The organism is Streptomyces sp. NPDC044571 (assembly GCF_040647115.1).
Lineage (GTDB): Bacteria > Actinomycetota > Actinomycetes > Streptomycetales > Streptomycetaceae > Streptomyces.
Genome location: NZ_JBEZBN010000005.1, coordinates 115,344 through 173,014, shown reverse-complemented (window position 1 = coordinate 173,014; position 57,671 = coordinate 115,344). Strand labels below are relative to the sequence as shown.

The 57,671-nt window shown below is 73.9% G+C and carries 42 protein-coding genes (2 of these 42 cut by a window edge); 26 read left to right on the top strand and 16 right to left on the bottom strand.

Translation table 11 applies throughout. From position 1 onward, the window contains the following. The 4 genes in view from AB0B01_RS04600 to AB0B01_RS04585 are tightly spaced (at most 39 nt apart) and all read left to right on the top strand, a layout consistent with a single transcriptional unit that may run on beyond the window. Positions 1–3,484, top strand: partial view of an amino acid adenylation domain-containing protein gene (locus AB0B01_RS04600; RefSeq protein ID WP_361712824.1) — the 3' portion only. The gene continues 2,903 nt to the left of window position 1, outside the view; only the last 3,484 of its 6,387 coding nucleotides appear in the window; its start codon lies off the left edge, out of view; its stop codon occupies positions 3,482–3,484. Between the two features lie 39 nt (positions 3,485–3,523). After that, positions 3,524–10,828 (top strand): amino acid adenylation domain-containing protein, encoded by a 7,305-nt coding sequence (locus AB0B01_RS04595; RefSeq protein ID WP_361712822.1) that lies wholly within the window; start codon positions 3,524–3,526, stop codon positions 10,826–10,828. A 14-nt stretch (positions 10,829–10,842) separates the two neighbouring features. Further along, on the top strand, positions 10,843–12,102 hold the full coding sequence (locus AB0B01_RS04590; protein WP_361712820.1) for a cytochrome P450: 1,260 nt from the start codon (positions 10,843–10,845) through the stop codon (positions 12,100–12,102). A 12-nt stretch (positions 12,103–12,114) separates the two neighbouring features. Further along, positions 12,115–13,383 carry an MFS transporter gene (locus AB0B01_RS04585; RefSeq protein ID WP_361712818.1) on the top strand — a complete coding sequence of 423 codons (1,269 nt, stop codon included), beginning with the start codon at positions 12,115–12,117 and terminating at the stop codon, positions 13,381–13,383. A gap of 48 nt (positions 13,384–13,431) precedes the next feature. On the opposite strand, the gene AB0B01_RS04580 is transcribed toward AB0B01_RS04585, so the two are convergent. The 3 genes from AB0B01_RS04580 to AB0B01_RS04570 all read right to left on the bottom strand — a co-directional run bounded on the left by AB0B01_RS04580 (position 13,432) and on the right by AB0B01_RS04570 (position 20,075). After that, on the bottom strand, positions 13,432–16,341 hold the full coding sequence (locus AB0B01_RS04580; RefSeq protein ID WP_361712816.1) for an AAA family ATPase: 2,910 nt from the start codon (positions 16,339–16,341) through the stop codon (positions 13,432–13,434). A gap of 98 nt (positions 16,342–16,439) precedes the next feature. Next, the gene (locus AB0B01_RS04575) at positions 16,440–16,658 is read right to left on the bottom strand and encodes a hypothetical protein (RefSeq protein ID WP_361712814.1); all 219 of its coding nucleotides are present in this window, start codon (positions 16,656–16,658) and stop codon (positions 16,440–16,442) included. Between the two features lie 102 nt (positions 16,659–16,760). Next, complete coding sequence (locus AB0B01_RS04570; protein ID WP_361712812.1) at positions 16,761–20,075, bottom strand: type 2 lanthipeptide synthetase LanM family protein; 3,315 nt, start codon at positions 20,073–20,075, stop codon at positions 16,761–16,763. 334 nt (positions 20,076–20,409) lie between these two features. Here AB0B01_RS04570 and AB0B01_RS04565 point away from each other — a divergent pair, with 334 nt between their 5' ends. The 4 genes from AB0B01_RS04565 (at position 20,410) to AB0B01_RS04550 (ending at position 23,299) form a co-directional block, all read left to right on the top strand. After that, positions 20,410–21,036: a response regulator transcription factor gene (locus AB0B01_RS04565; RefSeq protein ID WP_361712810.1), complete on the top strand. Its 627-nt coding sequence runs from the start codon at positions 20,410–20,412 to the stop codon at positions 21,034–21,036. Then, on the top strand, positions 21,033–21,392 hold the full coding sequence (locus AB0B01_RS04560; protein WP_361712808.1) for a LuxR C-terminal-related transcriptional regulator: 360 nt from the start codon (positions 21,033–21,035) through the stop codon (positions 21,390–21,392). The genes AB0B01_RS04565 and AB0B01_RS04560 overlap by 4 nt, the downstream gene beginning before the upstream one ends. A gap of 90 nt (positions 21,393–21,482) precedes the next feature. Next, positions 21,483–22,520, top strand: coding sequence for a hypothetical protein (locus tag AB0B01_RS04555; RefSeq protein WP_361712806.1), 1,038 nt, complete (start codon positions 21,483–21,485; stop codon positions 22,518–22,520). 32 nt (positions 22,521–22,552) lie between these two features. Further along, entirely contained in the window at positions 22,553–23,299 is a 747-nt protein-coding gene (locus AB0B01_RS04550) for a hypothetical protein (RefSeq protein WP_361712804.1), read from the top strand. 67 nt (positions 23,300–23,366) lie between these two features. Here AB0B01_RS04550 and msrB read toward each other — a convergent pair whose 3' ends face one another. From msrB to AB0B01_RS04530, 4 genes are all read right to left on the bottom strand, one after another. After that, positions 23,367–23,774 carry a peptide-methionine (R)-S-oxide reductase MsrB gene (gene msrB / locus AB0B01_RS04545; protein WP_361712802.1) on the bottom strand — a complete coding sequence of 136 codons (408 nt, stop codon included), beginning with the start codon at positions 23,772–23,774 and terminating at the stop codon, positions 23,367–23,369. 15 nt (positions 23,775–23,789) lie between these two features. After that, the gene (gene murC / locus AB0B01_RS04540; RefSeq protein WP_361712800.1) at positions 23,790–25,187 is read right to left on the bottom strand and encodes a UDP-N-acetylmuramate--L-alanine ligase; all 1,398 of its coding nucleotides are present in this window, start codon (positions 25,185–25,187) and stop codon (positions 23,790–23,792) included. A 58-nt stretch (positions 25,188–25,245) separates the two neighbouring features. Continuing rightward, entirely contained in the window at positions 25,246–25,713 is a 468-nt protein-coding gene (locus AB0B01_RS04535; RefSeq protein ID WP_361712798.1) for an indole-3-glycerol phosphate synthase, read from the bottom strand. 135 nt (positions 25,714–25,848) lie between these two features. Continuing rightward, entirely contained in the window at positions 25,849–26,619 is a 771-nt protein-coding gene (locus AB0B01_RS04530) for a pyrimidine reductase family protein (protein WP_361712796.1), read from the bottom strand. Between the two features lie 84 nt (positions 26,620–26,703). Here AB0B01_RS04530 and zapE point away from each other — a divergent pair, with 84 nt between their 5' ends. From zapE to AB0B01_RS04510, 4 genes are all read left to right on the top strand, one after another. Continuing rightward, positions 26,704–27,792 (top strand): cell division protein ZapE, encoded by a 1,089-nt coding sequence (gene zapE, locus AB0B01_RS04525; protein ID WP_361712852.1) that lies wholly within the window; start codon positions 26,704–26,706, stop codon positions 27,790–27,792. Positions 27,793–27,852: 60 nt separating this feature from the next. After that, positions 27,853–28,278 carry an OsmC family protein gene (locus tag AB0B01_RS04520; protein ID WP_361712794.1) on the top strand — a complete coding sequence of 142 codons (426 nt, stop codon included), beginning with the start codon at positions 27,853–27,855 and terminating at the stop codon, positions 28,276–28,278. A gap of 263 nt (positions 28,279–28,541) precedes the next feature. Then, the gene (locus AB0B01_RS04515; RefSeq protein ID WP_361712792.1) at positions 28,542–29,897 is read left to right on the top strand and encodes an alkaline phosphatase PhoX; all 1,356 of its coding nucleotides are present in this window, start codon (positions 28,542–28,544) and stop codon (positions 29,895–29,897) included. 195 nt (positions 29,898–30,092) lie between these two features. Beyond that, positions 30,093–30,923, top strand: a complete 831-nt coding sequence (locus AB0B01_RS04510) for a PPK2 family polyphosphate kinase (RefSeq protein WP_361712850.1) — start codon at positions 30,093–30,095, stop codon at positions 30,921–30,923. A 9-nt stretch (positions 30,924–30,932) separates the two neighbouring features. On the opposite strand, the gene AB0B01_RS04505 is transcribed toward AB0B01_RS04510, so the two are convergent. Continuing rightward, positions 30,933–33,713, bottom strand: coding sequence for a hypothetical protein (locus AB0B01_RS04505; protein ID WP_361712790.1), 2,781 nt, complete (start codon positions 33,711–33,713; stop codon positions 30,933–30,935). A gap of 248 nt (positions 33,714–33,961) precedes the next feature. On the opposite strand from AB0B01_RS04505, the gene AB0B01_RS04500 reads away from it, so the two are divergent. Further along, positions 33,962–34,750 (top strand): polysaccharide deacetylase family protein, encoded by a 789-nt coding sequence (locus AB0B01_RS04500; RefSeq protein ID WP_361712848.1) that lies wholly within the window; start codon positions 33,962–33,964, stop codon positions 34,748–34,750. Positions 34,751–34,801: 51 nt separating this feature from the next. Here the strand turns inward: AB0B01_RS04500 and AB0B01_RS04495 are convergent, their stop codons facing one another. From AB0B01_RS04495 to AB0B01_RS04480, 4 genes are read right to left on the bottom strand one after another with little or no spacing between them, the layout of a single operon-like run. After that, the gene (locus AB0B01_RS04495; RefSeq protein ID WP_361712788.1) at positions 34,802–35,020 is read right to left on the bottom strand and encodes a hypothetical protein; all 219 of its coding nucleotides are present in this window, start codon (positions 35,018–35,020) and stop codon (positions 34,802–34,804) included. Between the two features lie 13 nt (positions 35,021–35,033). After that, positions 35,034–35,684: an ABC transporter gene (locus AB0B01_RS04490; RefSeq protein ID WP_361712786.1), complete on the bottom strand. Its 651-nt coding sequence runs from the start codon at positions 35,682–35,684 to the stop codon at positions 35,034–35,036. Then, positions 35,681–36,505: an ATP-binding cassette domain-containing protein gene (locus tag AB0B01_RS04485; RefSeq protein ID WP_361712846.1), complete on the bottom strand. Its 825-nt coding sequence runs from the start codon at positions 36,503–36,505 to the stop codon at positions 35,681–35,683. The genes AB0B01_RS04490 and AB0B01_RS04485 overlap by 4 nt, the downstream gene beginning before the upstream one ends. Further along, complete coding sequence (locus AB0B01_RS04480) at positions 36,502–37,176, bottom strand: AIM24 family protein (protein WP_361712784.1); 675 nt, start codon at positions 37,174–37,176, stop codon at positions 36,502–36,504. Before AB0B01_RS04480 ends, AB0B01_RS04485 begins: the two co-directional genes overlap by 4 nt. Positions 37,177–37,247: 71 nt before the next feature. Here AB0B01_RS04480 and AB0B01_RS04475 point away from each other — a divergent pair, with 71 nt between their 5' ends. From AB0B01_RS04475 to AB0B01_RS04460, 4 genes are all read left to right on the top strand, one after another. Next, positions 37,248–37,988, top strand: a complete 741-nt coding sequence (locus tag AB0B01_RS04475; protein WP_361712782.1) for an aminoacyl-tRNA hydrolase — start codon at positions 37,248–37,250, stop codon at positions 37,986–37,988. Between the two features lie 199 nt (positions 37,989–38,187). Further along, positions 38,188–39,507, top strand: coding sequence for a DUF692 domain-containing protein (locus tag AB0B01_RS04470; protein ID WP_361712844.1), 1,320 nt, complete (start codon positions 38,188–38,190; stop codon positions 39,505–39,507). Beyond that, positions 39,504–40,562 carry a TIGR04222 domain-containing membrane protein gene (locus AB0B01_RS04465; RefSeq protein ID WP_361712780.1) on the top strand — a complete coding sequence of 353 codons (1,059 nt, stop codon included), beginning with the start codon at positions 39,504–39,506 and terminating at the stop codon, positions 40,560–40,562. The genes AB0B01_RS04470 and AB0B01_RS04465 overlap by 4 nt, the downstream gene beginning before the upstream one ends. A 104-nt stretch (positions 40,563–40,666) precedes the next feature. Continuing rightward, positions 40,667–42,499 (top strand): alpha/beta hydrolase, encoded by a 1,833-nt coding sequence (locus AB0B01_RS04460; protein ID WP_361712778.1) that lies wholly within the window; start codon positions 40,667–40,669, stop codon positions 42,497–42,499. A gap of 103 nt (positions 42,500–42,602) precedes the next feature. Here the strand turns inward: AB0B01_RS04460 and hemQ are convergent, their stop codons facing one another. Continuing rightward, positions 42,603–43,316, bottom strand: coding sequence for a hydrogen peroxide-dependent heme synthase (gene hemQ / locus AB0B01_RS04455; protein WP_356847003.1), 714 nt, complete (start codon positions 43,314–43,316; stop codon positions 42,603–42,605). Positions 43,317–43,320: 4 nt separating this feature from the next. Next, complete coding sequence (gene hemG, locus AB0B01_RS04450; protein WP_361712776.1) at positions 43,321–44,823, bottom strand: protoporphyrinogen oxidase; 1,503 nt, start codon at positions 44,821–44,823, stop codon at positions 43,321–43,323. Between the two features lie 144 nt (positions 44,824–44,967). Between hemG and AB0B01_RS04445 the strand changes: the two genes are divergently transcribed. Both AB0B01_RS04445 and AB0B01_RS04440 read left to right on the top strand, forming a co-directional pair. Next, positions 44,968–46,023: a DUF4349 domain-containing protein gene (locus tag AB0B01_RS04445; protein ID WP_361712774.1), complete on the top strand. Its 1,056-nt coding sequence runs from the start codon at positions 44,968–44,970 to the stop codon at positions 46,021–46,023. Positions 46,024–46,090: 67 nt separating this feature from the next. After that, the gene (locus AB0B01_RS04440) at positions 46,091–47,476 is read left to right on the top strand and encodes an FAD-dependent oxidoreductase (protein ID WP_361712772.1); all 1,386 of its coding nucleotides are present in this window, start codon (positions 46,091–46,093) and stop codon (positions 47,474–47,476) included. A gap of 99 nt (positions 47,477–47,575) precedes the next feature. Here AB0B01_RS04440 and hemE read toward each other — a convergent pair whose 3' ends face one another. Then, positions 47,576–48,640, bottom strand: coding sequence for a uroporphyrinogen decarboxylase (gene hemE / locus AB0B01_RS04435; protein WP_361712770.1), 1,065 nt, complete (start codon positions 48,638–48,640; stop codon positions 47,576–47,578). Between the two features lie 91 nt (positions 48,641–48,731). Between hemE and AB0B01_RS04430 the strand changes: the two genes are divergently transcribed. Continuing rightward, the gene (locus tag AB0B01_RS04430) at positions 48,732–49,388 is read left to right on the top strand and encodes a DUF3000 domain-containing protein (protein ID WP_361712768.1); all 657 of its coding nucleotides are present in this window, start codon (positions 48,732–48,734) and stop codon (positions 49,386–49,388) included. Between the two features lie 312 nt (positions 49,389–49,700). Further along, a complete protein-coding gene (locus tag AB0B01_RS04425) occupies positions 49,701–50,363 on the top strand; it encodes a response regulator transcription factor (protein WP_356847010.1) in 663 nt (220 codons plus the stop codon). A gap of 141 nt (positions 50,364–50,504) precedes the next feature. On the opposite strand, the gene AB0B01_RS04420 is transcribed toward AB0B01_RS04425, so the two are convergent. After that, positions 50,505–50,699: a hypothetical protein gene (locus tag AB0B01_RS04420; protein WP_361712766.1), complete on the bottom strand. Its 195-nt coding sequence runs from the start codon at positions 50,697–50,699 to the stop codon at positions 50,505–50,507. A gap of 228 nt (positions 50,700–50,927) precedes the next feature. On the opposite strand from AB0B01_RS04420, the gene AB0B01_RS04415 reads away from it, so the two are divergent. From AB0B01_RS04415 to AB0B01_RS04395, 5 genes are all read left to right on the top strand, one after another. Next, positions 50,928–52,199 (top strand): ribonuclease D, encoded by a 1,272-nt coding sequence (locus AB0B01_RS04415; RefSeq protein WP_361712764.1) that lies wholly within the window; start codon positions 50,928–50,930, stop codon positions 52,197–52,199. A 256-nt stretch (positions 52,200–52,455) separates the two neighbouring features. Next, on the top strand, positions 52,456–53,676 hold the full coding sequence (locus AB0B01_RS04410) for an acetyl-CoA C-acyltransferase (RefSeq protein ID WP_361712762.1): 1,221 nt from the start codon (positions 52,456–52,458) through the stop codon (positions 53,674–53,676). After that, positions 53,673–55,802 carry a 3-hydroxyacyl-CoA dehydrogenase NAD-binding domain-containing protein gene (locus tag AB0B01_RS04405; RefSeq protein WP_361712760.1) on the top strand — a complete coding sequence of 710 codons (2,130 nt, stop codon included), beginning with the start codon at positions 53,673–53,675 and terminating at the stop codon, positions 55,800–55,802. Before AB0B01_RS04410 ends, AB0B01_RS04405 begins: the two co-directional genes overlap by 4 nt. A 101-nt stretch (positions 55,803–55,903) precedes the next feature. After that, the gene (locus AB0B01_RS04400; protein WP_361712758.1) at positions 55,904–56,965 is read left to right on the top strand and encodes a signaling protein; all 1,062 of its coding nucleotides are present in this window, start codon (positions 55,904–55,906) and stop codon (positions 56,963–56,965) included. Positions 56,966–57,127: 162 nt separating this feature from the next. Beyond that, on the top strand, positions 57,128–57,671 hold the 5' portion of the coding sequence (locus AB0B01_RS04395; RefSeq protein WP_361712756.1) for a hypothetical protein. It continues 1,451 nt past the right edge of the window; 544 of the gene's 1,995 nt are visible here — the first part of the coding sequence; it begins with the start codon at positions 57,128–57,130; the stop codon falls past the right edge of the window.

The window sequence follows — 57,671 nt, the reverse complement described above, 5'->3', positions numbered from 1 at the left end:
CTGCGAGTTCGTCGCGCCGCGCGATGCGACCGAGCAGGTGGTCGCCGAGATCTGGGCGGAGGTCCTGGGCGTCGACCGGGTCGGCATCGACGACGGGTTCTTCGACCTGGGCGGGCACTCCCTGCTCGCCACCATGGCCGTGTCCCGGATCGCGGAGCGGCTCGGCCGCGAGGTGGAGCTGCGCACCCTGTTCGAGCACCCCCGGATCCGCACGTTCGGCCCGCTCGTGGCCTCGGCCCGGCAGGCGGGCGCCGCCACCGTGGTCCCCGTGGACCGCTCGGGTCCGCTGCCGCTGTCGTTCGCCCAGGAGCGGATGTGGTTCCTCGACCGGATGTCCGACGCCGGCGACGAGTACGTGCTCTGGTTCTCCTGGCGGTTGCGCGGCGGACTGGACCGGGAGGCCTGGCAGGCCGCCCTCGACGACGTGGTCGAGCGGCACGAGGCGCTGCGGACCGCGCTGGCCGAGGTGGACGGCCGCCCGGCGCAGCGGGTGCTGGCGGGCGTGCGGGTACCGCTGCGCTGGCAGCCCGTACCGCCCGCGGCGCCCGGGGAGGACGAGGCCGCGCGACGGGACCGGGTCCGCGGGGAGGCGGTCGCGTACGCCACCGGCCGCTTCGACCTGGCGTGCCCGCCGATGCTGCGGGCCGGGGTGTGGGAGCTGTCCCCGGACGAGCACGTCGCCGTCATCGCCTTCCACCACGTGGCGACGGACGGCTGGTCCAAGGACCTGATCATCGGCGAGCTGTCCGCCTGCTACGCGGCGCGGCGGTCCGGCGGGACGGCGCAGCTGCCGCCCGTTGCGGTGCAGTACGGGGACTACGCGGTCTGGCAGCGCGACCGGATGGCGGGCGAGGTGCTGGAGCGGCAGCTGGCGTACTGGGAGCGGACGCTGACCGGGGTGCCCGTACTGGAGCTGCCCACGGACCGGCCCCGGCCCGCGGGCTGGTCGGGCCGGGGCGGCGCGGTGGAGATCGACCTGCCGCGCGAACTGGAGCCAGCTGTGGGCGCGTTGGCGCGCCGGTACGGGGTGACCCGGTTCATGGTGCTGCTCGCGGTGGTGCAGATCGTGCTGGGCCGCTGGACCGGGCAGCAGGACGTGGCGGTGGGCACCCCGGTCGCCGGGCGCGGCCAGGTGGAGCTGGAGCGCCTGGTCGGCCTGCTGGTGAACACGGTGGTGCTGCGGGCGGACCTGTCCGGCGGGCCGTCCTTCGAGGAGTTCCTCGGCCGGGTGCGGGAGGCGGTGCTCGGGGCCTTCGACCACCAGGAGGTGCCCTTCGAGCGCCTCGTGGAACAGCTGCGGCCGGAGCGGGACCCGTCCCGCAATCCGCTGTTCCAGGTGATGTTCGACGTCCAGGAGAGCGCCACCGGGGGCCCGCACGTCGAGGGCCTGGAGGTGGAGCACTTCGTCCTGCCGTGGGGTTCGGCCAAGTTCGACCTGACCGCCACCTTCCTGCTGTATCCCGACCGGTTCGCGCTGAACGTGGAGTACGCGAGCGACCTCTTCGACGCCGCCACGGTCACCCGGTTCGCCGGGCACGTCGGCCGGGTGCTGGAGTCGGTGCTCGCGGACCCGGGGCGGGCGCTGACCCGCCTGGACCTCCTGTCGGCCGCGGAGTACGGGGAGCTCACCGCGGCGGCGGCCGGCTCGCCGACCGTGTCGGCGGCGCCCCCGTTCACGGTGGCGGGCGAGCCCGACGCGGTGGCGCTGGTCTGCGGGGACCAGGTCGTGCGCTACGGCGAACTGGACGGCCTGACCGGCGGGCTGGCCACCGCGCTGCGGGAGGCGGGCGTCCGCCCGGAGGTCCCGGTCGGCGTGTGCCTTCGGCGCGGCATCCCGTCCGTGGCCGCCATGGCGGCGATCTGGCGGGCGGGCGGGGTCTACGTCCCGCTGGACCCCGGGCTCCCGGAGGACCGGCTGCGGTACATGGTCGAACAGGCCGGTGTCCGGTGCCTGGTCACCGACGACCCGGCCGCGGCCCTCGCGGACCGCCTCGCGGGGACCGGACGGCCCGGGACCGAAGGCGCCGAGGGCGGCGCCGCGGGACGGATGCCGGTGCTCCACTTCGAGGCCGTGCGGCCCGACCCGGACGCCCCCCGCCACACGCCCGGCCCGCGCGAGCTCGCTTGCATCATCTTCACCTCGGGTTCCACCGGCCGCCCCAAGGCGGTCGGGGTCGAGCACCACGCCCTCGGCGCCCATGCCCGGGCCGCCCGCGAGGAGTTCGGCATCACCGCCGAGGACCGCGTGATGAACTTCGCCTCCTTCTCCTTCGACGCCTCCCTGGAGCAGGTCCTGCCGGCGCTGACGGCGGGCGCCGCGGTGGTGGTCCGCCCCGACGTGGTGTGGTCGGTGGAGGAGCTCGCCGCGCAGGTCCGCGCCGAGGGCGTGACCGTCATGGAGGTCACCCCGTCGTACTGGGAGGAGATCGCCGCCCGGCTCGACACCGTCGCCGACGACCTCAAGAGCCTGCGCCTCGCGGTGACCGGCGGGGAGACCCTGCCGTCGGCGCCGCTCGCCCGCTGGTTCCGGTACCTGCCGGACGTACCGGTCCAGAACACGTACGGGCCGACGGAGTCGGTCATCTCGGCCACCTCCCACCTGGTCACCGGCCCGGTCGAGGGCCGCGTACCGATCGGCGGGGCCTGGGGCGAGCGCCGGCTGTACGTGGTGGACGCGCACGACGAGCTGGTCCCCGTCGGCGTACCGGGCGAACTGCTGGTCGGCGGGCCGGAACTGGCCCGCGGCTATCTCGGCCAGGCCGCGCTGACCGCCCAGCGGTTCGTCCCGGACCCGTACGGGGGCACCGGCGGGCGGCTCTACCGCACCGGCGACATCGTGCGCCGCCTGCCGTCGGGCGAACTGGACTTCCTCGGCCGCACCGACCACCAGGTCAAGATCCGCGGCTTCCGCATCGAACTCGGCGAGATCGAGGCCGTCCTCGAACAGCACCCGGGTGTGCACGGCGCGGCGGTCCTGGTCCGCGAACTGCGCGGGGACCGCACCCTGGTGGGCTACGCGGCCGGCCGCGGGCTCGACGCCGGGGCACTGGCCGAGCACTGCCGCACGCAGCTGCCCGGCTACATGGTGCCGGCCTCCTTCGTGGTGCTCGACGCGCTGCCGCGGACCGTGCAGGGCAAGCTCGACACCGCCGCCCTGCCCGACCCCGAACTGCCCGCGCCCGCCGTGTTCACGGCGCCGCGCACGCCGACCGAGGTGGTGACGGCCCAGATCTGGGCGGAGGTGCTCGGTCTGACCGAGGTCGGGGTGCACCAGGACTTCTTCGCCCTGGGCGGGCATTCCCTGCGCGCCGTGGCCGCCGCGTCCCGCCTGCGCACGGCCTTCGACTGCCCGGTCCAGGTGCGCGACCTGTTCGACCACCCGACGGTCGAACTGCTCGCCGCCGAGGTGGAGCGCCGGCTCGTCGAGCAGATCTCCGCGATGAGCGACGACGAGATCGACCTGTCCCTGACCTCCGACTTCTGATCGCCCGACGCCCCAGCCCGAGATTGGACGGAACTTCCCATGACCACTTCACAGGTCGAGTCCTCCCCGACGTCCGGCGGTCTCTCCCCCGCCGCCCGCCGCCTCCTGGAGCAGCGCCTGCGCGGCAAGGCCGGTGCCGCGCCCGCCGGCATCCCGCGCCTGGACCCGCGCCCCGAGCAGGCTCCGCTGTCGGCCGCCCAACAGCGCCTGTACTTCCTCGACCAGCTCGACCCGGGCAGCACCGAGTACCTGATGCCCGCGGCCTGGCGGTTCACCGGCCCGCTCGACGTGGCCGCGCTCGACGCGGCGGTCGCCGACCTGGTCGCCCGGCACGAGCAGCTGCGGGTCGTCTTCCCCGACGAGGAGGGCGTCCCCTCCCAGCGGGTGCTCTCCGCCGAGGGGGCGGGCCTGGACCTGGTCGAGCTGTGCGCCGCCGTCCGGGAGGGCGGTGACGCGGCCGTGACGGCGGCCGTACGGGAGCCGGCGCTGCGCCCCTTCGACCTGGCGGCCGAGCCCGCGTTCCGGGCCACGCTGCTGCGCATCGCCGAGGACGACCACGTCCTGGTGCTCGCCATGCACCACATCGTCTCGGACGGCTGGTCGCTGGACATCCTGATGCGGGACCTGCGGGAGCTGTACGAGGCAAGAGCCCAGGGCGCCCCGCCGCCGGCCGGCCCGGCGCCGATCTCGTACACCGACTACGCGGTCTGGCAGCGCGGCACCGACGAGAGCGCCGACCTCGCCTACTGGCGCAGCACCCTGGCCGGGCTGGCCCCGCTGGACCTGCCCACCGACCACGTGCGTCCGGCCACCCGCTCCTACGCCGCGGCCGTGCACACCGTCGAGCTGCCCGCGCAGCTGACCGAGGCGCTGGCCGAGGTGGGCCGGCGCGCCGACACGACCCCCTACATGACCGTGATGGCGGCCTTCCAGGCGGCACTGGCCTTCCACAGCGGCCAGGACGACATCGCGATCGGCACCGTGGTCGCCAACCGGGAGCGGCCGGAGACCGAGCAGCTCGTCGGGTTCTTCGTCAACACCCTGGTCATCCGCACCGACCTGTCGGGCGATCCCACCTCGGCGCAGCTGCTCGCCCGGACCCGGGAGAGCGTGCTGGGCGCCCTCTCGCACCAGGGCCTGCCCTTCGAGCGGGTCGTCGACGAGCTCAGCCCCGACCGGGACCTGTCGCGCAATCCGCTGTTCCAGGTGCTGTTCTCCCACACCGCCGACCGGCAGGACGGCCCGTACACGCTCGGCGCGGCGAGCGGCACGGCGGTGCCCATCGACCTGACCACCGCGAAGTTCGACCTGACGCTGGACGTCGCCGAGGACGCGCAGGCGCGGCGGGTGCGGCTGCGGTTCGTGTACCGGCCGGACCTGTTCGCCGAGGAGTCGGTGGCGCGGCTGGCGGCGCACACCGTGGCCGTGCTGGAGGCCTTCACCGGGGCCCCGGGCGTGCCGCTGAGCGAGATGGCCCTGCTGACGGAGCCGGAGATCGCCGAGCTGCTGGGTCCCGACGGCCCCGCGGCCCGCACCCCGGCCGGTGGCCTCCCCGAGGTCGCACCCCGTCTGGCTCCGGCGCGGGTGGCCGAGCAGATCCGGCGGACCCCGGGGGCCGTGGCCGTCAGCGGCGGCGGTCGCAGCCTGACGTACGCCGAACTCGACACCGCCTCACGGGCCTTGGCGCGGCGGCTGCGGGCGGCGGGGATCGGGCGGGAGTCCCTGGTGGGGGTGTGCCTGGGCCGGACGGTCGATCTGGCCGTGGCCCTGCTCGGGGTGTGGCGGGCCGGCGCGGCGTACCTGCCGCTGGACCCGTCCCACCCGCGGGCTCGGCGCGAGTTCACGGTCACCGACGCCGGGGTGGAGTGGGTGGTCGCGGACGCGGTCGGACGCGCGGCGGTAGAGGGGCTGCCGGTGGGGGTGATCCCGCTGGAGGACCCCCGGGGTCAGGTCGCGGCGCAGGAGGCCGGGGAGGACGGCCCGGCCGAGGTCCTCCCGACGGCCGACAGCCTCGCGTACGTCATCTACACCTCCGGTTCGACCGGGCAGCCGAAGGGCGTGGAGATCACCCACGCCAACGCCGCCTGGCTGTTCGACGCCGCGGACCGGCACTTCGCCTTCGGCCCGGACGACGTGTGGACCCTCGTGCACTCCCCCGCCTTCGACTTCTCCGTGTGGGAGCTGTGGGGCCCGCTGACCAGCGGAGGCAGGGTGGTGGTGCTGACCGGGGACGAGGTCCGAGACCCGGCCGCGGTGCACGCCGTCCTGCGGCGGGAGGGCATCACCGTACTGAACCAGACGCCCGCCGCGTTCAAGGGGCTGCGCGCCCACATGGCGCAGCAGGGCGAGGTGTTCGCCGACCTCCCGGTGCGCACCGTCGTCTTCGGCGGGGACGCCTTCGACGCCCGGGACTACCGGGACTGGTTCGCCGTGCCGGAGGACGAGCGGCCGGCCCTGGTGAACATGTACGGGATCACCGAGACCACCGTGCACGTCACCTACCGGCTGATCACCGAGGAGGACACGCACTCCCCCGTGTACTCGCCGATCGGCCGCCCCCTGCACGGCCAGCACGGCTACGTCCTGGACCGGGCGCGCCGGCTGGTGCCCCGCGGCACGGTGGGCGAGCTGTACGTGGCCGGCGGCGGGGTGGCCCGCGGCTACCGCAACCGGCCCGAACTGTCCGCCGAGCGCTTCCCGGCCGACCCCTTCGGCCCGGGCGGGACCCGGATGTACCGCACCGGTGACCTCGTCCGCGTACTGCCCGACGGGCAGCTGGCGTACGTGGGGCGTGCCGACCACCAGGTGAAGATCCGCGGCTTCCGCATCGAGCCCGGCGAGATCGAGACCGCTCTGCGGGTCCTGCCGGGGGTCCGGGACGCGGCGGTGGTGGCCCGGCCCGACGCGCAGGGCGGGGCCCGGCTCGTCGCCCACATGGTGCTGACCGAGGGCCGGCCGCTGGACGCGCCGGACCTGCGGGACCGGCTGCGGCTGACCCTGCCCGGGTACATGGTCCCCGCGCTGTTCGTACGCCATGCCAGGCTGCCGATCACCGCGAACGGCAAGGTGGACCGCGCCGCGCTGGTGGCGGTGGCCGCCGAGGGCACGACCGCCCCGGCCGACTTCACCGCGCCGGCCGGTGCGGCCGAGGAGGCACTGGCCGCCATCTGGGCCGAGGTGCTGGGCACCGAACGGGTCAGCAGCACGGCGAACTTCTTCGACCTGGGCGGCGACTCCATCCTGGCCCTGCGGGTGATCGGGCGGGCCCGCTCGGCGGGCCTCGGGCTGAGCGTGGCCGACCTGTTCCGGGCCCGCACCCTGGCGGACCTGGCCCGGCTGGCGACCGCCGCCGACGACGCGGGGCCGGCGCCCGTGGCGCCGTTCTCGCAGCTCGACCCGGCCGACGCGGCCCGGCTGCCGCAGGGACTGGAGGACGCGTACCCGCTGACCCTGCTGCAGACCGGGATGCTGCACGAGATGCTGGCCGACGAGCGGCGCGGGGCCTACCACAACGTCACCGATCTGAAGATCACCGTGCCGGAGGGCTTCGACCTCTCCGCCTTCCAGGCGGCGGTGGACACCGCCGTGCGCAGCCAGGACATCCTGCGGACCTCCATCGACCTCGTCTCGTACGGCGAGCCGCTGCAACTGGTGCACCGCACCGCCGAACTCCCGGTCGGCTACAGCGACCTGCGCGCCCTGGGCCGCGAGGAGCAGCGGGCGGCGGTGAAGGCCTACGTCAAGGAGGAGTTCTCCCGCCGCTTCGACCTGGCCGCCGCGCCGCTGGTGCGCATCCACCTGCACCAGCTCACCGACCACGAGCTGCGGTTCACGATCACGGACTGCCATGTGGTCCTGGACGGCTGGAGCCTCACCTCGCTGATCGCGGACCTGCTCGACCTGCACCGCCAGGCGGTGGCCCTCGGGCGCGTGCCGAGCCTGCCCGCGTCCCCCCGGTTCGCCGAGTACGTGGCGCTGGAGCGGGCGGCGGCCGAGTCCGAGGAGGGGCTGGCCTTCTGGAGCGGCCGGCTGGCCGAGCTGCGGCCCGTACGGTTCCCCCGGCGCGGCAGCGGCGCCTCCCGCGCGGGCAGTTCGGACATCGTCGAGATCCGCCGCTCCTATGCGGCGCTCGCCGAGCCGATCGGCCGCCTCGCCCGGCGCGCCGGCGTACCGCGGCGGACCGTCCTGCTCGCCGCCTTCCACCACACGATGGGCATGTTCGCGGAGCACGACGCCGACCACCCGGCCGCCGGGCACTCGATCGGGCTCGTCACCAACGGCCGTCCGGAGCTGCCGGGCGCCGACCGGATGCGCGGGTTGTTCCTCAACAGCGTGCCGTTCGGCATCGGCAGGCCCGGCCCGGGGCAGAGCTGGCTGGACCTGCTGCGCGCCGTCTTCGCGGCCGAGCAGGAGCTGATGCCGCACCGCAGGGTGCCGCTGGCGCGGATCGGCCGGCTGCGGCCGAATGAGCCCGGTCTGGTCGACGTCCTCTTCAACTACATCAACTTCCACCGGCTCTCCGGCGACAGCTGGGACGAGTCCGAGGAAATCGCGCAGACCATGTTCCCCCTCAACATCAACGTGAGCGTGGAGGGGTTCAGCGTCGACGTCGACACCACCCGGGTGGACCCGGCCGCCGCCGAGCAGCTCTCCGACGTGGTGTGCGGGCTGCTGGCGACGATGGTCGCCGACCCCGAGGGGCCGGTCACGGCTCCGCGGTTGTCGGAGGATGCGCGCCGGCGCGCCCTGGTGGACTGGGCGCGCGGCCCGGTCGTGGAGAACCCGCCGCAGCTCTTCCACGAGTGGATCGGCGAGCACGCCCGGCGCACCCCGGACGCGGTGGCCGTCGCCCACGGCACGCGCGAGCTGACGTACGCCGAACTGGAGGCCTCGGCAGGTGCCTTGGCGGCCCGGCTGCGGGAACTCGGCGTGGGGCCCGAGGTGATCGTCGGGATCTGCGCCGACCGGGGCCCGGACATGGTGCGGGCGGTGGTCGCCGTGCTCAAGGCGGGCGGCGCGTTCCTCCCGCTCGATCCGCAGCACCCCGCCGAGCGCCTCGCCTTCGTGGCCGGGGACAGCGGGATGCGGGTGCTGCTCACGCAGTCCGCGCTGGCGGGCAAGGTCCCGTTCGACGGGGAGACGGTGCTGCTGGACGCCCCGCTCGGGCAGCCCGCGCGGCGGTCGCCCGACGCCGGGACCGCCGCCGGCAACACCGCGTACGTGCTGTACACGTCCGGGTCGACCGGCAGGCCCAAGGGCGCCGCGGTGCCGCACCGCGGGCTCACGAACCTGATCCACGGCCAGCGGGACGTGTGCCGGCCCACCGGGGACGACCGGGTGCTGCAGTTCGCCTCTTTCAGCTTCGACGTGTTCGTCAGCGAGCTGACCTGGGCCCTCGCGAACGGGGCGCGGCTGGTCACGGCGCCCAAGGAGGCGCTGCTGCCCGGCCCCGACCTGGCGGCCACCCTCAACGCCCACGGGATCACCGCCGCCGCCCTGCCGCCGAGCTCGCTCGCGGTGCTGGCGGAGGAGGACGACGAACTGCCCACGCTGCGCACCATCGTGACGGGCGGCGAAGCGCCCACGGCCGAGATGGCCGACGTGTGGTCGCGCGGCCGCCGCTTCGTCAACTCCTACGGCCTGACCGAGACCTCCGTGTGGTCCTGCGGCGAGATCTGCCGCGTGGGCGGCGGCCTGCCGCCGATCGGGCCGCCGATCCGCAACACCCAGGTGTACGTGCTCGACGACGCCCTGCAGCCGGCGCCCGTCGGGGTGCCCGGCGAGATATGCCTGGGCGGGGACGCCGTCGGCCTGTACTACCTGAACCGGCCCGAGCTCACCGCCGCCACGTTCGTGCCCGACCCGTACGGCGAACCCGGCGGGCGGCTGTTCCGCACCGGCGACCTCGGCCGCTACCACGCCGACGGCAGCATCGAGTGCCTCGGCCGCCGGGACACCCAGGTCAAGCTGCGCGGCTTCCGCATCGAGCTGGGCGAGCTGGAGCACGCGCTGCGGGAGCTGCCCGCGGTGCACAAGGCGGTCGTCCTGCTCCGCCGCGACCTGCCGGGCGACCCGGCGCTGGTCGCGTACGTGGTGCCCGCGCCCGGCGCCGCCCCGGACGCGGAGGCCTTGAGGCTGGAGCTGCGCTCCCGGCTGCCCCAGTACATGGTGCCCGCCCGGTTCGTGTTCCTCGACGAACTGCCGCTGAACACCAGCCGGAAGGTGGACCGGGGCGCGCTGCCGCTCCCGCAGGAGCGCTCCGACCTCGACACCGCCTACGTCGCGCCGCGGACGCCGGCCGAGGAGGCGCTGGCCGAGGTGTGGCGTGCGGTGCTGGGCCTGCCGCGGGTCGGCGTCCACGACGACTTCTTCCGCATCGGCGGCAGCTCCCTGTCGACGGTCCGGGTGGCCGCCCGGGCCGCGGCCCGGGGCCTGGCGGTCTCGGTCCGGGACCTGATCGAGGCCCCGACCATCGCCCAGCTCGCCGCCCGGGCCGGGCGGTCGGCGGACGCGGCGCAGGAGGTCAGGTCCGAGGTCCGGCTGCGGGAGGGTGAGGGCGACCCGATGTGGTGCGTCCACCCCACCGGCGGCAGCGCGGCCTGGTACGTCGGGCTCGCCCGGGCCCTGCCGGCCGGGGTGCCGGTACGGGCCTTCCAGGCCCGCGGGCTGCTCGGCGGGGTCGACCCGACCACGGTGGCGGGCATCGCGGCCAACTACGCCGCGGAGATCGCCGCGCACGGGCGGACCGGCCCGCACGACCTGTTCGGCTGGTCGATGGGCGCCAACCTGGCCATGGAGATGGCGACACGGCTGCACGAGGCGGGCCACACCGTGGCGCCGCTGACGCTGATCGAGCCGTACCTGCCCTGCCCCGCCTCCCGGGAGCGGCTCGCCGCCGTCGGCCGCGACATGGAGGAGGGGCTGCGGCTGCGCGACCGGGTGCGCGCCCTGGCGCCGTCGGCCGAGCGGGAGGCGGCGACCGCCGAGCTCACCGCGCTGCTGCTCGGCGCGGGCATGGGCGCGGACGAGGCGGCCATGGTGGAGAACGCCCCGATCGAGGTGTGGCACTCGCTGCTCACCGCCCTGGCCGGCTACGAGCTGCGGCCCTACCCCGGCCACGTCCACCTCGTGGTGGGCAGCGCTGCCGCCGGCCTCCCCGAGGGCGAGCCGATGCCCGGACTGGACGTGGGCTTCCGGGAGTACGTCGAACGCTGGCGCGGGCTGGCCCTGGGCGGGCTCACCGTCCACGTGACCGAGGGAGACCACATGTCGCTGATGTCCGAACCCCTGATCGGCACGACCGCGGCCCTGCTGCACTCGATCCGGACGGAGGCCCGGCGATGACCACCCTGACGACGATGACGCAGACGACTGCGACGGCGACGGCGGCACCCGCCTCCGCGCCGGCCGGCTTCACGGAGCGGTACCTGCTCGACCCCGCCGTCAACGCGGACCCGTACCCGTACCTCCACTCCCTGCGCGACCACGATCCGGTGTACTGGAGCGCCATGCACCGCGCCTGGCTGGTGACGGGCCATGCCCAGCTGATGCACTGCCTGCGCGACCCGGCGGTCTCCGCCGAGCGGGTGCGCCCGCTGATGGACGCCGTACCGGAGGGTGCCCGAGAGGACGCCGAGCGGGCCTTCGCCATCCTGTCCCGCTGGATGGTGTTCAACGACCCGCCGCAGCACCGGCGGCTGCGCCAGGTGTTCCAGGAGCAGTTCGCGGCCCGCTCGATCGGCCGCTACCGCACCTTCGTGGAACGCGCCACCCGCGCCATGCTCGCCCGGCGCGCGGTCCCCGGCCGGACCGGCGACCTGGTCGCGGACATCGCCCGGCCGCTGCCCGCCCTGGTCTTCGCCCGCTGGCTGGGCGTACCCCAGGCGCACGGGCCCTCCTTCTGGTACTGGAACGCCCGGGTGGGCGACCTGGTGCTGGGCGCCGCCCAGGAGGAGCGCGAGTACCGCACCTCGCTCCAGTCCCTGGTCAACCTGGACGACTACCTCGCCGGCCTGGTCCGCGAACGCCGCGCCGACCCCAAGGACGACCTGATCAGCGCCGTGCTCGCGGGCGGCCGGATCGGCACGTCGGTGAGTGAGGAGGAGTTCGTCGGGATGCTGACCCAGATGGCCTTCGCCGGCGGCGAGACCACCAGCAACCTCATCGTCAACGCCGTGCTGGCCCTGCTGCGCCATCCACAGGAGCTGGCGGCCGTACGGGAGGACCCGGCGCGGGTGTCGATGGCGGTGGAGGAGGCCCTGCGCCACGACGGCCCGTCGAAGATGTCGATCCGCACGGCCGCCCGGGACTTCGACCTCGACGGCCACCCGGTGCGCTCCGGCGACCGGATGTTCCTGGTCACCGCGGCCGCCAACCGGGACCCCGAGCGCTTCGCCGATCCCGACCGGTTCAGCGTGCTGCGCGGCAGCGCCTCCCACCTGGGCTTCGGCTTCGGGGCGCACTTCTGCATCGGGGCGGCGCTGGCCCGGCTGGTCGCGGGGGCGGTGGTCGACGTGCTGGTGCGCGAGTACCCGGACCTGGAACTGCTCGAACAGCAGCTCACCTGGCAGCCCTCGCTGCTCAACCGCGCGCTGACCGCCCTGCCCGTCCGCTACTGAAAGGCCCCTCTCATGGCTACCACCTTGGCGGGCGCGGGATCACGGCTGCGCGCCCCCGCCCGGCTGCCGTCCTTCCGCCTGCTGTGGCTCGGGCAGTCCCTGTCCCTGCTCGGCGACGGGTTCAGCTACATCGCGTTCGCGTGGATCACGCTGGGCCTGACCGGGTCCACCCTGGCGCTGGGCTACGTCCTCGCCTTCCAGGCGGTGCCGCGGGCCCTGCTGACCCTGGTCGGCGGCTCCCTGAGCGACACCTGGTCCCCGCGGGCGCTGATGAAGTTCTCCAGCTGGGCCCGGGCCGCCCTGATGGCGGCGGTCGGGCTGGCCGGCACGACCGGTTCCCTGACGCTCTGGATGCTGTGCTGCGCCGCCGCCGCCTTCGGCGCCGTCGACGCGTTCTTCCAGCCCGCGCGGGCGTCGATCCTGCCGTCGGTGGTCGACGAGGAGCTGCTGGCGCCGGCCAACGCCCTGCTCGCGGTCGGCACCAAGGTGGCGGCGGTCCTGGGGCCGGCCGTCGGCGGCATGGTGGTGGCGTTCAGTGACGCGCCCGTCGCCTTCCTCGTGGACGGGGCGTGCTTCGCGCTCTGCGGACTGTGCATCGCGGGGATACGGCCCCCGGCGCGGCCCGCACCGGATCCGGAACCGGGGGACGCGAAGGCGGCGGAACCCGCTGCGGCGCCCGCCCCGCTGACGGCCCGGATGCGGGAGGGGCTGCGCTACGCCCTGGAGGACCCGCGGATCCGCACGATCCTGGTCGTGGACGCGGCGGTGACCTTCTGCCAGTCGGGCCCGTTCACCGTCGGCTTCGCCACCCTGGCCAAGATCGACCTGCACGGCGGTTCCACCACCCTGGGCCTGCTCAACGGCGCCCTGGCCGGCGGGGCGATGCTGGGCACGCTCGTCGGCGGGTCACTGGCCGGCCGCCCCCGGGTGGGCCTGCTGATCGCCGCGCTGGCCGGCTGGCTGGCGGTCGGCACGGCGCTGCTGGGCCTCGTCGGCAACACGGCGGCGGCGCTCGCCACGGTCCTGGCGATGGGCTTCGGCATGGGCTTCCAGGGGGTCTTCGGGATGAGCTGGATCCAGCGCAACATCCCGGGCTCCGTGCTGAGTCGCGTCATCGCGGTGGACATGGTCATCGGCTACGGGGTGGCGCCGCTCTCGCTGATCGCCTGCGGGGCCCTGGCCCACTCGGGCAGCGCCCCGATGTTCACCCTCTCCGCCGTGATCCTCTCGGTGACGGCCCTCGGGATCCTGGCCTCGAAGACGGTCCGCGGGATGCGCTGACCGGACGGCCGCAGCGCCGCCCCGCCCCCGGCGGGGCGGGGCCCGGTCTCAGGACTCCAGGGACGCCGACAGCTCGCACAGCGCCGCCCGGTTGGCACGGCCCGTCTTCGTGCCGAGGGCGGCGATGTGCTTCTCGACCGTACGCGGCGAGATGTAGAGCCGGTCGGCGATGTCCTTGTTGCCGAGCCGCTCGGCGAGCAGCTGGAACACCTCGTACTCGCGGACGGTGACGCCCTGGGAGCGCAGTACCTCCGGGATCCGGCTCGAACCGGTGCGGCGCTGGTGGACCGGGGCGCCCATCCGGCGCAGCCCGGCCCGGCAGGCGCCGGCGACATCGGCCACCCCGCCCTGGTGGAAGTGCTGTTCGGCGCGGCGCAGCCAGGCCACGGGCTCGCCCCAGCCGTCCTCGAACGCCGCGTCCGCGATCAGCCGCAGGCCCAGGTGCAGGGCGGTGGCGTACGGCTCGGCGGCGCGCAGGGCCTCGGCCACGCAGGCGCCCGCCTCCTCGGGGCGGCCCTCGCGGCCGTGCACCACGGCGCCGGCGAAGTGGACGAACTGCCGGTTCCAGCGCATGCGCCCGGGGGCGGTGGCGGCGATCTCCTCGTACGCGGGGCGCCCGGCGGCGCCGGAGAGCACGTCCAGGAGCAGACCGATGCCGTAGCGGCCGCTGAGGTAGTAGGTGCTGGGGTTGGTGCTCTCCAGTTCCGCCACGGCGCGCAGTTCGCGTACCGCGCCGGGCCGGTCCTCCTCCATGAGCGCGCAGAAGGCCCGGGCCAGGCCGCGGGTGAGCGGTTCCTCCTGGGATCCGGCCCCGTCCCACTCGGCGAAGGCGGCCAGCGCCCGGTCCATGGCCGCGCGCTCCCCGCGGTGGGCCGCCAGGCTGGCCCGGGCCATCAGGACGTACCGGGTCGCCGGGGCCAGCCGCAGCCGCTGTACGACGGCCAGGCACTCCTCGGCACACCGCTCGGCGGTGGCGAAGTCGCCGCGCAGGACGGCGTCCAGGATCATGATGCCGTCGATGGTGTGGACGATGGTGGCCGAGCCGAGCCGCAGGGCCTCGGCGCGGGCGTGCAGCAGCGGGGCGGTGTTGCCTTCGGTGAGCCAGTTGTTGCCGCCGATGCGGGTGAGCGCGTACATCCGCTGGAGCGGGAGCTGGTGCTGTTCGGCGGTGTGGAGGGCCGATTCCAGCAGGGCGGTGGCCTCGTCGAAGTCGCGTTCGCGGGCGAGGGTGGCCAGGAGTTCCCAGGCCTGGCAGACGACCGTGGCCAAGCCGTGCCGCTCGGCGGCGAGGAGGCCGGAGTAGGCGAGTTTCTCGGCCAGTTGGGTGCGGTCCGGGCCGGGGGTGTCGAGGGCGAGGTAGGCGGCCGTCACGTCGATGGAGGCGGTGCTGCGCTCGTCGGGGTTGCCGCCCAGGAGTGCTCTGGCCTGGGCTATCTGTCTATTGCCGTCCTCCCAGCGGCCGGCGGTGTGGGCCACCTTGGCCAGGCGGGTGTGCAGGGCGGCGAGCCGGGTGGCGCCGAGCCCGCTGCCGACGAGGGTGTGCATGTTCTCGGCGAAGCTGAAGGCCCGTGCGAAGTCACCCGCCTCGGCGAGTGCGGGCAGCAGCGCCTCCAGGGCGACGGTACGGCCGGCGGCGTCCTGGCTGTCCGCCAGCAGCCGTTCGGCGCGGCTGAGCAGGGTGACCGCCGAGCCGATCGCGCCGGCCGACAGCGCCCGCAGTCCGGCGTCCGTGAACAGGGTGCCGGCCTCGGCGTCGTCGCCCGCCTGGGCGCGCAGCTCCGCGACCAGGGGGCACCAGTCGCCCTCCAGGTCCGGGTAGAGCGCCTGGACCGCGTCGGCGGCCTGCCCCGACATCGCGGCCCGGTTGGCCGGCGTGAGCTGGGTCAGCAGCGCCTCGGCGGTGAGCGAGTGCCGGAAGGCGTACCAGTCGGGGGCGGGCTCGTCGGGGACGACGAGCTGGGCGGCGACGCCCGCGTGCAGGTGGCTGAGCAGGCCGCGGTCGTCGATGCCGGTCATCCGCTGGAGCACGGTCAGGGGGAAGCGCCGCCCGATCACGGCGGCCGCGGACAGCAGGGTCAGCCCCTGGGGCCCCAGCCGGTCGATGCGCCGCAGGATGCCGCGGGCCAGGGCGGTGGACACGTCGCTGCGCAGGTCGCCGACGACCCGCCAGCCGTCCTCGGAGCGGACGAGGGCGCCGCTGCCGATCATGCCCTGGAGGAGCTCCTCGGCGAGGAAGGGGCTGCCCGCGCTGTCGTCCCACAGCCGTTCCAGGGCTTCGGCGGGGACCAGTTCGGGTTCGGTGTCCAGCTGGGCGGCGATGAGCCCGCAGACCTCGGTGCGGGTGAGCGGGGCGAGTTCCAGTACGGTCCCCACGCCGCGCCGGCGGGCCGAGTCGGCCATGTCCAGCGCGTCGCAGGGCTCCGTACGGATGGTGGCCAGGAGCACCACGTTGGTGTACTCCAGGTTGTCCACCAGGTACTCCACGACCGCGAGGGTCTCGGGGTCGGCGTCGTGCAGGTCCTCCAGCAGGAGCAGCTGGCCGTGCTCCTTTCCGGTGGCGATGAGCAGCCGCAGCACGGCCTCGCCGAGGATCACCATGGAGCTGTTGTCCTGGGCGTCGCTGCTCCAGTCGGGGATGATCCTGCCCAGCGCCGGCCGGTAGGGCCCCAGCGGCAGGTCGTCCAGCGGTTCGCCGCTGCGGAACAGCGACATGAGCGCTTCGGTGAGTGGCCGGAACGGCACGGTGGGGCCGGTGGTGCTGCTCCGGCCCCGCAGTGCGCGCATGCCCGTGCCGAAGGCCATGCCGACGGCTTCGGCGGCGAGCCGGGACTTGCCGATCCCGGCTTCGCCGACCAGGAAGACGACCCTGCCGCGTCCTTCGCCCGCGTCGGTCAAGGCCTGCTGGATGTCCCGCAGTTGCGAGTCACGACCGACGATGTACCGCGAACGGGAACGCATGAGCGCAATCTAGTTCATGCGTACGGGGCTCCGTGCGGCGAAAGTTGGCCTTTTCCGATGCCTTGCGAACAGGACGCGGGAGGGGACGGCCGCCCCTGCTACCAGGAGACGTTGGGGGCCGAGACGCTGGTGTCGATCGTGCTCAGGGTGATCACGATGCCGCTGGTGAGGACGACACCGGCCAGAGCACGGGCCCGGGCGCACGCCTTGTTCCGTCCCGACAGGGTGATCCCGCCGGCCGGGTCCTCGACCCGCGTCTCGGCCTCGATCGCCTCGGCGGCCGTCACGGACTGGGCGTTGACCTGGGTCTTCTGCATGGTGGTGAGTACCTTTCTCGTTACCTGATGGGAGTGGTGCTCGGTGCAGTGGTACGTGGTGCCGTGACGCTGGTCAGCAGGTGGTGCGGGACGGGCCGCCCGCTACCGCGGGGCGGCGCGGTCGAGCAGCAGGACGGAGGGGACCGCCTCCGGGAAGCCCAGCCGGAGCAGGGCGTACCCGATGCCGGAGAGGCCGGTGAGGAGGCCCGGGGACGGGACGTGGTCGGGGGTGCCGCAGCGGCGGCCGTGGTCGTCGAGCCGGCCGAGCACCTCTCCGGTGCGGCGCACCAGCGCGGACCGGGCGGCGTCGTGGCCCTGTCCGGCGAGGACGCCGAGCAGTTCCAGGGAGCCGAACGCGCCGTGCCGCAGGCTCAGGTCGGGGCATTCGGCGGGCGCGGCGTCCAGCAGCGTGACGCACCGGTCGATTTCGGCCGCCGGGAGCGGGCCTGCGGCGCCGAGCAGGCCGGGGCCGAGGCCCTCGGCGGCGGACAGCGCGTCGGCGGCGGCCAGGGCGGTGCCCGCCAGGCCCGAATGCCAGCCGAGGTCGGTCGGGCCGGGCCGGCCGGCCCGGCGCAGGGACTCGTCCAGCGCCCGCCGCAGCAGCGCGGCTCCGGCGCGGGCGTGGGGGGCCGTGTCCGGGGCGACACCCGGAGGCTGCCCGGACGGCTGGGCGGACGACTGCCCGGACGGCGGCTGGGCTGCGGCGTAGCGCAGCAGGGCCCAGCCGATGCCCGCGTCGCCGTGGGCGAAGCCGGGGGGGCCGGGGTGCTGCCGGCCCGCCCGGACCAGCAGCCGGTCGGCGAGCCGTCGGGCCGCCCCCACCACGGCGGGGTGCCCGTACGTCCGCTGCACCGCGACGGTGGCGGCGAGGGCCCCGGCGAGGCCGTCGGCGAGGTCGACGGAACCCGCGGGGTCGGCCTCGACGGCGAGTTCCAGGGCGGCGAGGGCGGCGGGCAGGCAGGCGGCGAGGCCGCTGCTGTCGCCGTCGCCGTCGCCGTCGCCGGAGTGGTCGAGGAGGGCGGCCAGCCGGGCCGCGGCGTAGAGGATGCCGCCGAGTCCGTGCAGGGCGCCGGGGCCCGCGGCGGCGCTCAGCGCCGGGTCCGCGGCCATCGCGGACAGCAGCCCGGGCAGCGGGCGTACGGCCTGCCGGGCCAGCGCGGTGTACCGGTCGGCGCCGGTCAGGGCTCCGAGCTGGGCGAGGAACAGCGCGACCCCGCAGTAGCCCTGGGCGAGGCCGCCGCCCATCGGCAGGACGGCCCAGTGCTCGGCGGCCACCTCCTCCAGGCCCAGCCAGTTGACGCGCCCGTCGCCGTGGACGGCGCGGGCCGCGATCTCGTCGGCGATGCCGCAGGCCGCGGCGAGCAGCCGGGAGGGCTCGGGTACGACGGCCGGTGCCACCCTTCCGGTCAGGGCCGAACGCGGTCCGCCCACACTGAGGTTGGCGCCGGTGACGGCGAGCGTCGCCGAGATCACCCACTCCTGGTCGTGGCGGTCCACCTCGCCCATGGCGGCGATCTTCTCGCGGGCGGCGCGCAGGCTCGGTGCGGGCAGCACCCCGTCGAGGAAGGTGCCCCGGGAGGTCTCCAGCGAGGTGTGCGCGGGGTGGTGGAAGAAGAGCGGCACGTCCCCGCACCACAGGTCGGCGATCTCGTCCTCGATCAGCCGCTGCCGGGCCGGGTCGTGCTCGGACTCCGTCCAGAGCACGGCGAGCACCGCGTCCCGGGTCAGCGCGTCGTGCAGCACGTCGGGGTGGGTGGACTCGTCCAGCAGGGTCGTGTAGAGGCGCGTGGAGCGGGCGATCAGCCGCCCCGGGCTGGTGGCCCAGCGGGCCAGCAGCCCCGGCCCGGTCCCGTCGCCGAGGAGTTCGGTGCGGTGGGTGGTGATCGCGTCGTACCCGGCGCGGAAGCCTTCGAGCAGCGCGGCGCGGTGGTCGGCGTGGCCGGCCGTCCTGTGCTGCGGCAGCGGCCGGTTCTGGCCGGCCGGGCTGGCGATCCGGCCGCGCAGCAGCCGCATCTCGTCCGTGCCGACGGCCTCCCAGCGCAGCCCGTCGCTCGGGTAGGAGCCGCCGTCGGGGCCGCCGAGGGCCGAGATGTCCATGGCGCCGTTCTCGCCGATCAGCAGGCTCGGCAGCAGGCAGGTGCGGTACACCGAGGCCGCCAGGGCCTCGGCCGCCGGGTCGGAGCCGCAGGTCACGGCGGCGGGCAGACCGGCGTGCAGCAGGGTCTCCGCGTCGACCAGGACCGGCTGGTCACCGCAGGCGATGACGTTCTCGTAGTGCATGTCCACGCCGTCGATCGCGTAGAGCAGGGCGAGCAGGGCGCCCTGGCGCCGGTAGAACCGGTCCAGTTCGGAGGGCGACCGGCACCAGCCGTGCTCGATGAACTCCAGCCAGCCGTACCCGTCGCGGCGCAGCGAGCCGGGGGTCCGCAGGCCGAGGCCGGGCACCTTCCCGTTGGCCCAGCCGACCGCCTGGTCCAACAGGGCGTGCTGGCCGAGGGGGCGCGGCTTGTAGACGACGGTGGCACCGCCGGCGAAGTGCAGCAGGGCGACCGACCGGTTCCGCTGGTGGGCGTCGCCCCGCCCGAGGTCCACCCGGACGAGCGGGCCGGGATCGCAGCCGCCCAGCAGCTCCGCGGTGATCTCCCGGCGGTCGGCGGAGAACCGCTCCAGCAGCTCCACCGCGGCCTCGACCGCGTACCCGCAGGTCTGGCCGAGCATCCGGGCCAGCACCGGGTAGCGGGCGAACAGCCGCTCCAGGCCCGGTCGGCTGCCGACGTGGGCGAGGAAGGCCGCGAACCGCTCCCGGGGGGTCTCCCCGCGCAGCAGGCCGGCCGTGCGGGCCCGGTGGAGTTCCTTGACCAGGGTCCGGGCGGCCTGCCGCAGCAGCCGGTCGCCGAGCCGCTCCTCGAAGGCCGCCCGCACCGCGGCGAGTTCGGGCCCGGCCGGTTCGGTCCGCGCGGCCACCTCGGCCCAGGCGGACGCGATCAGGGGGCGCAGCGCCGGCAGGAACACCTCGGCACCGCCGGCGCGGTCCTCCGTACGGCCGGGGACGCCGCCCTCGGCGCCGTCCCCGGCACGGCCCTGCGCCGGGAGTTTCCGCGGCGCCCCGGCCACCACGTCCTCGATGTACCGCGCCCACCGCGGCTTGGTGCTGCGCCCGGCCAGCCGGCCGGGCTCCTCCGCCGCGAGGGCGTACGCCGCCTCCTGTGCGGTCCCGAGACCCGCCAGCCGTGCGGCGAAGCCCTCGGTGTCTCCCAGGGACCACGACGCCGGTCGGGTGTGGGGGGCGTCGGCCGGGGCGGGTGCGGGGGCACCCGGGGCGGCGAGCCGCTCCCGCAGGTTCAGGGCCCGGGCCCACCAGGAGTGGGTCAGGCCACCGACCCGGGTCTCTTGGGCGGTGGTGGCGGTGTCAGTCACGAGAAGAAAACTCGCAGAGCGCGGCGTCCCGCACATGGGGGCCGTGCCCCCATATTCCGCGGACCGGCCTCCACGGGGGCCGCGGACGCCCCCGTGAGGGGCGGGTGGTGCGGGGGGACACCGGCCCGCCCCACGCCCTTTCGACCTGCGGCTGCGCCGCGGCGGCGGTGCGCGCACCGGGCCGTCTTCACAGGATCCGCGCCCATCGGGGCGCACCTTCACAAATGTGGGGGCCACCGCCCGATGCCGGCTGCGCACCGGCGGACCCAGTCTGGGTGCAGTGCCCCTTCCGCCGTCCGGCACCCCGGCCGGCGGATGATCATCGGAGGACCTGGTGGGAGAACCCGTCCCTGTCGACGTCGTCGCATTCGACCCCGTGCTGGAAGCCGGGACCAAGAGCACCCTGTCCGGCTGCCCCGAGGTGTGCCTGACCGCCGCGGGCACGCAGCCGCGGGTCGTGGTCATGACGGTGGACCAGGTCGGTCGGCCGGAGCTCGACGTCCTGCGCACCGTCCGCGACACCCCGGGCCGCCCCGAGGTGGTCCTGGTGGCCGGCGAGCTGGCGCCGGAGGGCGCCCTGCACGCCATAGCCGCCGGCGCCCGCGGGCTGCTGCGCCGCCGGGAGGCGGACGCCGTCCGGCTGCCGCGGGCCGTACTGGCCGCCTCGCGCGGCGACTGCACGCTGCCGCCGGATCTCCTGGACCGGCTGCTGAAGCGCTCGGCCGCCGGCGGACCGGCGGAGGACGGCTCCCCGGACCCCTGGGGCGCGGCGGGGCTCAGCGACCGGGAGCGCAGTGTGCTGCGCCTGGTCGCCGACGGCCACGAGACCAACGAGATAGCCAAGCAGCTGTGTTACTCGCCGCGCACCGTGACGACCGTCGTCCACGACATCACCCAGCGCTTCAGGCTGCGCAACCGCGCCCACGCGGTGGCCTATGCCCTCCGGGTGGGCCTGCTGTGAGCGCCGTCGCCGAACTCACCCGCACGCGGAGCGCCGCACCGGCGGACCGGCTGAGCCTGCTGCGGCAGGCCGGGGACGGCCGGATGCCGTACCCGGCCCTGGTCCGCCTCCTCGGCGCCGTCGCCGCGGAGCCGCCGGCCCGCCCCGCAGCGGCGTCGCAGACCCCGCGCCTGACGGCCCGGCAGACGGCGGTGCTGACCTTGATGGCGGAGGGCCACGGCAACGCGGTGATCGCCCGCACGCTGTCGTGCTCGGAGCACACCGTGAAGAACGTGATCTACGAGCTGATGTCCCGCCTCCAGGCCCGCAACCGCGCCCACGCGGTGGCCTGCGCGGTGCGTCACAGCCTCATCTGAGGTGTTGTCCGGAAAGGCGCCCTTGCACGTCGCGGCGCGGGTGTACGGTCATCGCTCAAGCGGTGGGCGGGGCACGGGGGTTGGGGTGGAATGAGCGACAGTACCGGACGTCCGGACGGCGACGTCGGCCGCCCGCGCGGCGAAGACGGCGGCCGGAGCGTCGATGTCCGCCGTCGGGTGGAGCAGGTCGCGCTGGGCCTGATGGCCACGTCGGGTGTGGTGGTCCTGCTGGCGGACCTCTTCGGCTGGCTGGACGCGCTCGCCCCCGGAGGCGCGCTGCCCAAGGTCACGTTGCTCATCCTGAGCACGGTCACCGTGTTCCTGCTCATGGAGCTCGAACGGCTGAAGAAACTCGACGCCGTCGACGACCGGGTCAGGAACCTCGGCCCCGACGTGGGGCGGAAGGTCTCCGCCCTGGAGGAGAACGTCGGCACGAAGTTCACCGCCCTGGAGACCAGGGTCGGCACCCAGATCACCACCCTGACCGCGAACGTCGAGGCGCACCTGTCCAAGCTGGACATCGACGCCATCGCGCAGCGCCTCAAGCGGCAGCACTACGGCGGCGTGGTCGGGATCCACAGCCGCTTCCCCGAAGACGCGTTCACCGGCCTGCTGGAGCGCGCCGCCGACGAGCTGGTGATCCTGCAGACCTGGATCCCCAACCTGCACCACCTCCGGTCCGCCCTGCACAAGGCGATCACCGACCAGCAGGTCCACGTACGCATCCTGCTGCTGCACCCCGCGTCACCCGTGGCCGGGCTGCGCGACGAGGCGCTCCGGGCGGTGCGGGATCCGGCCCTCGCCGTGAACGTGCGGGCGAGCGTCGAGAGCTGCCTCGCCGGACTGGCCGAACTCAACAGGGCGCTCGCCCCGGGGAACCGCAACCGCCTCCAGGTGCGTCTCTACAACTCCCTGCCCTCCATCGCCGTGTTCAAGATCGACGAGCGTTTTCTGGTCAGTTCGTTCCTGCACGGCCAACTCGCCATCGACTCGACGCAGATCGAGATCGACGGCGGCGACACGGTGATGGGCGAGGAGGTCCAGCGGGAGCTGCGCACGCTGTGGAGCATCGGCGCGGATGTGGACCTCCTCGACTGGCGCACGTCGGTGGCCGGCATCAGCCTGTGATCCACGCCCGTGATCCACGGAAAGGTACCGTCATGCACGATCTGCACGCTCTGGACGCGTTCGAGGACGCACTGGTCGAGCGGTTCAAGGAACACCCGGTCCTTGCGAACGTCGCAGCCCTCCCGGACGAGGACTTCGCCGCACTCCTGCTCCAGCGGCGCTTCGTCTCGCTCGCCTTCACCCCCTCCTACGACCTCGCGATCGACCTGCTGCGCGACGAGGCGGGGCTGCGGATCGCCCGGGTCATCCTGCGCGAGGAGTACCCGGACGACGGCCACGGCCACACCCCCTCGCACCGCGAGGACATGACGGAGGACCTGCGCCGCCTCGGGATTTCCCGCCCCGCCCTGGTGGCCTCGCGGCCCACGGCCCGGACCCGGCAGGTCATCCAGGACACCCTGGAGCTGATCGCCGACGCGGGCGGCCACCCCGACGCCGACCTGCGGCTGCTGACGATCCTGCGGTTCTGGGGCGAGGTGCTGGTCTCCGTCGAGTACGGCCGGCTGTGGGAGCGGATGGCCCCGATGCTGACCGAGGGCGGCAAGAACCGCTCCCGCTTCTACTACCCGCACCACGTCCACGACGCGAAGACCCACTCGCTCGCGACGCTGTCCCTGCTGTCGGGCTCCCACTCGGACCGCCTGGCCACCCGTGTGACCGAGCTCCTCGCCCACGAGGAGTCCACCGCCGGCTTCCGCGAGCTGGAGGAGCGCGCCCTCCACCTCAAGACCGCCTTCTACGACCAGTTCCTCCCGGCCCTGGACCGCGTCGCGGTCTGAGCCGGGGAGCCGGCGGGGGCGAACCCTTCGAACGCGTCCTGACCCCCGGCGCACGCGACCGCCGGCGTCAGCCCTCGTCCGGGGTCAGGCGCAGCGAGATCGAGTTGATGCAGTAGCGCTGGTCCGTGGGGGTCGGGTAGCCCTCGCCCTCGAAGACGTGGCCCAGGTGGGAGCCGCACTTCGCGCACAGGACCTCGGTGCGGACCATGCCGTGCGAGACGTCCGCCCGCAGCTCGACCGCATCGGAGTCCTTCGGGTCGTAGAAGGACGGCCAGCCGCAGTGCGACTCGAACTTCTCCGTGGAGCGGAACAACTCGGCGCCGCAGGCGCGGCAGGCATAGACACCCGGCGTCTTCGTGTCGGTGTACTCACCACGGAACGCCGGCTCGGTGCCCGCGAGGCGCAGCACCTGGTACTCGGACGGCGTCAGCTCCGCCTGCCACTGCTCGTCCGTCTTCTCGACCTCGTAGGCCATGGCTCTCCCGCTCCCTCAGCTCGACAGGCGGGCGAGGATGGCCGGACCGAGGTCCGTGACGTCGCCCGCGCCCATCGTGAGAACGAGATCGCCGGGCTTCGCCATTCCCGCGATGACGTCGGCGACGTCTTCCTTCTCGTGCTCGGCGGTGACGTCGGCGCCCGCGGCGCGCGCCGCGGTGATGATGATCTCGCTGGTGACCCCGGGGATCGGGTCCTCGCGGGCCGGGTAGATGTCCAGGACCACGGCGGAGTCGGCCAGCGCGAGGGCCTGGCCCATCTCCTTGCCCAGTTCCTGGGTACGGGAGAAGAGGTGCGGCTGGAAGACGACCAGGATGCGGGAGTCCCCGGCGGCGCCGCGGATGGCCTCCAGGTCGGCGGTCATCTCCGTCGGGTGGTGGGCGTACGAGTCGATGACCTGGACACCCGCCGCCTCGCCCTTGAGCTGGAGGCGGCGCTTGACCCCGGTGTACTTGCCCAGCGCCGAGGCGAGGTTGTGCGCCGGGATGCCGAGGGCGACGCCCGCGGCGAGGGCGGCGACGGCGTTGTGCGCGTAGTGGCGGCCGGGCACGGAGACGGTGAAGGTGAGCATCCGGCCGTCCAGGACGACGGTGACCTCGCTGGTCAGACCACGCGGGGTGATCTTCGCGATCCGGACGTCGGCGCCTTCCTCCTCGCCGTACGTGACGACGGTGAGGCCGGCCGTGCCGGCGACGCGGCGGGCGATCTCGGCGGCGCCCTCCTGGCCGTGGGCCACGACCAGGGTGCCGCCGGGCACGATCTTGCCGACGAAGGTCTCGAAGGACGCGTAGATCTCCTCCATCGACGCGTAGTTCGCGTGGTGGTCGAGCTCCGCGTTGAGGATGATCGCGACCTGCGGGGTGTACTTGTGGAAGCTGCGGTCGCTCTCGTCCGCCTCGGCCACGAAGATGTCGCCCTCGCCGTGGTGGGCGTTGGAGCCTGGGGCGTCCAGATCGCCGCCGATCGCGTACGAGGGGTCCAGGCCCAGCGCCGACAGGGAGACCGCCAGCATCGAGGTGGTGGTGGTCTTGCCGTGCGTACCGGCGACCGCGATCGGCCGCAGGCCGTCCATCAGGGCGGCCAGGGCGTCGGAGCGGTGCACGACCGGGACGCCGAGCTCGGCGGCGCGCGCCAGCTCGGGGTTGTCCGCGCGGATGGCACTGGAGACGACCACGCAGGTGGCGTCCGCGGCGAGGTGGTCGGCGGCGTGGCCGATGTGGACCGTCGCGCCGTGGGCGCGCAGCGCCTGGGCGGTCTCGGAGTCGCGGGCGTCGCTGCCCGCGACCTTCGCCCCGCGCTGGGCGAGGATCTTCGCGATGCCGGACATCCCGGCGCCGCCGATGCCGATGAAGTGCGGGCGTTCCATGGCGGTCGGCAGGCCGGGCGGCGTCATACGGGATCTCCCCAGGGTGCGGGTCGGGCGGGTGCGGACGAGTATGTCGGGGGCCAGCCTATTCGTTGTGGGCGAAGAGCTTGAGCACCGGAACGCCGACCTTGTGCCGGGCCCGCGAGGCCCAGTCCCGGTGGAAGAACTCCTCCACGAAGTGCGGGGCGGTCAGGACGATCACCTCGTCGGCCGTCGACTCCTCCACGACCGTCTTCAGCCTGTCGAGCGGATGGTCCTCGACCAGCTGTCCGACGGCCGTGGCACCCTTTCGGCGCAAGGCCTCCAGGGAATGGGCGAGCGCCTGCTCGGCGGGGCCGCGGGCGGCCTTCCCCTCGGGGATGTCGGCCTCGTGCAGGGCCTCGGGCAGCTCGCCGAGCGCCACGTCGTCGATGGCGCGCAGCAGCCGGTCCTGGTCGCCCCGGGGCTGCATGAGGACGACGAAGGAGACCGGGTCGTCCCCGTGCAGGGTGGTGACGAAGTCCACGTCGACCGGGGTCAGCGGCTGCTCGATCATCAATACGCTCGTGAACACGGACGCCCTCTCCTTCATGGGCCGCGGCCGGTCGGCCTGCCCCTGCGGAAACCATCCTGCCCCGCTCTCGCACGGGACCTGCGCAGGTATATGTGCCCAGCGGAAGCTAAGCGGAACGGGGAATTCCGCCCCTTGTCAGATCCGACGGTAGCTCGTGAAGAGGAACCCGGCCTCCTCCAGTACGGAGGCCGGCGCGAGCCGCTGCGGCACCGTGATCGACGGACCTGCCGAGATGCGCTGGGCGGTCCCCGCCGTGAGCATCGGCGAGATCGTCAGACACAGCTCGTCCAGTGCGTCGGCGGCCACGAACTGGCCCAGCAGCCGGGGCCCGCCCTCGGTGAGCTGGCGGCGCAGCCCCCGGTCGGCGAGCTCGCGCACCACCCGTACGGGGTCGGCGCCCGCGCCTTCTCCGGCCACCACGACCTGGGCCCCGGCCCGGGTGGCCTCGGCGACCCGGTCGCCGGGCGCGGCCGCCCCGGTGACGACGAGGGTGGGCACCAGGGGCGAGGTGAACAGCGGCAGGGAGAAGTCCAGGTCCAGACCGGCCGTGACCACCGCGATGGCCGGGGCGGGGCCCTGCCCGGCGGCCGCGCGCCGGGCCGCGAAGGCCTCCCGGGCCCGGGCCGGGCGGTAGCCCTCCTGGCGAACCGTTTCGGCTCCGACGACCACCACATCGGCCAGCGCCCGGAGGGTGCCGAAGATCCGCATGTCGGTCTCGCCGGAGATCGGCTGCGAGCGCCCGTCGTGCTGGGCGGCGCCGTCCAGGGTCGACACCATGTTCGCCCGCAGCCAGTGGCCGTCCGGCCGCATCTCGGGGTAGTCGTAGGCCTCGGCCAGCTCGTCGAGCGACCACTCGCGGTCCGTGGCGGCGGGTGTCTGATCGGTCACAGGGAACAGGCGTCGCATCGGTGCAGTGTGCCATGACCCGTAGAGTTAAGAGCTGTGTCAACCTCACTCTCCGCCTCCGGTCCCCGCTCCGGGCGATCCCCGATAGCCGGTACGGCCCCCGCGGCCGACACGGTCGATGCCGGCCCGCAGGCGCTGTGCGCCCGAGAACCGCGCGTCCCCGCCGAACGGCTGGTGGCCGAGATGGTGCCGCCGCCGCGGTTCGACTCGGTGCGCTTCGACACGTACGTCCCGGACCCGGCCCAGCCGAGCCAGGCCGAGGCCGTCACCGTGCTGAGCGGCTTCGCCGCCGGCCTGGGCGGGGCCCATGCCACCGGCTCCGGCAAGCGGCGGTGGTTCTCCAGGACCCCGAAGAGCACGGCCCCGGCCGCCCCGCGCGGGGTCTACCTCGACGGCGGCTACGGCGTCGGCAAGACCCACCTGCTCGCCTCCCTGTGGCACGCCACCCCGGCCGAGCCCGCGCTGAAGGCCTTCGGCACCTTCGTGGAGCTGACCAACCTGGTCGGCGCGCTCGGCTTCCAGCAGACCGTGCAGACCCTGGGCGGGCACCGGCTGCTGTGCATCGACGAGTTCGAGCTCGACGACCCGGGCGACACCGTCCTGGTGTCCTCCCTTCTCAGCCGCCTGGTGGAGCAGGGCGTGGCGCTGGCCGCCACCTCGAACACGCTGCCCGGCAAGCTCGGCGAGGGCCGGTTCGCCGCCGCCGACTTCCTGCGGGAGATCCAGGGCCTGTCGGCGCACTTCCGCCCGCTGCGGATCGACGGCCAGGACTACCGCCACCGCGGCCTGCCGGAGGCCCCGGCCCCGTTCTCGGACGAGCAGGTGGCGAAGACCGCGTACGCCACCGAGGGCGCCAGCCTGGACGACTTCCCCGGCCTGCTGGACCACCTGGCCCGGGTCCACCCGAGCCGCTACGGCGCCCTGACCGAGGGCATATCGGCGGTCTGCCTGACCGACGTGGGGCCCGTGCCGGACCAGTCGACGGCGCTGCGGCTGGTCGTCCTCGCGGACCGGCTGTACGACCGCGAGATACCCGTGGTCGCCTCGGGAGCGCCCTTCGACCGGCTGTTCAGTGACGAGATGCTGAACGGCGGCTACCGCAAGAAGTACTTCCGCGCCATCTCGCGGCTCACCGCGCTCGCGCGCGACGCGAAGCCCCTGGTGTCCCAGTAGGTTGGGGGCGCCGGCCCGTTCCGCGAGCCGGCCGTGTCCACTTCTGCGAAGGGATCCACCATGGCCACCACGCGTCACGCCCACACCGTCTGGGAGGGCAACCTGCTGGAGGGCAAGGGCGTCGTCACCCTCGACTCCTCGGGCATCGGCTCGTACGACGTCTCCTGGCCCTCGCGCGCGGAGGCGGCGAACGGCAAGACCAGCCCCGAGGAGCTGATCGCCGCCGCCCACTCCAGCTGCTTCTCGATGGCCCTGTCCCACGGCCTGGCCGGCGCGGGCACCCCGCCCACCCGCCTGGAGACCAAGGCCGACGTCACCTTCCAGCCGGGTGAGGGCATCACGGGCATCCACCTCTCGGTGCGCGGCGAGGTCCCGGGCCTGGACAACGACGCCTTCGTCGCCGCTGCCGAGGATGCCAAGAAGAACTGCCCGGTCAGCCAGGCCCTGACGGGGACGACGATCACCCTGAGCGCCGAGCTCGCCTGACGGGCACGGCACCGGGGACGCAGCACCCCGAGCGCGGGGCCCGTCCGGCGACCGCATCGGCCCGGCCGTCCGCGCGCCTCTGCCGACCCTCCGCCGCGGCCCCTGGCCGGGCGCCCCTACCGGTGCCCGGCTGGGCCCGGCGCCCCAGGGGACGGGATCCGGCCGGTGGGGTGAGCCGCCGGGGGCCGTCGCACGCGTCAGGGCGCGGCCGGCGGGTCCGCGTGGTACCACGGCCCCTCACCCCCTCACCCCGGGAGCCTCCGATGTCCCTCACCCGACGCAGCCTGCTCGCCGCCGGCACCGGCCTCGGCATCGCCTTCTCCGGAACCCTCGGTGCCCTGTTCGCCGCGAGCCCGCGGGCCGCGCAGGTACGACAGGGGTACGGGCCGCTGCTGCCCGACCCGCGCGGGCTGCTCGATCTGCCCGCCGGATTCGGCTACCGGGTGCTCTCCCGGGCCGGGGACCCGCTGCGGTCCGGCGAGGGCACCGTACCCGCCAACTGCGACGGCATGGCCGCCTTCGACGCGGGCCGGGGGCGGGTGCGGCTGGTGCGCAACCACGAGAACAAGCCCACCGCCGCGCTGCGCGTGCCCCCGGTGGAGGGGCTCACGTACGACCCGCACGCCCTCGGCGGCTGCACCGTCCTCGACCTCGACGCCGCAGGCCGGGTCACCGGCGAGCGCGTCGGCCTCGCCGGCACCGCAGTCAACTGCGCGGGCGGCCGTACGCCCTGGAACACCTGGCTCAGCTGCGAGGAGACCGAGGACCGGGCCGGGGACGCCACCGGGTACACCAAGGACCACGGCTACGTCTTCGAGGTCGACCCGGCCGACCCGCACCGCTGCGGGGCCGTTCCGCTCACCGCGATGGGCCGCTTCTCGCACGAGGCCGTCGCCGTCGACCCGTCCACCGGCACCGTCTACGAGACCGAGGACGCCTTCGTCAAGCCCTTCGGCCTCTTCTACCGCTTCCTGCCCGCGCGCCCGCTCGGCGGTCCCTGCTCCCTGCGGGCCGGCGGCACGCTGGAGGCGCTGCGCGTGCCAGGGGTGGCGGACCTGTCGGTGGTGAGCGAACCGGGCACCGAGTTCCCGGTGGAGTGGGTGCGCGTCCCGGACCCCTCGGCGGCCACCACCCCGATCCGCTTCCAGGACTTCGGGCGGGGCGGGATCACCCACGCCCAGAAGCTGGAGGGCTGCTACTGGGGCGGCAGCGGCGTGTACTTCGTGTCCAGCTACGCCCGCAGCCGCGAGGGCGCCGCCGCCGACCACCACGGCCAGGTGTGGTTCCACGATCCGCGGCGGTCCGTGATCCGGCTTGAGGTGGTCTTCGGCCCCGCCGGTGACATCCAGCTGCCCGGGGACGGCCCCGACAACATCTGCCTGGCGCCCGACGGCGGCCTGATGGTGTGCGAGGACGGCGGCGGCGCGCAGTACGTCTTCGGCCTGACCCCGGCCGGGGAGGTGTACCCCATGGCACGCAATGCCCAGGACATCGGCCGGCCCGGGGCGCCGGAGTGGGGGGAGTTCGCCGGGGTGACCTTCTCCCCGGACGCGCGGACGATGTACGTCAACGCCTACAACCCCGGAACCACCTTCGCCGTGACGGGCCCCTGGAACTGACCGCCTCGCACCGTCGTTCGATGTGCGGGACGATCGTACGGAGTCGACGGATTGGGGCAGGCGGCCGTGGCGAGGAAACCGAAGAAGCAGAAGAAGCCGGAGGGGCCGGAGGCGCCGAAGAGGGCGGAGAAGCCGGAGAAGCCGGAGCAGCCTCAGCCGGCGCAGCACGCGGCCGGGGCCGAGGCGCAGCCCTCGCTGCGCCCGCTGCTGCGCGTCCCCGCCGGCGACCGGGTCGACCTCGCCGCCCTCCCTGCCGCGGCGGTACCGGCCGGCCCCGCCGACAAGGCGGCCGGGGTGGCGGCGACCGCCGCCCTGGCCAAGCCGCTCGCCTCCCTCCAGGAGCGGCTGTACGCGGCCAGCACCGCCGGGGACCGCCGGCGCCTGCTGCTCGTCCTCCAGGGCATGGACACCTCCGGCAAGGGCGGCACGGTCAAGCACGTGATCGGCCAGTTCAACCCCTCGGGCTGCCGGATCACGGCCTTCAAGGCGCCCACCTCCGAGGAGCGGAACCACCCCTTCCTCTGGCGCATCATGAACGCCCTCCCCGCGCCGGGCGAGATCGGCATCTTCGACCGCTCGCACTACGAGGACGTCCTGATCGCCCGCGTGCACGAGCTGGTGCCGTCCAGCCGGCTGGAGCGCCGCTACGACGAGATCAACCACTTCGAGCAGTCGCTGGTGGACGACGGGGTCACGGTGGTGAAGGTCTTCCTCCACATCGGGTACGAGGAGCAGCGCCGACGGCTCCTGGCGCGGCTCGACAACCCCGCCAAGCACTGGAAGTTCAACCTGGGCGACATCGAGGAGCGCGCCCTGTGGCCCGCCTACCAGCAGGCGTACGAACTGGCCCTGGAACGCTGCTCCACGACGGCCGCGCCCTGGTACGTCGTCCCGGCCGACCGCAAGTGGTACCGCAACTGGGCCATCAGCAAACTGCTGCTGGAGCACCTGGAGGAGCTCGACCCGCACTACCCCGAGGGCGACTTCGACATCGAGGATTGCCGCGCACGCCTGCTCCGGACCTGAGGGGGTGGCTCACCGGCTGTCCGGCGCCTCGGGCGGAGCGGTCGAAACAGCCGGCGCCTCGGGCGCCTTCGGCAGGATGTCGAGGAGGAAGGGCTGCAGCCCCGCCACGATGACCGTGGCCACCCCGGTGGCCAGGGCGATGGCGACCGAAGACCACCAGGCCGCGATGAAGCCGAGGTTGTGGATGTCCGTCAGCCTCGCCGGCCGCATCCGGTTCTTCGCCAGCACGGCCCCGTCGGCGCACAGCCCGAGCGTCATGGCGAAGGTGAACGCCTGCAGTGCGTAGAGAAGGGTGCCCGTCCACGAGGCCCAGTGGGCCGGGTCGCGTGAGACGGCCACCTGCAGTACGGCGGGCACGAGCATCAGCCCGTACGTCCACAACGCCTTGGCGAGACCCGTCTCACCGCGGAGCAGCGGGAAGAAATAGCCGTACAGCAGGCCGTAGCCGCCCCAGACCAGCAGGATGGGCGCCGCGGTGGCGACGATGTCGAGCACCGGGTACTTGCTTTCCGAACGCGCCGCGACGACCGCGCCGGCCAGGGACAGCACGGTCCAGGGTGCGCCGATGACGGCGCCGGCCAGAGCGGCACGCAGTGCCCGCTGCCAGGGGACGGCGCCGGTGTACGCGCCGAACGCCAGCTGGCGCACGCTGACGGCCACGCCCGCCTGGTCCCTGCGCCGCTCGTCGTAGGACGACCGCTCGACGGCTCTCAGCCGGCGTTGGAGCGGGCGCGGACCGTCGGCGGCCTTCTCGTGGACTGCCTTGCGCAGGGACGACAGCGCCCGGCGAGCCGCGCCCGACTGGGCGCTCCGGTTGACCGCGCCGGTGTGCGCACCCGGGCCCTGCCGGAGGACGGCGGCGGCGCGCCTGATCTGCCCGTAGGGGAAGAGGAACCAGGCCATGAACGCCGCCGAGCAGGCGGTCACCCAGGAGGGAACCCCCAACAGCGAGAGACCGCCCGCCGCCAGGGTGAACATCAGGAGCATCCCCAGCGCGCGGTGCCCTCGCAGCTCCCTCGGACGCGTGACGGACGACCGCCCGCAGTCGTACAGGGCACGTACGGCGGCCGCGGCGAGCACGAGGCCGAGGACACCGTCCAGTTGCACGGCCAGGCCTCGGAGGTCCCACCATCCCGGGGACAGGAGCTCGTCCCGGTTCCAGGAGACGGCGAGGGCGAGGGCCACGGGAAGGAGCACGAGCACCCCGGTGCGGGAGGGCCGGGAACGCCCCACGGCCCACCATGCCGCGCAGCCGGTCGCCAGCACGGCCGCCGTTCCGACCACCAGCGGCCCCGCCCAGCGCAGGGCAACGGGGAGGACTCCACCGGCCGAGTGGATCGCCGCAGCCATCGTGATGAGCGGTACCCATGCACTCGCCCACAGGAGCGAGGAGAGCCGGATCCTCCAGCCCGTTCCCCGCGCGACGGCGCCGCACACCCAGGACAGTGCGCCCAGGACCAGGCTGAGGACCAGCAGCATTCCGAAGGCGGATCCTGCATCCGTCCGGCTCACCTGCACCTGCTGCAGTCCGATGAGCCCGCACATGATCGCGGCCCCCACGGCGGCGAGGAGGCAGGACAGGAGGAACCACCGGACCGCCATGCCCTTGCGGACAGTCGTACAGGATGCGGCGTCCGCCGCAGTGTCCGCCAGGAGCACGCGCACCGTTCGCGGGATCACGACCAGGATCCCGGCCACGACGAGTACCAGGGAGCCGGGGAGAGCCGCATATCCGGCAGCGCTCCACCCGAGCCACAGCCCGACCGAAGCGAAGAAGTCGTCTCCCAGGCCGTCGTCGGCGTGTGCGAGCAGTGGATCGATCCACGGAACCACGGAGAGGACCACGTGGACCGTGACCGCCGCACCCGTGATCCGGATCAGCCGGCGGATCCGGTCGGGCTGGCCGACGGACTCCAGAGCTCCGTTCCTGTAGGCGAGGAGCAGTGCACACCATCCCGCCGCCGCCAGCAGCGCCCGTCCCGTCGCCGCGAGGACACGCCCGGCCTGCGCCACGTACTGGCCGGCGTCGGGCAGCCAGCGTTCCATCGGCCCGTCGCCCGGGAGGTGGCGCCGGGGGGCGGCCTCGTCAGCCGGTGCCAAGGCGGCCTTCAGCATCTCGCCCCCTGCGCGCGTGTCCGCCAGGGTGTGCGGGTCTTGCGCCGCAAGGTGCCAGGAAGTCTCCACGGAACGGAATTCGGTGTTGTGCAGCGTCACCCGCAGTGACGTGGGGCCTCTGGAGTAGAGCACGAAGTCACCGGACGGCACCCGCGCGGTGCCTCTCACCGTGACGGTGGCCCGTTTCAGCAGCTGGTCGGCGGTCAGCTCGGGGAGCTGCCAGGTCGGCTCCGTATACCCCAGGGCCGGGACGCCCCATACGACCCGGACGAACGAGCTGACGTCGGCGGCCGCCTGTCCACGCCGCACCCGCTGCGCCAGGGTGCTGCCGGGGGGCACGTCGGCACTCAGCCGGATGTGCAGGGTGCGGGCGATTCCTTCTCTGACCTCCACGCTCCGCCTGAAGTCGGCATGTGTCGCAGAGTCCTTCGCCGGGGCCAGTTCCGTGAGGACCCGCTCCCACTCGCATCTGTCGGCGGCGGAGTCGGAACCGTGCAGCAGGACGTTCCCGTACCGGGGGCCCGTACCGCAACCGTTCTGGAACACGCTCGGCACCACGAACATGAAGGCGCCGACGGCCATCGAGGCGGCGCAGCCGAGCACGACCAGGGACAGCAGTCCCACCGCCTGCCGGAGGCAGAGGGCCGCCCGCTGCCGCAGCACTGCGCCCGTCACGGCCCCCAGCGTGTCAGGCGGGAGGACCGGATCGACCGGCCACACGCCCGGGGTCGCCCGGCCGGGGTCAGGCTTCTGACTTCGTGCCGTAGACCTATGATTGGCACATTGTCATATATTTTGCCTGCGTGACCTTTTATGTGCGCAAAGCGGCGGCTGCTGCCGCCCTCAGTGCCGCCCTCGCCGCCGCCCTCGCCGGATGCGGCGGCTCCGGCGGCTCCGCAGCCGGCAGTGCCGGGCAGGCCCGGATGGGGACGCCCGCGGGCTCCGCGGTGCCGTCCTCGGCCTCCTCCCCCGGGGCGGCCTCGCCCGGGGGAGCCGCCGCGCCGCCCGCCAAGGCTCCGACCCTGGCGCCCGGCCCGAACGGCCTGACCCCGGTCTTCGAGCGTACGAAGCAGCACACCGACAAGACCGTCGCCCTGACCTTCGACGCCGACATGACCTCCGATCAGGGGCCGCGCGCCGCGAGCGGGGAGCGCTTCGACAACCCCGAGCTGATCGCGACCCTCCGCACGCTCCAGGTGCCCTCGACCGTCTTCATGACCGGGCGCTGGGCCGAGGAGTACCCGGACCAGGCGAAGTCCATCGGCACCGATCCGAACTTCGAGGTCGCGAACCACTCCTACAGCCACCACGCCTTCAAGTCCCCCTGCTACGGGCTCCCGGCGCTCGACCCCGCCGCCGCCCGGGCCGACGTGGACCGGGCCTTCGCCGCCTTCCGCACGGCGGGCGCGGTCAACACCGTCCCGTACTTCCGCTTCCCCGGCGGCTGCTACGACGACGCCACCCTGCGCGTCCTGTCCACCGCCAAGGTCACGGCCGTCCAGTGGGACGTGGTCAGCGGGGACGCCTTCGCCAAGGACCCGGACGCGGTGGCCGAGCAGGTGCTCACGGGCGTGAAACCCGGCTCGGTGGTGGTCATGCACTGCACCCGCAGCGCGGCGCCGGTCACCGAGGAAGCCGTCCGGAAGATCGTCCCGGAGCTGCGCAAGCGCGGCTACCGCTTCGTGAAGGTCTCCGAGCTCATCGGAAAGTGACCCGCCCGGCCGGACCGGTCGGGCCCGGCGGGACCGGTCGGGGCCAGCAGCTCAGCCGGAGCAGGCGGTGCGCTCCGCGTCCTGCCACTCGCACACCGGGCACAGCACCACGCCCGGTGTGGCCACCCCGTACTCGGTGGGCTTGCCGCACTCCACGCAGTCGGCGTACGGCGGCCCGGGCGCCGGGCGGGCCGGTGCGGCCGGGGCGGGGCAGTACGACTCGGTCCCGGCCGGCCGGTCCGGTGCGTCCGCGCGGTCTTCTGCGTCCATGCGTCGAGCGTACTCAGCTCCGCCGCGCACTGACGAGGCAGGCCAGCGCCCCCGCCCCGCCGGCCAGCACCAGCGCGCCCGCCGCGGCGCCCAGCGGGAGCACCACCGTGCCCGCCCGGGCCCCCACGGTCAGCGCGCCCACTGCGCTGCGCGCCGGTGAGCCGCCCAGGCCCAGGGCGAGCAGCGAGCCCAGGCCGCCGGCGAGCAGCGCGAAGCCGCCCGAGCGCAGCACCGGCCTGCTGCACACCGCCCCCACGGCGGCGCCGGTCAGGGAACACGCCGCCACGGCGAGCGCCCCGGCACCGGCGGCCGTCCCGGGCTCCACGCCGCCGCGGTCGCCGGTCAGTACCACCGCCGCCGCACCCGCCGCACCGGCAAGTGCCGTCCAGCCGAGGGCGGTGAGCAGCGCCGCCGCGTGCACCCGTACGGGACCGGCCGCGGCGGCCGCGCAGTCGCGGGCGGCGTCGGGCTCGTTGGTCACGCACACCCGGACCAGCCAGGCGGTGACCGGGACCAGCCCGGCGGCCGCGAAGCCCAGCGAGTCCGGCATCGGATCGCCCGGCTGGATCCCGACGGCCAGCACGGCGGCGTACAGCAGCAGCGGGCCGATCCACCGCTGGGAGCGCAGCAGCAGGGCGCTCTGGTAGCGGAGCAACCCGCTCACTTCGCCTCCTCGCATTCCTTGACGGCTCGGATGTGCCAGGGCGGGTCCGCCATGAGCAGCTCCCGCAGCACCGCGTCGGACCGGGCGGCGGGCACCGTCAGCAGCAGGACGCCGCCGGGCGCGCGCCGCGCCGCCAGCCCGGGGGGCGGTGCGGAGCCCGGCGGTCCGGCCGCCTCGATCCGTACGTACGGGCCGCCGTCCGCGCCCGCCCGTACGGGAACCAGCCCGGTCCCCTCGACCCGGTAGTGCGCGTCGGCGGCCCCCGCCAGCCGCGCCGGGTCGTGGTCGACGAAGACCACCGTGCCCCCGGCGGCGGTCCGCTCGGCAACCGCCCGGTCCAGCTCGGCACGGGCGGACGCGTCGAGCCCGGTCCATGCCTCGTCGAGGACGAGCAGGCCGGGATCGGCGAGCAGCGCCTGGACGACGGCGACCTTCTGGCTGCTGCCCTTGGAGAGCTCGGCCAGCGGGGTTCGGGCGTACGCGGCGGCGCCGAACCTCTCCAGCCAGCGGGCCGCCCGGTCCGCGGCACCGGCGCGGGAGAGCCCGTGCACCCGGCCCAGGTGGACCAGGTAGGCGCTCGCGGTGAGCGGCAACGCCGCCGGGAAGCGCTCGGGTACGTACGCCGTGCGGCGCGGGCGGCCGGTGATACGCCCCTCGGTCGGGCGGTCGATGCCGGCGAGGAGGCGCAGCAGGGTGGACTTGCCGCCGCCGTTGCGCCCTTCGACGCGGACGAGCGCCCCCGCGGGCAGCTCCAGGTTGACCCCGCGCAGCACCCACGGCCGCCGCAGACCGTGGCGGCGGCCGACGCCGGTGAGCCTCAGTGGGCCGCCGCCGTCTCGGTCACCTCGCTGGGCCGGACGATGACGAAGCCCTCGCCGCTCAGCTTCAGCTGGACGGCCTCCCCGGAGCCGCCGCGGATCATCGAGCCGACCGACTGGGAGCGGTGCAGTCCCGTCTCCAGCTGCGCGCTCCAGCCGACCACCGCGTCCGTGTCCACGTACACCGGGGACTGGGCCGTGACCGGGATGATGATCGGGTTTCCGTCGCAGACCACGGCGAGCTTGCCGGTGCCGGTGAAGAGGCTGTTGAAGAGGCCGCCGCCGGTCATGCCCGCCCCCTTGACCACCTTTATCTCGTAGGAGAGCGTCGGGTCGAAGCAGAGCACGTTGCGGCCGTTGACGGTCAGCGCGTCGCCCGGCTCGAAGTCGATGATGAAGCAGTTGCCGGCCTGGTGGGCGAACCAGGCCTCGCCCTGTCCGCGGACGGCCATCAGCGCCAGGCCCTCGCCGGTGACGGCGCGCTTGAGCAGGTTGCCCAGGCCCTGCCCCTTCCGCTCGAACTGGAGGTTGCCGCGGAAGGCGACCATCGAGCCCTGGCGGGCCAGCATTTCACCGTTGACGGTGTACTTCACGGACTTGGCGTTCTGCAGGATCATGCCCGGAGTGGCGGATTGCGGAGCCAGGTTCTCGGACGCGAAAAGGTCGCTCTTCATGAGCCCGATCCTCACCTGGCACGGGCCCCCGCGGCATCATCCTCAAGTCGGAGCCTGGCATCCTTGGCCGGATGAGCACCGAGCACACCACACCGGTCCCGGCCGTCGGAGCGGACAGCCCGTTCCGGCAGGGCCGCATCTCCCGTGACGAGGCACCGCAGTTCGTCCTGCCCCTGGTGGTCCGCATCGAGAGGGCCGAGCCGCCGGCCCGGACGGACGCGCTGGAGACGGCCGCCCGCGCCGTCCTGGTCCTGCTGGCGGACGAGCGCGCGCAGGGCGGGGGCGAGTGGGCCGAGGCGGTCCGGGACTGGCAGGACGCGCGGATCCGGAAGGTGGTGCGGCGGGCCCGCGGGGCGGAGTGGCGCAAGGCGGAGACCCTGCCGGGTGTCACCGTGCACGGGGAGCGCTCGCAGGTACGGGTGTTCCCGCCGGTGCCGCTCGACGGCTGGCCCAAGGAGCTGGCCAAGCTCCAGGCGTCGGGGACGGATCTGGACGACCCGGAGCCCGCCGGCCCGGCCGAGCCGGGTGTGCCGGTGCTGTGGCTCAACCCCGAGCTGGACATGTCCGCCGGCAAGGCAATGGCCCAGGCCGGGCACGCGGCGCAGCTGGCGTGGTGGGAGCTGACCGGCTCGGAACGGGACCGGTGGCGGGACTCCGGTTTCCGGCTGGCCGTACGGACCGCCGCGCCCGGGCAGTGGGCGGAGCTGGGCGGGAGCGGGCTGCCGGTGGTGCGGGACGCCGGTTTCACGGAGATCGCGCCGGGCTCGGCGACCGTGGTGGCGGACCACCCGGCGCTTCGGGCACGGCTCTGACGGGGCGGCGGGTGCCGGCCGTCGGAGGCCGGCGTCACGCACGCCGGCCGCCGGCGCGGCGCATGACGGACTGCATGACGGGGCCGGCAGTGGAACCTCAAATGTTGCTCTGAACGTCCCCTCCCGCGGTTGGACCCGACCTCCTCGGGGCCATCACCACCGCACACGACCACGAGAGGGGGCGGGGGACATGAAGCCCATGGCACACCTGGGGGTGGGCATCGGCTGGCGGCCGGAGATCGCGGACGCCGTGGAGCGCCTGCCGGGCCTGGACTGGGTCGAGGTGGTGGCCGAGAACACCTGCCCCGGACACCTGCCCGCGTCCTTGCAGCGGCTGCTCGACCGCGGCGTCCGGGTCGTACCCCACGGGGTGTCGCTCGGCCTCGGCGGCGCCGAGCGGCCCGACCCGCAGAAGCTGGCGGCCCTCGGGGAGCGGGCGGTGGCGCTGGGGGCGCCGCTGGTCACCGAGCACATCGCGTTCGTACGGGCGTCCTCGCCGGCGCCGGCGCCGGGCGCGGTGCTGGAGGCGGGGCACCTGCTGCCCGTGCAGCGCACGCGGGACGCGCTCGACGTGCTGTGCGAGAACGTCCGGATCGCGCAGGACTCCCTCCCGGTGCCGCTGGCCCTGGAGAACATCGCCGCGCTGGTCTCCTGGCCCGGGGAGGAGCTGACGGAGGGCCAGTTCCTCACGGAGCTGGTGGAGCGCACGGGCGTCCGGCTGCTGATCGACGTGGCGAACCTGCACACGAACCGGGTGAACCGCGGGGAGGACCCGTTCGCCGTGCTCGACGGGATCCCGCTGGAGGCGCTGGCGTACGTGCACGTCGCCGGCGGCGTCGAGCGGGGCGGGGTGTGGCACGACACGCACGCGCACCCGGTGCCGGAGGAGGTCCTCGGCCTGCTGGCGCAGCTGCGGGCCCGGGTCGACCCGCCGGGTGTCCTGCTGGAGCGGGACGACGACTTCCCGGCGGAGGAGGAGCTGGCCGCGGAGCTGGCCGCGATCCGCGGGGTGGTGGACGCCGGCCCCGCCCGGCCCGCCGCCCACGCCGTCCCCTCCCCGGAACCCGCACCCGCACCCGCCCCGGACCACGCACCCTCGCTTGCGGCGGAGCGGGCCAGGCTGCGGGTGGGGGCGGAACAGGCCGCGCTGCTGTCCGCGCTCGTCGCGGGGACCCCGGTGCCCGAGGGCTTCGACCGGCAGCGGGTACGCGTGCAGGCCCGGGCGCTCGCCGCCAAGCGGGCCGGGGTGGTCGCGAAGCTGGCGCCGGAGCTGCCCGCGATCCTGGGCGGCGAGGAGCCGTACCGCGAGGCGTTCCTCGGCTACGCCCGCAACCGCCCCATGGCCGCGGGCTACCGCCGGGACGCGCTGGACTTCGCCGAGCACCTGCTGATCCGGGACCTGCCCGCCGACCCCGCCGCCCGGCGCCGGCTCACCGCCTGGTGGCGGGACCGGGCCGGGGCGAGGCCGCCGGCCCGGGTCGTGCGGTGGGCCCGCTCGCTCGTGGGGCGGGCGGCATGAACGTTCTTGCCGTCGCGATATGGATCGCCGTCATCGTCTCCTGTGTCCTGCTGTTCCGCGGCGTGCGCCGCAGCCTGCCGCCCGCGGTCGGTGCCGCGCCGCGGCTGCACGACCTGTCCGAGGCCGCGTTCATGGCGGGCGGCCCGGGCACGGTGGTGGACACCGCGCTCGTCTCGCTCCTCGGGGACGGCCGGCTGCTCGTCGGTGGACCGGGGATCGTCCACGTACGGCCGGGAGCACGGGCCGGTGACACGGCCGAGCGCGCCGTGCTCCAGGCCTGCGCGCAGGCTCCCTCCGGATGGCTGTACCAGGTGCGGTACGCGGCCATGCGCGATCCCGCCGTCCAGGAGACCGGCGACGGGCTCGCCGAGCGGGGCCTGCTCGCGGCGCCCGGTTCCGGCCGGAAGTGGCGGCGCCGGGCGGTGATCCAGGCCGTCGTGTGCGCGGCGTGGGTGGTGTTCTCGCTGCCCCTCACGTTCGTGGCGCCGGCGCTCGACCCGGGCCCGCAGGTGCCGTTCACCATCAAGGTGTTCCCCGCCCTGGCCGGCGGCATCGTGCTGGGCTGCGCCCTCGCGGTCCGGGCCAGGCAGCGGATCACCCCGGCGGGGCAGGCGGCGCTGCGGGAGTTCCGCACGCAGTACCTCAACGACCGGACCCCGCACGTCCAGACCGCCCTCTACGGGCTCCGGGGCCTGCAGGACCCGTACCTGCGCGCGCACCTGCTCCCGGCCGCCCGCGACACCCGCCTGGCCGCCGCCCAGGCGCGGGCCGCGCGTACCGGCTCCTCCCACGCCGCCTCCTCCCGCACCGGCTCCTCCTGCGCCTCCCCGGCCGAGGTCGTCCCGGTGGTCTGGTGCGCGGGCGGCGACACCGGCGGCGGGGACAACTCCGGTTCGGGCTGCGGCCACTCGGGCTCGGGCTGCGCGTCGTCGAGTTGCAGCGGTTCGAGCTGCGCCGGCTCCTCGGGATCCAGCTGCGGCAGTTCCTCCGGTTCGAGCTGCAGCAGCAGTTCCAGCTGCGGCAGCAGTTCGAGTTGCGGCAGCAGCAGCTCCTGAGCGCCCGCAAACGGGGGGACCACGGCCGACACCCGGCCGTGGTCCTGTACAACCGGTCGCCTTGCGCATCTCATCGGTTCATCCGAAGAGATGAAGGGGCTGGTATGCGGACTCCGCTCGTACGCCACGGGGTCGCCGCGGCGGCGCTCTGCCTCCTCCTGTGCGCCCCGGCACCGGCCCCGGCGCACGCGGGCGAAGCCACTGCTGCCGGGCCCGGCCCGGGGCGAAGCGGCACAACGGGAGCCGGCACGGCCGCAGCCGCCCGGGCCGCCGGCGAGGCCGCCGCCGCTGCGCCCCACGCGCTCGCCCGGGCGGCCGCCCAGAACGCCGGGGCCGAACTGGTCGCCCGCCGCGCCGCCGAGGCCGCCTCGGCGCCCACCCGTCCCGCCGCCGGAGGCGCAGGCAGCTCCGGGAACGCGGGCAGCTCCGGTGACGCCCGCGGCCGAAGCGGACGGCTGGAGTTCGGGGAGTGTCCCGCCGCCGAGGAACTGCCCTCCTCCGTGCGCTGCGCGACCCTGCCGGTTCCACTCGACTACGCCCGGCCCGACGGCCCGTGGATCACCCTCACCGTCAGCCGCGTCGCCGCCGACGGGCGCGGGGGCGCCGCCCGGCAGGGGGCGCTCGTGTACAACCCGGGCGGGCCCGGAGCCTCGGGGATGTTCTTTCCGCTCGTCGGCGGCCTGCCCGAATGGCAGCGCATCGCCGCCGCCTACGACCTCGTCGGCTACGCCCCGCGCGGGGTCGGCCGCTCCGCCCCGCTGTCCTGCGAGGATCCCGCCCGGCACGACCGGGCCCCCACGCAGGTGCCCGCGGAGCCCTCCCCCGCGTACAAGAAGGAACGCGCAGCCGCCGCCCGCGCCTACGCCCTCGGCTGCGCGCAGCGGGCCGGTGCGGCCCTGCCGTACTACAGCACCCTCGACAACGTCCGCGACCTGCACGTGCTCCGTGCCGCGCTCGGCGAGGAGAAGCTGACCTTCATGGGCGCCTCCTACGGCACCTACCTCGGCGCCGTCTACGCCACGCTGTACCCCGGCCACGTCCGCCGCATGGTCCTCGACTCGGCGGTCAACCCGGATCCCCGCCGCATCTGGTACCGCGCCAACCTCCACCAGGCCGTCGGGTTCGAGCGCCGCTGGGCCGACTTCCGCGCCTGGGCCGCCCGCCACCACGCCGTCTACCGCCTCGGCGCCACCCCGGCCGCCGTACAGGCGAGCTACGAGCGGGTGCGGGACGCGGTGGCCCGCACCCCCGCGGGCGGTGTGGTCGGCACCGGTGAGCTGCAGGCGGCGTTCCTCCGGGCCGCGTACTACGACGACGTCTGGACGGAGCGGGCGGCGGCGCTCAGCGCCTTCCTGGCGGGCGATCCGGGCCCGCTCATCCGGCAGGCCGCTCCCGACCGGGAGTCGGCGGCCGAACGCGAGAACGCCCGGGCCGTCTACACGGCGGTGCTGTGCAACGACGCGCCCTGGCCCGCCGACTGGGAGACCTGGGACCGCGACACCACCGAGACCGCCCGCCGCGCCCCCTTCGAGGCGTGGCCCAACACCTTCCTGAACCTGCCCTGCGCGTACTGGCCGGCGGCCGGGCGGCAGCAGCCGGTGGCGGTGGGCGGGCAGCCGGACGCGCTCCCGCGCACTCTGATCGTCGCGGCGGAGCGGGACGGGGCGACCCCGTACCCGGGTGCGCTGGAGCTCCAGCGGCGGTTCGGCCGGCAGGCCGCGTTGGTCACGGAGCGGGGGGCGGGCACGCACGGAGTCGTCGGCGGGCGCAATGACTGCGTGGACCGCCATGTGGAGCGGTACCTGCTGACGGGTGCCACCGCGGGGTGGCGCGTGTCGTGTGCGCCGCATCCGGAGCCCGCACCGGTGTCGCTGGACGACCGGGCGGCGAGCACCACGGGGGAGGCCCCCAGGGCACTGCTGCCGCCTGTCGTCTGAACTTCCGGGCGGGATCTCCGGCTGCGTCGATTCGGAAGTTCGGGTCTGTCTTCCGATCCGCCGGAGGAGGTCGATCCTCCGGCCCTTCCCCCCAGGGGAGGTATCAGGCGAGCCCGGCCACCAGGTCGGCGACGGACTTGCGGCGTCCGGTGAAGAAGGGCACCTCTTCACGGACGTGCATGCGGGCCTCGGAGGCGCGCAGGTGACGCATCAGGTCGACGATGCGGTAGAGCTCGTCGGCCTCGAAGGCGAGGAGCCACTCGTAGTCGCCCAGCGAGAAGGAGGCGACGGTGTTGGCGCGCACGTCGGGGTAGCCGCGGGCCATCTTGCCGTGGTCGGCGAGCATGCGGCGGCGGTCCTCGTCGGGCAGCAGGTACCAGTCGTACGAGCGCACGAAGGGGTACACGCTGACGTAGTCGCGGGCGACCTCGTCGGCCAGGAAGGCCGGGATGTGCGACTTGTTGAACTCGGCGGGGCGGTGCAGGGCCATGTTCGACCACACCGGCTCCAGCGCGCGGCCCAGCCTGGTGCGGCGGAACAGGTTGTACGCGGTCTGCAGCTCGTCCGCGGTCTCCGCGTGCCACCAGATCATGACGTCGGCGTCGGCGCGCAGGCCGGAGACGTCGTAGGTGCCTCGGACGGTGATGTCCTTGGCGGCCAGCTGGTCGAACAGCTCCTGGACCTCGTCGGCGTAACCGGCGCGGTCCTCGGGCAGTACGTCCTTCAGCTTGAAGACGGACCACAGGGTGTAGCGGATGACCTCGTTGAGGTCCTTCGCCTTCTTCCCCGCGTTGGGAATCTTCTCCGGTGCAGTCATGTGCCTATTGTCCCGTGTGCGGATCAGTGGTCTGCGCCAGGGGTGCCCCCCGCGAGGCCAACGTGGCGACCACCACGTCCGCGGCCTTGCCCGCGCTCGCGATGCAGGCCGGGATGCCCACCCCGTCGTAGAGGGCGCCGCACACCGCGAGCCCGGGCAGCGCGGCGACGGCTTCGCGGATCCGGGCCACCCGGCCGAGGTGCCCGACCGGGTACTGGGGCAGGCCGCCGTCCCAGCGGGTCACGGTGGAGGCGACGGGCCGGGCCGTCAGGCCGACGGCCTCGCCCAGGTCGCGGAGCGAGGCTTCGACCAGCTCGGAGTCCTCCCGGGCGAGGTCGCCCTCGTCGGCGTGGCGGCCCACGGAGGTGCGCAGCAGGAAGAGTTCGGGGTCGGTACCGGCCCAGGCCCACTTGTTGCTGGAGAAGGTGGACGCCTTGATGGTCCGCCCGTCGACGGGCGGTACGAGGAACCCGCTCGCACCGCCCCCGGTGATCGGGACCGGCAGCTCGGAGCGCCGGAACGCCATCGTGACCAGGGCCATCGAGGCGTACTCCACGGTGCGCAGCTCGGCGGCGGCGGCCGGGGCGAGGTCGCCCAGCAGCCGGGCGGCGGGGCCGGCCGGGGTGGCCACGACGACGGCGTCGGCGTCGATGGCCTCCGCCGCCCGCGCCCCCTCGGCAACGGCGACGACCCGCCAGCCGTCGGCCGTACGCAGGACCTCGCGCACGGCGGTCCCGGTGCTGATCCGCGCCCCGGCGGCCCGGCAGGCCTCGGCCACGGCCTGCGGGAGCCGGCCGATACCGCCGTCGATGCCGGAGAAGACGGGACCGGCCGCGCCCTGCGCCGCCGCCCGGCGCTGCAGTTCCCGTACGCCCTCCCCCAGCGAGGCGTGCGTGCGGGCCGCCTCGAAGAGCTGGGGCACGGCGGCGCGCATGGAGATGCGGTAGGCGTTGCCCGCGTAGACCCCGCCGAGCAGGGGTTCCACCAGGCGGTCGACGACCTCGTGGCCGAGCCGGGCCGCGATGTACTCGCCGACGGCCACGTCCTCGCCGATCGGGGTGGGCGGCAGCGCGCCCTCGGCCTCGATCCGGGCCAGGCCCTCGGCGGAGAGCACGCCGGACGCGGCGAGCGGGCCCAGGTCGCCGGGGACGCCCATGACATGTCCGCGCGGCATGGGTCGCAGGGCGCCGCGGGTCCACAGGTGGGCGGTGGCGGTGGCGGGGGGTTGCAGGGCCTCGCCGAGGCCCACGGCCCGGGCCAGTTCCAGGGCCTCGGGGCGGCGGGCGAGCACGGATTCGGCGCCGAGGTCGACGGGGAGTCCCGCGAGTTCACCGGCGTGCAGCTTGCCGCCGAGGCGGGGGCCGGCCTCCAGCAGCGTGACGCGCAGGCCCTCGGCGAGGAGCCGGTGGGCTGCCGCGAGTCCGGCGATGCCGCCGCCGATGACGACGACGTGGCCGGCCGAAGGCCGCCCGGCCGCAGCATCCGTACACATGTCCGCTTCGTGCATGGACACATCGTCTCAGACCGATCTGCGGCCGATCACCGAGGCCGGACCGTGACCGCATCGGGACCGGCTCGGGACCGCGCGGGCGAAACCGGCGGCGGGAGTCCGTACGTCGAACCGGCACATACGCCGATCCCGGGGGGATGCATGCACCACACTGCGCACGGACACGGCCCGAACCACCGGCGCGGCGCGGCCGCCCTGGCCGCCCTCTGCCTGGCGGGCACGCTCGCCCTGACCGGCTGCGGGGCCGGGGACGAGGCGGCCGGGCAGTCCGCGGCCAAGGACCCCCGGGCCGCCGCGGGCCCCGCGCACGGCAAGCCGGGGGCCGGCCCGGCGGCGGGGTCGGGCGCGGGCGCCGCGGCTCCCCCGGCCGCTGATGCCGCCAAGAACCCGCAGCAGCAGCCCGCCCTACGCCCGCACGTGATCCGCACGGCCACCCTCGCCATCGAGACGGCGGACGCCCAGAAGGCCCTGGCCGCGGCCCGCACGGCGGCCGAGGGCGCGGGCGGCTTCGTCGGCAGCGAGTCCACGCGGCGCGGGAAGGACGGCCTGATGGCCTCGACGGTGACCCTGCGGGTGCCCGGCGAGCGCTTCGACGCCGTGCTCGGCGCCCTGGAGGGGAGCGGCAGGCTGCTCGGCCGCACGGTCGAGGCGCAGGACGTGACGGAGAAGGTCACGGACGTCGACAGCCGGGTCAGGTCGCAGCAGGCGAGCGTGGCGCGGGTGCGGGACATGATGGAAAAGGCCTCCGCCCTTGCCGATGTGGTCATGCTGGAGAACGAGTTGAGCAAACGTCAGTCGGACCTGGAATCCCTGCTGGCGCAGCAGACGGCGCTGAAGGACCAGACCTCGCTGGGCACGATCACGGTGGAGGTCACCGAGCCCGCGGCCGAACCGGAGGCGAAGAAGGACGCGCCGCCGTCCTTCGCCGACGCGCTGCGCGGCGGCTGGCACGTCTTCGCGACGCTCCTGCACCATCTGGTGCTGGCGGTCGCCGCCGTGCTGCCGTTCGCGGTCACGGCGGCGCTGGCTGCCCTGGGGTGGCGGGTCCGCCGGCGGCTGCGCCCGGCCCGGCCGAAGACGGGCCCGGCGGGCCCGGCGCCCCGGCGGGTCCCGGGGGCGCGGGCGGCCTCGGCGGCGCAGCCGCTCCCGGCCGACCGGCCTGCGGACCCGACGGAATCGGAGCACGCTTCGGACTGAACGCCCATTCCCCCGTAGCGTGTTCCCCAGGAGACGGTGGCGGCGGCGGAGGAGGACGGTGCGGACGATGGCGGCGACGGAACGACTGGTGGTGGTCGGCGGTGACGCAGCGGGGATGTCCGCCGCGTCGCAGGCCCGGCGGCTCAAGGACCCCGCGGAACTGGAGATCGTCGCCTTCGAGCGGGGCCACTTCACCTCGTACTCCGCGTGCGGCATCCCGTACTGGATCGGCGGCCAGGTCACCGAGCGGGACGACCTGATCGCGCGCACCCCCGAGGAGCACCGCGCCCGGCACATCGACCTGCGGACCCGCACGGAGGTGGTGGAGCTCGACCTCGACGGGAGCCGGGTCCGGTCCCGCGACCTGGATTCCGGGGCCGAGGCCTGGACGGGCTACGACAAGCTCGTGCTGGCCACCGGCGCCCGGCCGGTGCGGCCCCGGCTGCCCGGCATCGGCGCGCACGGGGTCCACGGCGTACAGACGCTGGACGACGGCCAGCGCCTGATGGACACCCTGGAGCGCACGGAAGGCCGCAGGGCGGTCGTCGTCGGGGCCGGTTACATCGGGGTGGAGATGGCGGAGGCCCTGGTCGGCCGGGGCTACGAGGTCACCGTCCTGCACCGCGGCGAGCAGCCGATGGCCACCCTGGACCCCGACATGGGCCGCCTGGTGCACAGCGCGATGAACCGCATGGGGATCCGTACGGTCTCCCGCGCCGAGGTGACGAAGATCCTCACGGACGAGGAGGGCCGGGTCCGTGCGGTGGCGACGGCGTCCGGGGAGGAGTACCCGGCGGACGTGGTGGTCCTCGGCATCGGGGTGGAGCCCCGGACCGCGCTGGCCCGGGCGGCGGGCCTGCCGCTCGGGGAGTCGGGCGGGGTGCTGACCGACCTGTCGATGCGGGTCCGCGGGTACGAGAACATCTGGTCCGGCGGCGACTGCGTGGAGGTCCTGGACCTCATCTCGGGCCGGATGCGCCACATCCCGCTGGGCACGCACGCCAACAAGCACGGCCAGGTCATCGGCGCGGGGGTGGGCGGCGGCTACGCGACCTTCCCGGGAGTGGTCGGGACGGCGGTGAGCAAGGTCTGCGACCTGGAGATCGCCCGGACCGGGCTGCGGGAGAAGGACGCGCTCGCGGCGGGACTGCGCTTCGTGACCGCGACGATCGGCTCGACGACGACGGCGGGCTACTACCCCACCGCAGCGGACATGACGGTGAAGATGCTGGCGGAGCGCCGTACGGGCCGGCTGCTGGGCGTCCAGATCGTCGGCGGCGCGGGCTCCGCGAAGCGGGTGGACATCGCGGCGGTCGCCCTGACGGCGGGTATGACGGTGGAACAGGTGGTCAGCCTGGACCTGGGCTACGCCCCGCCGTTCTCCCCGGTCTGGGACCCCGTCCTGGTGGCCGCGCGCAAGGCGGCCACGGCGGTCCGCACGGCCGGCCCCTGAGCCCCTCCCGCGAGCGGGAGGGGAGGCCCGCAGCGATCTGGTGGCCCTCCCCTGCGCGAGGGGGTGACCATCTGACGGACGGGGGCGGGTCCCCGGCGGTCAGCGTGCGGTCTGCGTGTGGACGTAGTCCACGAGGCGGGTCAGGGCGTCCGGGTTCGTCGTGGGCAGGACGCCGTGGCCCAGGTTGAAGACGTGGCCCTCCAGGGAGGCGGCGGCGTCCAGGACCTCGCGGGTCTTGGCCTCGACCGCCTCCGGCGTGGAGAAGAGCACCGCCGGGTCCAGGTTGCCCTGGAGCGCCTTGCCGGTGCCGACCCGGCGCGCCGCCTCGTCCAGCGGGATCCGCCAGTCGACGCCGACGACGTCCGCGCCCGCCTCGCCCATCAGGCCCAGCAGCTCGCCCGTGCCCACGCCGAAGTGGATGCGCGGGACGCCGTACGAGGCGACCGACTCGAAGACCTTCGCCGAGGCCGGCATGACCGAGCGGCGGTAGTCGGCGGGGGCCAGAGCCCCGACCCACGAGTCGAAGAGCTGCACCGCGGAGGCGCCCGCCTCGATCTGGACCTTCAGGAAGGCCGAGGTGATCTCGGCGAGGCGGTCCAGCAGGTCGGCCCACAGCTGCGGGTCGCCGTACATGAGGGCCTTGGTGTGCTCGTGGTTGCGCGACGGTCCGCCCTCGACCAGGTAGCTCGCGAGAGTGAAAGGTGCACCTGCGAAACCGATCAACGGCGTGGAGCCCAGTTCACCCGTGAGCATGCCGATGGCCTCCGTGACGTACGAGACGTCCTCGGGGGTCAGGTCGCGCAGCTGTGCGAGGTCCTCGCGGCGGCGGATCGGCTGGGCGACGACCGGGCCGATGCCCGGCTTGATGTCCAGGTCGATGCCGATGGCCTTGAGCGGGACGACGATGTCGGAGAAGAAGATCGCCGCGTCCACCTTGTGGCGCCGCACGGGCTGCAGCGTGATCTCGGTGACCAGGTCGGGCCGCATGCACGACTCCAGCATCTGCGTCCCCTCGCGCACCTTGCGGTACTCGGGGAGGGAGCGCCCGGCCTGCCGCATGAACCACACCGGGGTGTGCGGCACCGGCTCCCGGCGGCACGCCTTCAGGAAGGCGGAATCGTACGTCTGACTCGGCTGGCCCGTGGGGCGGTCATTGGCACTCACGCCGCAAATCTTCGCACGTATGAAGAAGTGCCCGACCCGGCGCGGGTGTCCCTGCGCCGCAGGGGCGCTCGTTCCGCCTAGTCTTCCCCGCATGGCTGCGGCTCAGGGACGATTTTCAGATGGCGCCGAGGGTACGGACAGCGCGAAGGAGAGCTCCGTCCCGCTCCCGTTCCGGCGGGCGGTCGACGGCTTGAAGAAGGCCCGGCTGCGGCCGGGGATCGAGATCGACCCGACGAGACCGCCCCAGCGGCTGGCGCCGTACGCCTACGCCCTGGAGGCGGCGGTCGTGGACGGGGAGGACGACCTGGCCGACGGCCGGCTGATCCTGCTCCACGACCCGGCCGGGCACGACGCCTGGCACGGGACCTTCCGGCTGGTGACCCTCGTACGGGCGGAACTGGAGCCGGAGATGGCCGCGGACCCGCTGCTCCCGGAGGTGTGCTGGTCCTGGCTGACCGGGGCACTGGAGGCGCGCGGGCTCGGGTACGGGGAGGCGGGCGGGACGGTGACCATGGCGAGCTCGCACTCCTTCGGGGGGCTCGCGGAGCGGCGGCCGACCACCCAGATCGAGATCAGGGCCTCGTGGACGCCGCGCGAGGGGGTGGGCGGAGTGCCGGACACCCCGGCGCACCTGGCGGCGTGGTGTGAACTGCTGTGCCAGATCGCGGGGCTGCCGCCGGTCGGGTCGACGGACTCGGGCACCGGCGTCGTCTCGCTGCCGCAGCGGCGCGGTCCGCACCACCCGTAGCCTGCCTCCGCGCCGCAGCGGACGCAGCGGACGCGCCCCTGGGCAGACGGGCATGGAACAGCCGATCGGGCGGGCGTAGAACGGCCGATCGAGTGAGCGTGACGACAGGTCAGAACCGGACGCCCGGTGCGGGCTTCTGATCACCTGATGATCGATCACCCGTCCGAATTGCCCGAATTGTTACTCACCAAATCGTGATCATTCCCTAAAGCCGGGCGGGTGACGTGCCGAAGGAGTCAGTGACCATCCGCACGGTTCGCACCGGCTTCCTTCCCCGAGCCGGCCGTCCCGCCACTCCCCCAGGAGGCCTAGGTGTCCGTTCTCCTCGAGCAGCCCGCAAGCCTGGTCGCCTACCGCCCGAACAAGCCGACGGCCATGGTTGTCGTGGCCGACCCCCGCGTTCGTTCCACCGTGACCCGCCACCTGTGGGCCCTCGGAGTACGCGACGTCATCGAGGCTTCGTCCATCGCGGAGGCCCGCCCCCGCGTCGGCAACCCGCGCGACATCTGCGTGGCCGACGTACACCTGCCCGACGGTTCCGGTCTCACCCTGCTCTCCGAGACCCGCGCCGCGGGCTGGCCGAACGGCCTGGCCCTGTCCGCGGCCGATGACATCGGCGCCGTGCGCAACGCCCTCGCGGGCGGGGTGAAGGGCTACGTCGTCACCGGTACGCGGACCAACATCGGGCTCCCCACCCGGCCCGGCGCCGCCCCCATCGGCGCTGCCGCCGCCCGTATGCACCGCCGCCCCCCGGGTGCCCCGAGCCACCCGGGCGGCTACCGCGAGCTCTCCGGCCGCGAGGTCGAGGTCCTGCGTCTCGTCGCCGAGGGCCAGTCCAACAAGGCCATCGGCGTCTCGATGGGCCTGTCCGCCCTGACCGTCAAGTCCCACCTCGCCCGGATCGCCCGCAAGCTGGGCACCGGGGACCGGGCCGGGATGGTCGCCGTCGCCCTGCGTACCGGGATCATCCACTGACCCTGGCCGGCAGCCGCCGGCCGGGCGAGGGCCGGAGGATTTCCGGGAGCCGTCCGCACGTCCACTGCGCGCCCGTCGACGGAACGTTCCGGCGACGGGCGCGAGGTGTTCCCGGCGAGGGCCGCTGCGACGGCCCGGGGCTCAGCCCCGCTCGTAGGCTTCCTGGGCTTCGACGACCTGGCTGAGGAGGATCTCGGTCTGGGCCCGGGTGTCGCCGCCCTCGGGGATGTCCCACTTCAGGGCCGGCAGCACGTCGGCCAGGTTGGCGAGGTCGTCGCGGTCCATGCGGGCGATGGACTGTGCCACGCGTTCGATGTCGAGTGTCATGGTGATCACGGGCTTTCGGAGTACAGCTCCATTGTGCGACGCGTGCGGGCGTGCGGCTGAGGCGTGCGACGCAGGGGTGCGATGCCCCGGTTTCCGGCCGTGAGAGCACATACAGGACACCCGATGGCGGGATCGCGGCGCTGCGCCCGGACGTACTGAGGCACGTTTTCGCAGGTCAACCCCTCCGTTGCACGAAGGCGCAGGTCAGGCGGTCGCGCGGGCGGATACCCTTGAGCGGTGACCGACGCCCAAGAGACCGCAGCAGACCTGCGCACCACCACCGGGGGCGGCCCCCCGGACGACGTCGAGAAGGCGCCGATTCCCTTGCTCGAACCCCGCGAGGGGATCCCCCCGGTGGTCGCCGACGAGGAGGCCCTCGCCCGGGTGGTCGCGGCCTTCGCCGCGGGGACCGGACCCGTGGCCGTCGATGCCGAGCGCGCCTCCGGATACCGCTACGGCCAGCGCGCCTATCTGGTGCAGCTGCGCCGCGAAGGCGCGGGGTCCGCGCTGATCGACCCGGTGGGCTGCCCCGACCTCTCCGCCCTGGGCGAGGCCCTGTCCGGCACCGAGTGGATCCTGCACGCCGCCACCCAGGACCTGCCGTGCCTGCGCGAAATAGGCATGGTGCCCACCTCCCTGTTCGACACCGAGCTGGCCGGCCGCCTCGCCGGCTTCCCGCGGGTCGGACTGGGCGCGATGGTCGAGAGCGTGCTCGGCTACGCGCTGGAGAAGGGCCACTCCGCGGTCGACTGGTCGACCCGCCCGCTTCCCGAGCCGTGGCTGCGCTACGCCGCGCTCGACGTGGAGCTCCTGGTGGACCTGCGCGACGCGCTGGAGAAGGAGTTGGAGCGGCAGGGCAAGCTGGAATGGGCCCGGCAGGAGTTCGACGCCATCGCGGCCGCCCCGCCCGCCCCGCCGCGCAAGGACCCGTGGCGCCGTACCTCCGGTATGCACAAGGTGCGCCGCCGGCGGCAGATGGCGGTCGTACGGGAGCTGTGGGAGTCGCGGGACCGGATCGCGCAGCGCCGTGACGTGTCGCCCGGCAAGGTGCTGGGGGACGCGGCGATCGTGGAGGCCGCGCTCGCGCTGCCGGCGAACGTGCACGCGCTGTCGGCCCTGCCCGGCTACGGGCAGCGGATGGGGCGGCGCCAGCTGGACCAGTGGATGGCCGCGGTGGACCGGGCGAAGGCGCTGCCCGAGAGCCAGCTGCCGCAGCCGGGGGCCACTCCGGCGGGGCCGCCCCCGCCGCGCTCGTGGGCCGACAAGGACCCGGCCGCCGCGGCCCGGCTGTCCGCGGCGCGCGCCGCGGTGTCGGCGCTGGCGGAGGAGCTGAACCTGCCCCAGGAGAACCTGATCACCCCGGACACCGTGCGCCGGCTGTGCTGGGAGCCGCCGCAGCGGCTGGAGGAGGACGCGGTGGCCCAGGCCCTGGCCGGCTACGGCGCCCGCCCCTGGCAGGTCGAGCAGGTGGCGGCTGCGCTGACCACGGCCCTCAGGGCCACCGCCTGACCCTCCCGCATCCCAGAAGCCCCCGGCCGGCCGGGGGCTTCTGCGTGCCGGAGCCGCGGCGCGGTCGAGCGCCGGCGGGCGCGTACGGGAGGGACCGGAGCCGTCGCGGACCCCCGCGGCAGTGTGACCTTCGCCGCTCCCGCCGTGAAGGGTGTCCACATGGGTTACCCGCAAGTAGCATGGGCCAGGTGAGCGCCCGCTCAGTGAGTGGCGTCCACGCGCAGCAGTGCCATCCCGCACCTGGAGGAGAGCCAACGTGCCTCGTACCGTCAGGGACGTCGTCTTCGTCGACGGCGTCCGCACCCCGTTCGGCAAGGCGGGCCCGAAGGGCATCTACCACGAGACCCGCGCCGACGACCTCGTCGTGAAGGCGATCCGGGAGCTGCTGCGCCGCAACCCGGACCTGGACCCCAAGAAGATCGACGAGGTCGCCATCGCCGCGACCACGCAGATCGGCGACCAGGGTCTGACGCTGGGCCGCACGGCCGGCATCCTCGCGGGCCTCCCCCAGTCCGTCCCGGGCTACTCGATCGACCGCATGTGCGCCGGTGCGCTGACCGCCGTCACCGCCGTCGCCGGCGGCGTGGCCTTCGGTGCGTACGACGTCGCCCTCGCCGGCGGTGTCGAGCACATGGGGCGCCACCCCATGGGCGAGGGCGTCGACCCGAACCCGCGCTTCGTCTCCGAGAAGCTGGTCGACGAGTCCGCCCTCTTCATGGGCATGACCGCCGAGAACCTGCACGACCGGTACCCGACGATCACCAAGCTCCGCGCCGACGAGTACGCCGTGCGCTCGCAGGAGAAGGCCGCCAAGGCGTACGCCGACGGCAAGATCCAGCAGGACCTGGTGCCGATCTCGGTGCGCAACACCAACGAGGCGGCGGGTGAGACGGGCTGGGGCCTGGTCACCTCCGACGAGCCGATGCGCCCGGGCACCACGCTGGAGAACCTGGCGAACCTGAAGACCCCGTTCCGTACGCACGGCCGGGTCACCGCGGGCAACGCCGCCGGTCTCAACGACGGCGCCACCGCCGCGATCATCGCGTCCGAGGACTTCGCCCGGGAGAACAACCTCCCGGTCAAGATGCGCCTGGTCTCGTACTCCTTCGCGGGTGTCGAGCCGGAGGTCATGGGTTACGGCCCGATCCCGGCCACCGAGAAGGCCCTCGCCCAGGCCGGTCTGACGATCGACGACATCGGCCTGTTCGAGATCAACGAGGCCTTCGCGGTCCAGGTCCTCGCCTTCCTGGAGCACTACGGCATCGCCGACGACGACGCCCGGGTGAACCAGTACGGCGGCGCCATCGCCTTCGGCCACCCGCTCGCCTCCTCCGGCGTCCGCCTGATGACGCAGCTGGCCCGCCAGTTCGAGGAGCAGCCGCACGTCCGCTACGGCCTGACGACCATGTGCGTCGGCTTCGGCATGGGCGCGACGGTCATCTGGGAGAACCCGCACTTCGAGGGAGACGACAAGTGAGCACCACCACTGAGCTCCTCAAGGGCGCGGCCGAGCTGTTCCCGGACGAGGTCGTGACCTCGGCGCACGTCCGCCACCTGGACCTGCCCTTCGGCGCCGGGCGCTTCGCGCTCATCACGCTGGACAACGGCTTCGACCACACCAAGCCGACCACCTTCGGCCCGCAGTCCCTCGCCAACCTGAACGCGGCGATCGACCAGGTCGAGCAGGAGGCCCTGGCCGGCTCCATCGTCGGCGCGGGCATCACCGGCAAGCCGTTCATCTTCGCGGTCGGCGCCGACCTCAAGGGCGTCGAGCTGCTGAAGAAGCACGACGAGGCGCTCGCCATCGGCAAGGGCGGCCACGACGTCTTCAAGCGCCTTGCGGGCCTGGCCGTTCCGACCTTCGCCTACTACAACGGCGCGGCGATGGGCGGCGGTGTCGAGGTCGGTCTGCACTGCACCTACCGCACCGTCTCGAAGGCCATCCCGGCCTTCTCGCTGCCCGAGGTCTTCCTCGGCCTGGTTCCGGGCTGGGGCGGCTGCACCATCCTGCCGAACCTGATCGGTGCGGACCGCGCGGTCTCGGTGATCATCGAGAACTCGCTGAACCAGAACAAGCAGCTCAAGGGGCAGCAGGTCTTCGACCTGGGCATCGCCGACGCGCTGTTCGAGGGCGCCGACTTCCTGGAGCAGTCGCTGCTGTGGACCGCGAAGGTCCTCAAGGGCGAGACCGAGGTCGTACGTGCCGAGGTCGACCGCGGCGAGGGCTGGGACGCGGCGGTCGCCCGCGGCCGCTTCATCGCGGACTCCAAGGTGCACGGCGCGGCTCCGGCCGCCTACCGCGCCCTCGACATCATCGAGGCGTCGAAGGACGGTGACCTGCAGAAGGGCTTCGACGCCGAGGACACCGCGCTCGCGGACCTCATCATGGGCGGCGAACTGCGCTCGGGCATCTACGCCTTCAACCTGGTCCAGAAGCGCGGCAAGCGCCCGGCCGGCGCCCCGGACAAGTCCCTGGCCCGCCCGGTCACCAAGGTCGGCGTCGTCGGCGCGGGCCTGATGGCCTCGCAGCTGGCGCTGCTGTTCCTGCGGCGCCTGGAGGTGCCGGTGGTCCTCACCGACATCGACCAGGAGCGCGTGGACAAGGGTGTGGGCTACGTCCACGCCGAGATCCAGAAGCTGCTCGGCAAGGGCCGCATCAACCAGGACAAGGCCAACCGCCTGACCGCCCTGGTGAGCGGTGTGCTCGACAAGGCCGAGGGCTTCGCGGACGCGGACTTCATCATCGAGGCCGTGTTCGAGGAGATGTCCGTCAAGCAGAAGGTGTTCGCGGAGGTCGAGGCGGTCGCTCCGGCGCACGCGATCCTCGCCACCAACACCTCCTCGCTGTCGGTGTCGGAGATGGCCTCGAAGCTCCAGCACCCTGAGCGCGTGGTCGGCTTCCACTTCTTCAACCCGGTCGCGATCCTCCCGCTGCTGGAGATCGTCCGCGGTGAGCAGACCGACGACGCCTCGCTGGCCACGGCGTTCGGTGTCGCCAAGAAGCTGAAGAAGACCGCGGTCCTCACGAAGGACGCCCCGGCGTTCGTCGTGAACCGCATCCTGACCCGCTTCATGGGCGAGATCCAGAACGTCATCGACGAGGGCACCCCGGTCGAGACCGCGGAGAAGGCCATCGAGCCGCTCGGTCTGCCGATGTCCCCGCTGGTGCTGCTGGAGCTCGTCGGCCCGGCGATCGGCCTGCACGTGTCCGAGACCCTGAACCGCGCCTTCCCGGAGCGCTTCACGGTCTCCGCGAACCTGGCGGCCGTCGTCAAGGCCGGGAAGCGCGGCTTCTACGTCTACGATTCGGGCAAGCCCGAGCTGGACCCCGAGGTCGCCGCGCTCCTGGTGCAGGGCGACAGCGTCCTGACCGAGCAGCAGGTCCGCGACCGCGTCCTGGACGCGGTGGCGCAGGAAATCGGCCTGATGCTGGAGGAGGGTGTCGTGGCCGAGGCCCAGGACATCGACCTCTGCCTCATCACGGGCGCCGGCTGGCCCTTCCACCTGGGCGGCATCACGCCGTACCTGGACCGTGAGGGCGTCTCGGAGCGGGTGAACGGAAAGAAGTTCCTCGCTCCCGGTGTGGCCAGCGTCCCCGCCTAGTCGGCGGTGCGCCGCGGAAGCCCGTCCCCCTCGGGGGCGGGCTTCCGCCGTTCCCGGGGGCGGCCGCGGGGCAGCCCGTCCAAGCTGGCAGAATACGGTGCATGGCGGATGGCAAGAGACCTTTCAGCCGCCGCACCCTGCTGTTCGCGGGCGGCGCGGTGGCCGCCGGGCTCACCACCACCGGCGGGCTGACCTGGGCCCTGCGGCCGGGTTCCGCGGAGCAGGACGGCCCTCGCGAGCCGGACAGCACCCAGCCGATGGCCGGCGACTTCGACATGCGGACCGGCACGCGACTGCTGGCCTCGACGCCGCTCTTCAATACGACGGGACCGCAGTCGTTCGCGTTCGACGACACGAACGGGCAGGTCTACACGCTGCAGACGGTGCAGGGCGGTATCCGGCTCGACGACGAGGAAGAGCCGGTGAGTGCGGGCGACCGCAAGGACGCCGGCGATATGTGCCTGACCCGGCTGAGCAGTTCCGGTGAAACGCTCGGGCATATGTATCTGCGCGGTTTCGGGCACGGCATTTCCTTCGGGGTCGAGCCGACCGGCCAGCGTACGTACATATGGGTGGAGGGGAACGCGGACGCCGCGAGCGGATACGGCCGCTCGGTGGTCCGGGTGCCGTTCAAGGACGGCGCGGTCCTGGACAGTTCCGACCCCTCGGTCCGGCATTTCGAGCCGCTCCCCGGCGCCTCCGGCGTCTCCCCCGCGCTCGACCTGGCCGGTGAGCGGGTGCTGGTCAGCCGCGAGGAGGAGGGCGTGCACCGGTTCGCCGTATACGGAATGCAGGACTTCCTGGCCGGGCGCTTCGGCGCCGCACAGGTCGTCAAGGCCGGCGTACAGGTCAAGGAAGAGGAGTGGTTCCAGGGTTGCGCCCTGTACGGGGACCACGTCTACGTACTGACCGGTGGTCCGTATACCGGTAAGAACGGGGACAACCCGCCGAAGTCCGGCGGAAATACCTATATCACCGTGATTGACGTGCGGACCGGGGAGGCGCAGGGGCGCCACCGCGTGACGGTCGCACCGGATCTGCCCTTCCGGGAGCCGGAGGGAATCGCGGTCAGGCGGGTCGGGTCACGGGCTGCTTTGTGCGTCGGATTTTCCGTGAAGGCGAAGGACCGGCGCGAGCTGGCGCTGTATCAGTACACCGGCTGAGAGCTCCGGAGACGGAGCGGCGAAGGTCACATATTCCGTGCTACGAAGCCGTTAATCATTGGCCCGCGGTTCACCCGGCGTTCTAGAGCCGTCCACAAGGCTGCTTATACTACTGCGACACTTCACGGGATTCTTATACCTCCACAGGGGAGGCACCGCACCATGGGCTCCAAGCGGCTGCGCGCCGTGCTCGGCGTTCTGATCACCTCTGGGCTCATCCTCAGCTTCCTGGGCATGCTGGTCGCCGTCGCGTTCGTCTCCCTCCCCCTGTTCGCGGGCTGCGCCGCCCTCAGCTACATCGCCGACCTGATGCTCCACAACACCGAGTCGACGACCCTGGAGCGGCTGCGCGATTCGCGCTTCGGCCTCACCATGCGCTTCCTGATCCGCCAGTTCCTACTGCTGGGCCTGTGCGGTGCGGTTTCGGACATCGAGTCGTTCGTGGCCCAGATGACCACCATCGGCCTGCTCCTGCTGTTCATCCTCCAGCTCGCGTACGGCGCGCTGCTCAAGCACGTCCGCAAGATGCGCAACGAGCTGCCGTTCACCACGCGCGGGCTGGACCTTGAGGCACTCGGCATCCGCCGCATGCCGCACCCGTTCCTGATGAACAAGCACGTCCGCAAGACGCTGCACCTGGACATCCCGCTGGTGGCCGGATCCCTCGCCACCATCGCGACGGACGACTGGCGCTACGTCACGTACG

What these genes read in the sequence shown, in the direction of transcription:
- AB0B01_RS04595 (WP_361712822.1), top strand. Translation starts at nt 3,524, where the DNA reads ATGACCACTTCACAGGTCGAGTCCTCCCCGACGTCCGGCGGTCTCTCC.
- AB0B01_RS04530 (WP_361712796.1), bottom strand. Translation starts at nt 26,619, where the DNA reads ATGCGACGCCTGTTCCCTGTGACCGATCAGACACCCGCCGCCACGGAC.
- AB0B01_RS04480 (WP_361712784.1), bottom strand. Translation starts at nt 37,176, where the DNA reads ATGAAGAGCGACCTTTTCGCGTCCGAGAACCTGGCTCCGCAATCCGCC.
- murC (WP_361712800.1), bottom strand. Translation starts at nt 25,187, where the DNA reads ATGACGCCGCCCGGCCTGCCGACCGCCATGGAACGCCCGCACTTCATC.
- AB0B01_RS04585 (WP_361712818.1), top strand. Translation starts at nt 12,115, where the DNA reads ATGGCTACCACCTTGGCGGGCGCGGGATCACGGCTGCGCGCCCCCGCC.
- AB0B01_RS04590 (WP_361712820.1), top strand. Translation starts at nt 10,843, where the DNA reads ATGACGCAGACGACTGCGACGGCGACGGCGGCACCCGCCTCCGCGCCG.
- AB0B01_RS04430 (WP_361712768.1), top strand. Translation starts at nt 48,732, where the DNA reads ATGGCTGCGGCTCAGGGACGATTTTCAGATGGCGCCGAGGGTACGGAC.
- AB0B01_RS04575 (WP_361712814.1), bottom strand. Translation starts at nt 16,658, where the DNA reads ATGCAGAAGACCCAGGTCAACGCCCAGTCCGTGACGGCCGCCGAGGCG.
- AB0B01_RS04515 (WP_361712792.1), top strand. Translation starts at nt 28,542, where the DNA reads ATGTCCCTCACCCGACGCAGCCTGCTCGCCGCCGGCACCGGCCTCGGC.
- AB0B01_RS04555 (WP_361712806.1), top strand. Translation starts at nt 21,483, where the DNA reads ATGAGCGACAGTACCGGACGTCCGGACGGCGACGTCGGCCGCCCGCGC.
- AB0B01_RS04445 (WP_361712774.1), top strand. Translation starts at nt 44,968, where the DNA reads ATGCACCACACTGCGCACGGACACGGCCCGAACCACCGGCGCGGCGCG.
- AB0B01_RS04580 (WP_361712816.1), bottom strand. Translation starts at nt 16,341, where the DNA reads ATGCGTTCCCGTTCGCGGTACATCGTCGGTCGTGACTCGCAACTGCGG.
- AB0B01_RS04495 (WP_361712788.1), bottom strand. Translation starts at nt 35,020, where the DNA reads ATGGACGCAGAAGACCGCGCGGACGCACCGGACCGGCCGGCCGGGACC.
- AB0B01_RS04440 (WP_361712772.1), top strand. Translation starts at nt 46,091, where the DNA reads ATGGCGGCGACGGAACGACTGGTGGTGGTCGGCGGTGACGCAGCGGGG.
- AB0B01_RS04465 (WP_361712780.1), top strand. Translation starts at nt 39,504, where the DNA reads ATGAACGTTCTTGCCGTCGCGATATGGATCGCCGTCATCGTCTCCTGT.
- AB0B01_RS04475 (WP_361712782.1), top strand. Translation starts at nt 37,248, where the DNA reads ATGAGCACCGAGCACACCACACCGGTCCCGGCCGTCGGAGCGGACAGC.
- hemG (WP_361712776.1), bottom strand. Translation starts at nt 44,823, where the DNA reads ATGCACGAAGCGGACATGTGTACGGATGCTGCGGCCGGGCGGCCTTCG.
- hemQ (WP_356847003.1), bottom strand. Translation starts at nt 43,316, where the DNA reads ATGACTGCACCGGAGAAGATTCCCAACGCGGGGAAGAAGGCGAAGGAC.
- AB0B01_RS04470 (WP_361712844.1), top strand. Translation starts at nt 38,188, where the DNA reads ATGGCACACCTGGGGGTGGGCATCGGCTGGCGGCCGGAGATCGCGGAC.
- msrB (WP_361712802.1), bottom strand. Translation starts at nt 23,774, where the DNA reads ATGGCCTACGAGGTCGAGAAGACGGACGAGCAGTGGCAGGCGGAGCTG.
- AB0B01_RS04460 (WP_361712778.1), top strand. Translation starts at nt 40,667, where the DNA reads ATGCGGACTCCGCTCGTACGCCACGGGGTCGCCGCGGCGGCGCTCTGC.
- AB0B01_RS04550 (WP_361712804.1), top strand. Translation starts at nt 22,553, where the DNA reads ATGCACGATCTGCACGCTCTGGACGCGTTCGAGGACGCACTGGTCGAG.
- AB0B01_RS04520 (WP_361712794.1), top strand. Translation starts at nt 27,853, where the DNA reads ATGGCCACCACGCGTCACGCCCACACCGTCTGGGAGGGCAACCTGCTG.
- AB0B01_RS04400 (WP_361712758.1), top strand. Translation starts at nt 55,904, where the DNA reads ATGGCGGATGGCAAGAGACCTTTCAGCCGCCGCACCCTGCTGTTCGCG.
- AB0B01_RS04500 (WP_361712848.1), top strand. Translation starts at nt 33,962, where the DNA reads ATGGGGACGCCCGCGGGCTCCGCGGTGCCGTCCTCGGCCTCCTCCCCC.